Genomic DNA, 57,671 nt, shown 5'->3' with positions numbered 1-57,671 from the left:
CGCGGCAGTTGCTGCATCCACCAAAAATAAGAGCAAAAAGAAAGAAGGATTTACAATGTTTGGTTCAAAAGAGGCATCGGAAGACAAGCTGAAAAAAATGGTGGAAAAAGGAAAATGGGACAAATTAAGAAAACAGTATCTGGATTCGGACAAGACAACGCAGGTAGCGCTTGCAAAAGCCTGTGCAGCTTCGAGAAATGATGGTTCTGTTAATATTCTGACTTCTCTTCTGGAAGTAGACGATGTGGACGTAAAAATTACGGCCGTTACGAGCCTTGGTGAGGTTGGAGACGATCACGTAACAGCACTGATCCGTCAGCTGGCCGTCAAGACACCGGCAGATCAGACGGAGCTGAAAGCAGCGATCACAAAAGCGCTGGAGAAGATTGTCGAAAGAGCATAAGAGCAGGATCAGTGAAAAAAGGAAAGGCGAAGAAGTTTCTGTAAAAAGAAGCTCCTTCGTTTTTTTATTGCAAGGCATATCAGAATCTACTCCAGCGGATTGTTTTTGCCCGAACAGAAATCTTACAAAATCGTAATAATAATGCAGTTGTATCTATCCCGCAAAAAATGCTATAGTGAAAATAACAAAGACACAAAAGCAGAACGCGGAGCGAAAAGCAGCCGCAGAAAAAAGGGAGGAAACAAGATGGAATTTGTATTCGAACATGCAACCATGATTGCCGTGATCGCCGTTGTGGTGATCATTCTTGCCATTCTGGCGAGCGGTTATGTGAAGGCGCCGCCGGATACCGCATTTATTATTTCCGGTTTCAAAAAAGGCCAGCGGATCCTGATCGGTAAAGCCGGTATCAAGATCCCATTCTTTGAGCGGCTGGACAAGCTGAGTCTGAAGCTGGTAGCGATCGATGTGAAGACGAGCGACGCTGTGCCGACTGCCGATTACATCAATATTCAGGTGGATGCAGCCGTCAACATCAAAGTCGGGGACGAACCGCAGAAGCTCCAGAAAGCATCCCAGAACTTCCTGAACCGCGACAGTGAATATATTGCCAAGGTCGCAAGAGAAGTCCTCGAAGGAAACATGCGTGAGATCGTCGGAAAGATGCGTCTGGAAGAGATGGTTTCCGACCGTCAGAAGTTTGCGGAGCTGGTCAAAGAAAATGCAGAACCGGACCTGGCTGCGATGGGACTTGACATCATCAGCTTCAACGTACAGAACTTCGTCGATTCCAATCAGGTTATTGAAAACCTTGGTATCGACAATATCGTAAAAATCAAGAAATCTGCGGCGATTGCCCGTGCCAATTCCGAGAAAGAAATCAAGATTGCCCAGGCGCGTGCCAACAAAGAGGCGAACGATGAGCGCGTTCTTGCCGAGACCGAGATCGCAAAGAAAAACAACGATCTGGCAATCAAGTCGGCAGAGCTGAAAAAAGAGTCCGATATCAAAAAGGCAGAGGCAGATGCAGCGTACAAGATTCAGGAAGAGCAGCAGAGAAAAGAGCTGGAAATCACTTCCGCGAATGCGAACATCGCCCGTCAGGAGCGTGAGGTTGAGCTCCGTGCCAGAGAAGTAGAAGTAACCGAGAAATCCCTCGAGGCAGAAGTCAAGAAGAAAGCCGAGGCCGAGCGTTACGCAAAACAGCAGCAGGCAGAGGCGGATTTGTACCGCCGTCAGAAAGACGCAGAGGCAGACCAGTTCGAAAAAATCCGCGAGGCGGAGGCAAAGAAAGCCCAGGCAGAAGCCCAGCGCTATGCGATGGAGCAGGAAGCACTCGGTATCAAGGCAAAAGGTGAGGCGGAAGCCGCATCCATCCGCGCCCAGGCACTTGCAGAGGCCGAAGGTATGGAGAAGAAAGCCGAGGCTTACCAGCGCTACAACAAAGCCGCAATGGCAGAGATGATGATCAAGGTTCTGCCGGAGATCGCCGGAAAGATCGCAGAGCCGCTCAGCCAGATCGACAAGATTACGATCATCGGCGGCGGAAGCGAGGACAACGGCATCGGCTCCGTAGCGGGCAATGTGCCGGTGGTCATGGCAAAACTGTTTGAGTCGATGAAAGAGGCGACCGGTGTCGATCTCTCCGAAATCATGAGAGCCGATACGTACGATGCAAAAGTAAACCGCAACATTCAGATCTCCAGCCCGGAAGAGCTCAAAGAGTATCTGAAAGCAGAAGCCGGAAAGGCAGCAGCGGATGCAGAAAGCCCGGAAAAAGCGGAAGCATCCGAACCGGTGCAGAAAGACGGCAGCGAGCAGTAAATCCAGAACGGATCATAAAAACAGAAAAAGAGGCGGGAATCCAGAGAAATTTCTTGAGGATCCTGCCTCTTTTGACGTATAGATCGGAAAAAGTTATTCGGCGCCTTTTTCCAGCATGCTCATGAACTCTTTTGCCGCCTGTGGGATCGGCAGATGGGAGCTGTGGGCAACGACAAGCTGGCGCGGCGGAAGCTCCTCCACGAGGTCGAGCTGGAAGGCCGCCGTCTCTTTTCCAAGACAGTAGTCCGGCACAAACGCGATGCCAAGGCCGATACTCGCCAGGTCGATCAGAAGATCGTTGCTGCCAAGCTCAATTTCCGGCACGAGGTCGAGCTGGAACCGCTGAAACTGGCTGTGCAGGAATTCACTCGTCGTACTCTTGCGGTCGAGCATCAGAATCGGGTACTGCAGCAGCTCTTTTAAGTGAACCGGCCTGTTTTCCAGTTCCGGGTAATATTCGCCGTTCGCGATGAAGATATCGTGGAACGAATGAATCGGAATCGTGTGAAGACGGCTGGAAAGATGCGAGTTTGGATAATTGGTCACGATGAAATCCACCTGGCCGGATTCCAGCAGATCGACACACTGGGTCGAAGTCTGGTTTGTCACCTTGATGTGGACATTCGGAAAGGAGCGGTGGAAACGGTTCAGGTACGGAACGAGGAAATAGCGGCAGATTGTGTCGCTTGCGCCGATGCGGAGCTGGCCGCCGCCAAGCGTTCCTGCTTCCATAATCTGTGCTTCACCGCGCGCAATCAGGTTGATCGCAGGCTCTACGTGGCGCAGCAGCGTCTCACCCTCGGGAGTCAGATGTACACGCTTCGTACTGCGGATAAAGAGGGTAATTCCAAGCTTTTTCTCCAGCACCTTGATCGACTGGCTGACCGCCGACTGCGAGATAAAAAGCAGCTTGGAGGCCTCGGAAAAACTGAGTGTGGTGGCAACGTAATAGAAAACCTTATATAACTCGTAATTAATATCCAAAATAAGCACCTCTTATAAAATATGATACCTTCACTCTAGCACACTTCCCCGAAAGAATGCAAGAAAAAATCTGCCGGAACCGTGAACTTTTTCTCCTCTTTTTCGAGTAAGAGAAAATTCACGGTTCCGGCAGATAAGAAAGGGGAATCAGCCAAGCACTTTGGCGATGGTGGACAAAAGACTGTCGACCTCGATCGGCTTTGCGATATGGGCATTCATGCCGGCGGCAAAAGCCTTCTGCTTATCCTCCTCAAACGCATTTGCCGTCATGGCGATGATCGGCCGGCTGTCTCCGATGATCTGGCGGATGCGGCGGACCGTCTCAATGCCGTTCAGATCCGGCATCATCCAGTCGATGATGTACGCGCCGAATTCGCGGTTCTGCTCGACAGCAACTTTGGTGCGGAGAACTGCCTCTTTTCCGGAGAGCGTCCACTCGGCAACCATGCCGATTTCCTGTACCATATGGCTGACGCTGATCGCCGTGTTCGAATCGTCATCCGCTACGAGGACGCGGACGCCCTGGAGCTGCGGAATGATCTCGTAGCGCGCAGAGGAAGCGAGCACCTGGAACGGAATCGAAACGGTGTACTCTGTGCCTTTTCCCTCTTCACTTTCCACGGAAATCGTGCCGCCCATCATATCGACGATGTTTTTCGTGATCGCCATGCCAAGTCCCGTACCCTGAATGCCGCTGACCGTAGAAGTCTCCTCGCGTGTAAACGATTCAAAGAGGTGCTCCTGGAATTCCCGGCTCATGCCGATGCCGTTGTCGCGGACATGGAATTCGTAGAGTGCATACCCTTTTTTATAGTACGGCTTCTGAATAATGCGGACAATAATGGTGCCGCCGTTCTGCGTGAATTTCGTGGCATTGCTCAGCAGATTCAGCAGAATCTGGTTCAGGCGGAGCTTGTCGCAGAGGATATCTTCGTTTTTGACATCCACGGCATCGATGAAAAATTCGATGTTTTTGGAGACGATGCTGGCATTGACAATCGTGCGAAGATCGTGCATCACATCCGGCAGATGGACTTCTTTTTCCTCAATCTTGACACGGCCGCTCTCGATCCAGCTCATATCGAGCACATCGTTGATGAGGCTTAAAAGGTGCTGGCCGGAGGTGGAAATCTTATTCAGGTATTCCTGTACCTGGTCCGGCTGATTGACATGGGCGCGGCCAGAGCGGTAAAGCCGATGATCGCATTCATCGGAGTGCGGATGTCGTGGGACATGTTGTTGAGGAAGGCTGTTTTGGCACGGTTGGCATGTTCCGCCGTGTTCAGTGCGTCCACCAGATGCATCCGAAAAACAGATTTTGTTCCGGAATGGAAATAGGAAACAAAAGTTACTTTACATATAAAAGAGCGGAACAGGGAGAAACTTTGAAAAAAGTTAAAGAAAATTACAAATTATTGTGGAATATGTGGAAAAAATATGGTAGGATGGGAGAGAAAAGAAAAGTGGTTTTCAAAATGTTACTTAACGTTCAACAAAAGCTCTAAGGTTACAAAGAAAACAAAAGAACAAGAGGAGAAGGAAAATGGAATTTTTACCAAAGCCGAAAGAGGTAAAACTCCTGACGGGGGAACATGCACTTTGCTATGACGGCAGAATCGTACTGGAAGGCAGAATGCTGGGAAATGGGGATACGTATGCGAAAGTGCTGCAGCAGGGAATTCAAAAGGAAACCGGAATGCAGTATGAGATGGGATACGGTGTTCCGGGAAGAAAAGAGACCGGTGCCATTGTACTGGGACTGGATGAGACGCTGAAAAGCCAGCAGTACGTACTGCAGGTGACAGAAGAGAACATTACGATTCAGGGCGGTGACGGAGCCGGCGTGCTCTACGGCGTGCAGACGCTGTGCCAGATGATACACGAATACGGTGCACTGCTTCCGGCTGTGCGGATCGAGGATGAGCCGGATCTGCCGGTGCGCGGCTATTATCTCGATGAGACGAGAGGCCGTGTGCTGACACTTTCCTATTTAAAACAGGTGGCAGACCGCATGGCGTACTACAAGCTGAACCAGCTGCAGCTCTATGTGGAGCACACGTATCTGTTTTCGGGACTTTCCGAGATGTGGCGCGATGAGACGCCGCTTACGGCAGAGGAGATCCGTGAGCTGGATGCATACTGTGCAAAGCTTCATATCGAACTGGTGCCGTCAATCGCAACGTTCGGCCATCTGTACATGCTGCTCTCCACAAAGAGCTATGGCGATCTCTGTGAATTCCCGGACAGCTGGAAAGAGCCGTTTTCCTTCTGGAACCGGATGCAGCATCACACAGTGGATGTCTCCGGCGGCAGAGCGATCGAACTGATCAAGGCAATGATCGAGGAGTACATGGCACTCTTTACCACAGATAAATTCAATATCTGCGCGGACGAAACGTTTGATCTCGGAAAAGGAAAATCGAAACCGCTGGCAGACGAGAAAGGCGTTCATCGCCTGTACATCGACTATGTAAAAGAACTCTGCGAGTTTCTCGTGGCAAAAGGCAAAAAGCCGATGTTCTGGGGCGATATCATCTGCGCACAGCCGGAGCTGATCAAAGAACTGCCAGAGGAAACCGTCTGCCTGACCTGGGGATATGCAGCCGAGCAGAGAGAGCATGAGGCAAAAGTGATGGCGGAAGCCGGTGCAAGACAGTACCTCTGTCCTGGTGTCGGCGGCTGGAACCAGTGGATGAACCTGATAGAGAACAGCTACAAAAATATCACACGGATGTGCGGCTATGCGAGAAAATACCATGCGGAAGGTGTTCTGAACACAGACTGGGGTGACTGCGGCCACATCAACCAGCCGGACTTCTCCCTTCCGGGGATGATCTACGGAGCTGTCTTCTCCTGGGGAGACGATACCGACAGCTTTGAGGAGCTGAATGAACAGATTTCCCGTCTGGCCTACGGCGACCGGAGCGGAAAATTCGTTTCCTATATGGCAAAAACGGCAGAATGCTCCATCTTTGACTGGTGGGATGCCAACGTCGTTTACGAGGAAAAAGTGCTCGGTCATCCGAACAACCGGAATGCGCTGTTTGACGCGAGAATCCAGGATGAGGCGAAGCGTGCAGCTGCCAAGGAAACAATTGCGGTTCTGAAAAAAGAACTGAAAAAGACAGCCGGTGCTCTGGAAGAATCCTGCCGTCCAATGGTTCCGGTGCTGGAACTCACGATGGATGCGATTGACATCTGGAATGAGACGGGCGCGAGAATGTGCGACATTGAGCTTGGAAAAGAAAAGGATGAGACAGCCTGCGCGGCACTTGCGGGACGGCTGGAAACCTGGTTTATGAAGTATAAAGCATCCTGGAGAAGCATCAGCAAAGAAGGCGATCTGCACCACATTGCAGAGATTGTATTCTGGTATGCCGACATTCTGCGGGGAAGAAAACCGTACGAAAAATAGAAAAAATCTATTTGTGAACAAAAATGAACATAAATAGAAAATAAATGAACGATAAAAAGTAACAAAGAAAACGAAAATTTACATAAAAGTGAACAAAAACACTTGACTTTTGGACGGAAATGGACGAAGATAGAAGTATCTGATCGAAAGATCAAAATGTCCGTATGCCGTGACAAGAGAGAAAGAAAAAAGAAAAACTATTTTCACAGGAGGAAACATCAAATGAGTAAAATCATCGGAAACAATCTGCCGGATATGCCCTGGCAGGAGAAACCAGCAGGAGAGCACATGCCGGTATGGCGCTATGATCAGAACCCGATCATCGGCCGTTACGAGCAGAAACGTTCCAACAGTATCTTCAACAGCGCAGTCGTACCGTTCGAGGACGGATACGTAGGTGTGTTCCGCTGCGACAGCCGTTCCATCAGCATGGACATCTTCGTTGGAAGAAGTAAAGACGGTATCCACTGGGAGATCGAAGATGAACCGATCAAATTCGAGGGCGCTGACGAGGAGATCCTGACCAGAGAGTATCGTTATGATCCGCGCGTCTGCAAAATTGACGACAAATACTATGTAACCTGGTGCAACGGTTATCACGGCCCGACCATCGGTGTTGCTTACACCTATGACTTCAAGAAATTCGTTCAGCTTGAGAACGCATTCCTTCCATTCAACCGTAACGGCGTGCTGTTCCCGAGAAAGATCAACGGCTACTACATGATGATGAGCCGTCCAAGCGACAACGGCCACACACCATTTGGAGATATCTTCGTCAGCCAGAGTAAGGATATGGAATTCTGGGGAAGACACCGCCACATGATGAGTCCGGTACGTGGCGACGAGTCCGCATGGCAGTGCACCAAGATCGGTGCCGGCCCGGTTCCGATCGAGACAGATGAGGGATGGCTGCTGATCTACCACGGCGTTATCACAACCTGCAACGGATACGTATACCGTATGGGATGCGCGCTGCTGGATATCGACGAGCCGTGGAAAGTAAAATACAGAACCAAAGACTACATCATGGCTCCACTCACACAGTACGAGTGCATGGGTGATGTTCCGAACGTTGTATTCCCTTGTGCGACCTTAAGCGATGCTGCAACCGGAAGAATCACTATCTACTACGGATGCGCAGATACCGTAACCGGTATGGCATTCACAACCGTAGATGAGCTGCTGAACTATGTGAAAGAGAATAGCCTTTGATTTATAAGATAACTTAAAAAGCGACAAGTCCGCCGGGCTTACGGGTGAAAGAAGCCTGCAGGTCCGGCGGACTTTCTTTTTAAAAATGACCCCATGGAAAGCAGAAGGAGGCACTATGAAATTTGTAAAAGAGCGTGTGAACGTGATCTGCCAGGAACTGGCGAGACTTTCGATTTCACAGAAAATCAAAATCACCGATATGCAGGTGAAAAACGGATGCTATATCACACCGGCGGAGGCCGATGCATCAGAAGAGCCGTGGACATCGTTTGATACGGTCAATGACCGCTGGTACGGACCGGACAAACATTACTGGTTCCGCACCACCATCACCGTTCCGGAGAGCTTCGATGGAAAAAATCTCTGGATGAGAGTCCATGCAGGACTGGACGACTGGGATGATGGAAGAAACCCGCAGTTCCTGCTGTTTGCAAACGGCGAAGTGATCCAGGGTATGGATATCAACCACCGAGAAGTACTTGTAAGAGAAAACGCAAAGGCCGGTGAAAAAATCCAGCTCGACCTGCAGTCCTACACCGGAACGCTGCACAGCGAGTTCCGTCTGCTGGCAGACCTTGAGGAGCATGATGCGAAAATCGAGGAGATCTATTACGACCTCATCGTTCCGATGCAGGGCCTGAACCGCATGGACGAGGACAATAAAACGCGTCTGGATCTCGAAACTGAGCTGACGAACACCATCAACCTGCTGGATCTGCGCAAGCCGTACAGCAAAGAGTTCTACGCTTCGATCGAAGAGGCTGAAAAATACATCCAGGAAGCCATCTATGAAAAAATGGGCGGCTGGGATGAAGTCGTGGCAACGTGTATCGGCCACACCCACATTGATGTGGCATGGCTGTGGACGATCGACCAGGTTCGTCAGAAATCCTGCCGAAGCTTTGCAACGGTATTAAAACTGATGGAGGAGTATCCGAACTATCACTTCATGTCGAGCCAGCCGAAGCTCTACAGCTTTGTAAAGGAAAGACACCCGGAAGTATACGAGAAAATCCGCCAGAGAGTCAAAGAAGGACGCTGGGAGCCGGAAGGCGGCATGTGGGTTGAGGCAGACTGCAACCTGACTTCAGGAGAGTCCCTCGTGCGCCAGTTCCTGTTCGGAAAACGCTTCTTCAAAGAAGAGTTCGGCGTGGACAACAAGATCCTGTGGCTGCCGGATGTCTTCGGATACAGCGCAGCGATGCCGCAGATTCTGAAAAAATGCGGAATTGACTATTTCATGACGACCAAACTGGCATGGAACGAGTTCAACAAAATTCCGTATGATACCATGAACTGGGAAGGTATCGACGGAAGTGAAGTATTCACTCATATGATCACAACGCTCGGCGTCGGACAGCCGGAGACGAGCTTCTTTACCACATACAACGGAATGCTGCACCCGGATGCCATCATGGGCGGATGGGACCGCTACCAGAACAAGGACATCAACAACGATATCCTGATCAGCTACGGCTACGGAGACGGCGGCGGCGGCCCGACCAGAAGAATGCTGGAGACATCCAAACGTATGGAAAAAGGCATCAAGGGTGTGCCGAAAGTACGCCAGGCATTTGCGAGAACGTATTTCGACGAGCTGCATGAGAAGGTAAAAGACAGCAAACGCCTCCCAACCTGGATCGGCGAGTTGTACTTTGAGTTCCACCGCGGAACATACACCTCCATGGCACGCAACAAACGCGGCAACCGTAAGAGCGAGTATGCGATGATGGAATTAGAGCTTCTGTCCGTTTTGGCTGAAAGCACTGGAAAAGCATATCCGACCGAAGAACTGAACCGTATGTGGGAGATGATCCTGACCAACCAGTTCCACGATATTCTGCCGGGATCTTCGATTCACGAGGTATATGAGCAGACGAAGAAAGAATATGCAGAGATTGCGGAGACATCAGCAAAACTGATCGGCGAGCGCATGGAAGCACTCTGCGGAACAAAAGACGAGAGCGTGACCGTATGGAACACTCTCGGCCACAGAAGAAACGACGTTGTTGTACTCGGTGAGACCGCGGCAGAAGTCATGACCGACGGAACCACCGTATATCCGGTACAGCAGACGAAAGACGGAGCCATTGTCTATGCAGAAAACCTGCCGTCCAAAGGATATCAGGTTCTGCGCCCGACGAGCGGAGCCGCTGCGGAAACGCCATTTGCTGTAACAGAAGCTGGAGAGGGCTATACCCTTGAGACTCCGTTCTACACGATCCAGATCGATGCAAACGGTGAATTCACTTCCCTGTTTGATAGAGAGAACGACCGCGAAGTGCTTCAGAGCGGAACAACCGGCAACGAGCTGCGTATCTATGAGGACAAACCTCTGCAGTACAGCGCATGGAACCTGGATATCTTCCACACCGAGAAATCCTGGAAGGTGGAGGGTGTACGCCGCATGGAGTGGACAGAAAACGGTCCGGTCCGCGCAACACTGGAAATTGAGCGCGAAGTGATGGACACCGTCATCCGCCAGCAGATCCATTTCTATGCAAAAGACCGCAGAATCGACTTCGAAACCTACGTTGACTGGAAGTTCGCCGAGCATGTACTGAAAGTTCACTTCCCGGTAGACGTTCACAGCGACGAGGCAACTTTCGATATCCAGTTCGGTAATGTGACGAGAAAACTGCACACCAACACAAGCTGGGATCAGGCAAGATTCGAAGTATGCGGCCACAAATGGGCTGATATCTCAGAGGGAAGCTACGGCGTCAGCCTGATGAACGACTGCAAGTACGGCTATTCCATGAAGAACCGTGTGATGACGCAGACTCTGATCAAATCCGGAACTGAGCCGAACCTGACCGCAGACCAGGAAGAGCATTTCTTTACTTACTCTCTGTATCCGCACGCAGGAACATGGCGTGAGGCAGGCACCGAGCAGGAAGCTCTGAACCTGAACGTACCGGCAAAAGCAGTTGCAGGTGCAGCAGAGAAAGACCGCATGGAATTCCTGTCTGTAGACAAACGCGACGTAGTGCTTGAGACTGTGAAGAAGGCAGAGGACGGCGACGGCGTAATCGTTCGTCTGTACGAGGTGGAGAATGCAAGAACGAAAGTGACCCTGCACTGCGCAGAGGCAATTGCATCCGCTGAGGAGACCGACCTTCTCGAGAACCCGATCGAGGGCGCGCTTGGTGTGAAGGAGAACGAGATTGAACTTACGATCAAGCCGTATGAGATCCGTACGATCCGCATCCGCACCGCGAAGTAAGAAAACAGAAATAAAATATAGAAATCACAATTGGTCCACTGGACCAATTGTTGATATGCCGAGCAACAGAAAAAGACACCGTGTCCCGGAAGGGAAGACGGTGTCTTTTTTGAAAACAGATGAAAAATAAAATCAGTCACCGGTGGAATCGCGGTACAGCACGTTGGTGCCGAGATACGTAACTTCATGCGGCGTGTTCGGATATTTGATCCGGTACAGAATCTGGAGTGCCAGACGTGCGCCGAGTTCTTCGTTGAAGACCTGAACGGTCGTCAGATGTTCTGCCAGAAGATCCTCTGTATTGTTGTCGAAGCCGGATACTGCAACGTCCTCCGGTACGCGTAAGCCCCGTTTTTCGAGAAGCTGCATCAGAATGCAGGCAACGTAGTCGCTGGCGCAGACGAAAGCGTCCGGCATGCGGGACAGGGAAGAAAGGAAGGTATCGATTTCTTCACGGTACGTATCAATGCCGAGCGGTGTCGTCAGGCAGAGAGAAGAATCCACCTTTTTACCGGCATCCGTCAGAGCCTGGCAGAAACCTTCATATCGTTCGCGGTTGGACTGCGCGTAGCCGATATCACCGATGAAGCCCGGAAGGGTGCGTCCCTGCTCGAGCAGATGGCTGGTGATGCGGCGGACACTGGTGCGGCTCTCCATGAGAAGCAGGTCGCCGTTCAGCTCATCCGGGGCAACAAGAGAGGAAGTGTCCAGGAACACTTTCGGAATCTGTGTCTCTGCGAGCAGGCGCAGAAGACGCTCGTTGTACACATTCAGAACGATGATGCCGTGAACATTTCCGTTTGTAAGAGTCGGCGGGAGAAAATACGTTTTATCCGCCGAAGTCGGAAGATACGTGTAAACGAGATTGACATTGTGTGTCGAAAATACTTTTGCAATCTGGTGGATGATGGTCATCCAGAAAAGTGAGGTTTCCGGTCTGCAGACGGCAACTGCAATGTTGACCGGCGTGGTCTCCTCTGCGCTCTGCGGATACTGAAAATCCTCCGGGATGGCATAGCCGAGTTCCTGGGCTTTGGCGATGACCCTGGTGCGCAGGGAATCGGAGACGCCTTCGTGTCCGCTGAACACCTTCCAGACCGTAGTCCGGGAGATGCCCAGGGAGTTCGCGATTTCCTGTAACGTTACTTTTTTCATAGTTTAAACCGATCCTGTTACAAATTTTGCATGCTAACACATATTATACACTTAACGTGTAACTTTTTCAACCTTTCCATTGGAATACAGAAGGAGTAAATGTGCTCCGTCGGCACTCGGGCAGGTGATCAGGTAAGAGTGGCTTGTGGTCTCAATGGTGTAGTCAAGAGCTTTGACGGTTTTGTTGAAGTCATTTGGAGCGTAAGCGGCAAGGGTCTCCTGTAAAACGGTAAGACTGTCGCTGTAGGAACCGGTTGTCTCAAACAGAATGTTTTCTGCGTAATACAGCTTGCGGAGTTCCCATTTGCGGTATTCGTCCTCCGGAATCGTGAGGTCACACGGTGCGTCGCCGCGGTCGTCAGAGAAGAAAACGAAAGACCAGAGTTCCGGGTAATGAATGTTGATGACACCGGTCGGAGCCCATACCCAGTTGTCCTCCGGGAGAACGTTTCCGGCTTCATTGGTACGTTTTACATAAGTGTTGTCCTTGATGTCCACTTTCCACTGAACACGGGAGAAGTTCATACGGTAGAATTCTCCGTTTTTCGGTGCGCGGCGTTCTTTCTGATACTCATAGAGAGCAGCGAACGGAATGACAACCTCAACGCTCCAGCCCTTGTTTTCTGCGGATGGATCGTTGATGGAACCATCTACATGGACAGCGGTGCGCAGACCGTGCATGTCGTAGCCATTGAGGCCGCTTCCGCCGTCACGGTATGGCTCGGAAAGAAACAGATCCCATACCGTGTTCAGAACGTTCATTTCGAACTCATAGTAATGGTACGTATCAGAATCCGGGTCAACGAAGATTTCAAAATCGTTGTCGAGGAAAATGACGGAGTCGCGCTCGGTCTGGTGTCCCCAGATTTCATCGCCGTCAAGCACGGCTGCTACGTAAAGGTTCTCGTCATCCCAGAGCATTTTTGCACGGGTGACAAAGCGCGGAAGCGGCATGTGGCTTCCTTCGATATCGAGAAATTCGTCGGTATACGGGGCATCTTCCCAGAATGGTTTGTTGATGTTTCCGTCTAACTCGAACGGCTTTTTTGCGCGGTGGCAGGTGTAAACCGGCGGTGCGAACGGGACTGCCGGAACCGGAATTGTGATGTTTGTACTCATAGTAAAAATCTCCCTTTCAAATATTTACTGTTAAGCTTTTTTAGAAAACACGCGGAAAACGTGTCGACAAAAGGTATCATAACACCAGAAGTAATAAAATTCAACATTAAAATGAACAAAAATGAACGAAAGATAACTTACTGTGGACAAAATGAAAAGAATGCGGTACAATAAAGCCACTTGAAATAAGGAGAAGGACAAGGAGGAAACAAAAACAATGGAAGCATATCAGAATGCGGCCCTTTCCCCGGAAGAGCGCGCAAAAGACCTGCTCGGAAAAATGACACTGCAGGAACAAGTAGGACAGTTAAATCAGCGTCTGTACGGATTCCGGATTTACGAGAGACAGGGTGAGGAGTTTACACTGACAGAGGAATTTAAAGAGGAAGTAGAGCGCATGGGAGGGCTTGGCGTCCTGTACGGCCTGTACCGTGCCGATCCGTGGGCAGATAAAGATGAGAAGACCGGCATTGTGCTGGAACTTTCCGCAAAAGCCTATAATATAGTACAGAAATATGTGATCGATCATTCCCGCCTCGGCATCCCGATGATGATGAGCACCGAGTGCCCGCACGGCCATCAGGCGCTCGGCGGCGGTCTGCTTCCGGTCAACCTGGCAGCAGGCGCAACATTCGACCCGGAACTTCTTTCCGAAGGCTACAAGGCATGCGGAAAACAGTTAAAGAGCGGTCATGTGGATCTGGCGCTGATGTCGGCGCTCGATATGGCGCGCGACCCGAGATGGGGAAGAAGTGAGGAGTGCTACTCCGAAGACCCGTGCCTTGCCGCATCCATGGCAAAAGCGGCAGTCACCGGTATGCAGTCCACCGGTGTCGGCAGTGTGGCAAAACACTTCTGCGCACAGGGCGAGACAACCGGAGGTGTGAACGCGAGTGCTGCAAGAATCGGCGAGCGGGAGCTTCGGGAAATTCATTTTCCTTCTGCAAAAGCGTGCTGTGAAGCAGGCGTGGAAGGCATCATGGCGGCATACAACGAGATCGACGGCGTGTACTGCCACAGAAATGCATGGCTGCTCCGCGATGTTCTGCGCGGCGAGATGGGATTTGACGGCATTGTGATGGCAGATGGTTTGGCTGTAGATTTCCTTAAGAATACCGAGGGTGATACTCTGCATGCAGGCGTTGCAGCGAGAAAAGCCGGTGTGGATGTGAGCCTCTGGGATGAAGCGTTCAGCCGTCTCGGCGAGGCCGTAGAGCAGGGACTTCTCGATGAGAGCGAGATCGACGAGTCTGTTCTCAAAGTTCTGAAGCTGAAATTTGAAAAGGGTCTGTTTGAACATCCTTATATGGAAGAAAACATGCTCACCCCGGAAGAAGCCGGGATCCCGGAAGTATCTCTTTCCCTGGCACGGGAGTCCGCTGTTCTTCTGAAAAACGAGGAGAGTGTGCTGCCGCTTGCTAAGAAGTACAAAAAAGTAGCTGTGATCGGCTATCACGCAGCAGACCGTTATTGCATGCTCGGCGACTACACCCCGCCGGTTCCGGAAAGCGAGTGCGTCACCGTCCTTCAGGGCATGAAACAGGAAGCGCCGGAGGGCGTGGAAGTTTCCTATGCAATGGGAAGTGAATTTTCAGAGGCTGACGAGGACGAGAAAGCAAAAGCACTGGCACTTGCAGCAAAGAGCGATGTGATCGTAGCTGTTGTCGGCGGTTCTTCTTCCCGTTTCGGCGGAGCTGTGTTCGATGCAAACGGTGCAGCATCCAAGGGAACCGGCAGCCGTTCGATGGACTGCGGCGAGGGAATGGACACCGCAAAGGTTCACATCCCGGCAGCACAGGAAGAACTGGTTGCAGAGCTTGCCCGCCTTGGTAAGCCGATGGTAACCGTTGTGATCGCAGGAAGAGCATACTGCATCGAGGATATCGAAAATGCTTCGAATGCCCTTCTGTATGCGTTCTATCCGGGTCCGATGGGCGGCAAGGCCGTTGCAGAGATGCTCTACGGAACCACGAATCCGTCCGGCCGTCTCCCGGTTTCCATGCCGCGCCACGCCGGCCAGATTCCGGTATGCTACAATTACCGTACCTCCGTCGTTCCGGCATACTGCGATATGACGAGCCAGCCGCTGCATACGTTCGGTGAGGGAAAATCCTACACGACGTTTGCGTGCAGCGATGTTTCCGTGAACAAAGAAGAAAACGGTGCTGCCGTTTCGTTTACCGTAGAGAACACCGGTGCCATGGCAGGAACCGCCGTTCCGTGTCTGTATGTGCGGAAACGTTCCGGCGGTGTGGTAGCGAGAATCAAAGAGCTGAAAGCTTTTACCAGAATTTCTCTTGCACCGGGTGAGAAAAAAGAAGTTTCGTTCCAGCTTTCCAAAGAGGAGATGAACTTTGTCCAGATTCCGGGAAAACCGGAAGTGATCTGCCATGACTATGAGCTGATGCTCGAGGATGGAGCAGAGAAATGGTGGAGCGGAAATGTAACTGAAATGTAAGGCTTGACGGAAGATAATATAAAAAGTAACAAAACTGAACAAAGGGAGAAAATATGTTGCGAAACAAAACGACGTATTTTCTCCCTTTTTGTTTCTTTGAAATGGACGAAAATACGAAAAAAGATAACACGGATCACGGCCGCAAGGGACAGAAAAACCGAAAAACGCGTCGAAATATAGGAAAAGTGCTTAAAAAACGCCTGCTTAAATTGCGTAAAAGTAACAAACTGGTATATATGTTCAATTAATGATTGACAAATAAGGTAACAAAAGGTAAAATAAATTCAACAAAACAGTGTTGGATAAATCTTAAATCACAGATTTGATTGTAGCAGTTGCACAAAAAAAGAAGGAACATGCGAGGATGATGCGAAAGCAAAATGTTCAAAATGTTCACGACCGGAAATGCGGCAATCAAGGAAAACACGAAACCTTTAAAAGGGAGGAAAGAGAGAAATGAAAGAGAAACCAACAAAAGCAAAGAAAAAAGGCCGTACCATCCGCGCCTTTAAGAGAGACATCTCGCTTTGGCTTTTCTGTGTTCCGGGCGTGATCCTGACATTCATCTTCAGCTACATTCCGATGTACGGTGTACAGATCGCGTTCCGCCGCTTCAATGCGACAGCCGGAATCACCAAGAGCCCGTGGGTGGGCATGTACTACTTCGAGAGATTCTTCAACTCTCCATACTTTGCATCCACCATCAAGAACACGTTGATTCTGAGTCTGTACGGACTGGTCGTATCGTTCCCGATTCCGATCATCCTGGCACTGATGCTGAACTCCTTCCGCCATAAGAGATACCGGAAAGTGATCCAGACCGTCACCTATGCGCCGAACTTCATTTCCACCGTAGTTATGTGCGGTATGATCATTCTGTTCCTGTCTCCGTCCGTCGGTGTCATCAACCACGTACTGGAAGCAATCGGAATTCCGGCGGTCAACTTCATGGCAAAGAAAGCCTACTGGAGACACATTTATGTGTGGACCGGCGTATGGCAGAGTACCGGATGGAGCTCCGTTATTTACTTCGCAGCACTCGCCGGCATCAGCCCGGAGCTGCATGAGGCGGCAAAGGTAGACGGCGCGACGAAATTACAGCTGATCCGTCACATCGACCTTCCGCTGATCATGCCGACCGCGACCATTCTTCTGATTATGAACTGCGGAAGCATTCTTTCCGTCGGCTTCGAGAAAGCCTTCCTTCTGCAGAATAACCTGAACGCCAGCGTATCCGAGATCATTTCTACCTACGTCTATAAGGTCGGTCTGATCAACAACGATATGTCGTATTCTTCAGCAATCGGTCTGTTCAACACCATCGTAAACATGGTTATGCTGATCATTGTCAATACGATATCTGATAAACTTTCGGGCAACAGCCTGTGGTAGGAGGAAACGAAAACATGAGTAAAGAAAATACCGCAGTGACAAAAAAGAAAATGAAACGATGCAAAGAGGACGTCGTTTTTGACACAGCCTGCTTCATTATCCTGACACTGGTTCTGTTTGTTGTGGCATATCCGCTGTACTGGGTTATCATTTCATCCATCAGTGCGCCAAGCGCCGTATCGAGTGGTAAAGTACTGCTTCACCCGATCGGATTTACCCTGAAGGGCTACGCAGAAGTATTTAAAAACGACCAGGTTATGAGAGGCTTTTTAAACTCCCTGATCATCACCTTCTGTGGTGTCATGGTCAACCTGATCGTAACGCTTCCGACATCGTATGCACTTTCCAGAAGCAATTTCTCCGGAAAGAAACCGATCACCATTTTTTATCTGATTACCATGTTCTTCGGCGGTGGTCTGATCCCTACCTATCTGGTTATTCAGAGACTGCAGATGCTGAACACCATCTGGGCGCTGATTCTCCCGGGATGCTTGAGCGTCTACAACATGATCGTGGCAAGAACCTTCTTCAAATCGAATATTTCGGAAGAGCTGTATGAGGCAGCTGAAATTGACGGCTGTACCCAGGCGAGATTCTTTTTCCAGATTGCACTTCCGCTTTCCAAAGCGATCATCGCAATTCTGGTTCTGTACTATGGTGTCGGCCACTGGAACTCTTACTTCTCAGCACTCGTTTATATTTCGGACAAGGCGAAATATCCGCTGCAGCTGGTTCTGCGTAACATCCTGATCACGAACCAGACTGCGCTGTCCCAGACAGCAACAACGGCAGCAGCAAGAGCAGCACTGCAGGAAAAACAGCAGCTGATCGATGTTATGAAATACTCACTGATTATCATCAGCAGTATCCCGGTTCTGGTTATGTACCCGCTGGTGCAGAAGCACTTTGTAAAGGGTGTCATGATCGGATCTATGAAGGGTTGATTTACAGCAGAAACTTTTTTAACGATTTATCTGCCGCACAGGAAACAGCGGTATGTAAATAAAGGGTCCGGACAACGGACAGGCCAAAGCGCTTCCGGCGGGAAAATGCCGCCGGAACAACACAGGAGGGAAAAATCATGAAAAGAAAAGCAGTCGCAGCAGTTTTAACTGCAGTAATGGTAGCATCCATGTTTACCGGATGCGGAAGTGATAAGGGAAGCAGCTCCGCAAAGAGTACTTCTGCAGCATCCGCAGCAAACGATACCGTGGATGAGGACGGAAAAGTAAACGGCATTATGTATCAGGAAGGTCTTCCGCTGGTAGACGAGGGAGATTACACTTTCTCTATCTTCTGCGATGATTCCAGCGAATCCGGCGAGTTTATCATGCTCGATGAGTTCAAAAAACAGACCAATGTAGACGTTGACCTGAAAATTTATCCATACGAAACAGCAACAGAGAGACTGAATCTGGACCTGAACTCCGGAGATTACGCAGATGTGATCGGCGGATGGACCTTAAGCGATAATGCAATCCTCACCTACGGTGTAAACCAGGGTGTATTCATTCCGCTGGAAGATTATTTTGAAAAATATTGTCCGAACATTTCTGCGATCCTGGATCTGCCGGGTGTAAGAGAGAAAATGACAGCACCGGACGGACACATCTACACGATTCCGTATGTATGCGCCGATACCACTGTTGGATACAGCCCATACATCAATACGAAATGGCTGGAGAATGTTGGCATGAGCATGCCGACCACGACAGACGAGTTTGAGGCAGTTTTAAAAGCATTCAAAGAGCAGGATGCAAACGGCAACGGCGACGCTTCCGATGAAATCCCGTTCTCTACCGACCCGAACAACAAACATATCGAGGCGATGGCCGGTTATTTCGGACTTCCGATGAACAAACTTGGTATTGCAATCCAGGATGAAAAGGTTGTTTACGGCGGTGTCAGCGATACGTACCGTGAGTTCCTTTCCTGGTTCCACAAGCTGTATGCAGAAGGACTCGTAGACGTAGAGCTTTACACACAGGACAGCTCCACATGGGAAGGTAAAGGAAATCAGGATCTGTACGGCGTTTCCATCGCATACGGAAGCAGAGAGTTTACCGGAATCCCGGATGCGGAGGAAAGAGGCGATTTCGATTCCATGCCTGTTCTGAACACAGACAAAGACGGAATCTGGCTGCGCGATACGGAAGGCTTCAACGTATACAGAACCCAGGCTGTCATCACAAACAAGGCAGAGCATCCGGAAATCATCTGCCGCTGGTTTGACAATGCATTCGCACTGGAGAACGGCATCGGCTGCAACAGAGGACCGGTTGGTGTGATTGTAAACAAAGAGGATGACGGATACCATGCGGTTGACACCACCACACTGTCTGAGGAAGATCAGGAAAAATATTCCTGGAGCAATCTGTGGCCGCAGTCTCTGCCGAAATATCTGCCGGCAGACTTCGAGTTTGTAGAAGAGCATCCGATGTATGATGAGAAAAAAGCAACAGAGGAAGCTTATGAGGCAAACCTGACCAAAGAAATTATTCCGTCCTACTGGATTGACCTGGATAAAATTGATACCTTCTCTGATACGAACACAGCAATCAAAGATTTTTTTGAGCAGCAGCAGGCGCAGTTCGTATGCGGCGAGCTTGACATTGACAACGATGCTGACTGGCAGGCTTATGTAGAAGGTATGTACTCTCTGGGACTTGAGGACTGGGTAGCAACTCAGGGTATCGAGGAAATCGCGAAATAAACAGGAAAAGGTAACGATATTTCCTGTGGCGTGAAAAAAGGCATATTACAGTGTAAAACGGTAATATGCCTTTCTTTTTGGCAAGAACTGATAGAATGGGAAGAAACAATAAAGGGGTAGTTAGATCGGATAAAAAAGGGATGCCTGGAATCTTTTTTTCTCTGCTTTTACGGGAACAGAAAGAATCCGGGAGTACAAAAAAAGGAGGATATGGAAGATATGATGCAGGACTGGTTTCGGAACGCGAAGCTGGGCATTTTTATCCATTATGGGATTTATGCGGTGGGTGATGTGTCGGAGTCATGGTCGTTCCACAACGGAAATATCTCTTATGAAGATTACATGAAACAGTGTGAAGGATTTACAGCGTCAAAGTTTGATGCGAAAAAATGGGCGGAGCTGTTTCAGAAAGCAGGAGCGCAGTATGTGGTTATGACAGCAAAGCACCATGACGGCGTGGCACTGTTTGATACCGGATACAGCGATTTAAGTGTCGTGAAGAAAACACCGGCAGCGCGGGACCTTGTAAAAGAGTATACAGCTGCCATGCGTGAGGCAGGTCTGAAGGTCGGTATTTATTATTCGCTGATCGACTGGTCGGATCCGCGGTACCGCACGGTTTATCCGGAAGGAATGAAAAAAGAGGACTGCCTGAACGACATCTATGGTTCCCCGGCCGGAAAAGAGGAGGAGCCGGAGAAATGGCAGGAATTTCTGGAATTCAACAATCATCAGTTAAAAGAACTGATGTCGAATTACGGAACGGTGGATCTTTTATGGTTTGATGGTGACTGGGAACGGAGCGCGGCACAGTGGAAGATGCCGGAATTCAGGGAATATCTGCATACCCTGAATCCGAACGTTGTATTGAATTCGAGAATGCAGGGTTACGGAGATTATGAGACACCGGAGCAGGGAATCCCGCTGTACGGACCGAAAGGTGAGTGGGAATTCTGCACGACGATCAATGACTCCTGGGGATATCGTCCGTCAGACAATGATTACAAGAGCAGCGGCCAGATTGTGCGCATGTTCTGCGACTGTATTACCCTCGGCGGAAGAATGCTGCTGGACATCGGACCGAAAGAGGACGGAACGCTCGATGAGCGTCAGGAGAAGGTGCTGCTGGATCTCGGCGGATGGATTCATGATCACGAGGAGGCTGTTTTCGGTACGGATAAGGGCCTGGATTACAATCATTTCCTCGGAGGAAGTACGATTTCGGCGGATAAGAAGACGATTTATCTTTTTGTTTATGACAAACCGCAGGAGACGCTGTGCGTGAAGGGCATTAAGACACCGGTGAAGAAGGTGACGGTTCTGCATACGGGCGAGGAGCTCCGGTTCTCTTATACGGGATCGCTTCCGTGGAGCGGCATTCCGGGTACGCTTTGGATCTGGGCCGGCGAGATGAGCATTCATCCGTTTGCAACGGTTGTGAAGGTAGAGCTTGAGGACGAGATTACCTACAATCTGGGTCACGGTGAAGTCGTAACCTTTAATGAATAGAAGAGGGGCAGAATAAGTTATGAAGAGAATTATTGGTTATGTTAATACAGCAGATCTGAATCACATGCGTAAGGAGGATGTGCTGGCGCTCGACGTGATCAACATTGCGTTCGGACTGATCCGGGACGGAGAGGTTGTTTGGGATGCGAAGGACGCGAAAGAGGGGATTACATCGATTCATGAAATTCATCCGGAGCTGAAGATTGTGCTTTCGGTCGGCGGATGGGGTGCTGACGGGTTTTCCCAGGCAGCCAGAACGCAGGAAGGCAGAGAGAAGTTTGCAGCGAGTGCGCTGGAGATCGTGAAGGAGTATGGACTCGACGGTGTTGATATTGACTGGGAGTATCCGGGAACATCGCTGGCGGGGATTGCTTCGGACAAATCCGATAAGGAGAATTATACGCTGCTGCTGGCGGAACTGAGAAAGACGCTGGATGCATATAAAGCGGGGATGTTTGTGACGACGGCTGTCGGCGGGGATGTTTATTTTGCGCTGCAGACGGATATGAAAGAAGCAGCAAAATATCTGGATTATGTGCAGTTGATGACGTATGATCTGCAGGGCGGATTTCAGATGGTGACGGGGCATCATGCGGCGCTGTATCACAGTGAGGGGAATCTGTTTGATGCGTGCGTGGAGAAGGCTGTGAATGGGTTTGCGAACGCGGGCGTTCCGATGGAAAAACTGATTCTTGGGGTGCCGTTTTATTCGAGAAAGTGGGATGGCGTGAAAGGTGCTGGATGCCGCAACGGACTTGGGATGGAAGCGTCTACTGTTGGCGGTTATGGCGGAGATTATGGCGAGCTCAAGGAAAGCTGGATTGGAAAGAATGGGTTTGTCCGGTATTGGGATGAGCAGGCGAAAGTGCCGTATCTGTTTAATGGGGAGACGTTTATTAGTTACGAAGACACAGAGTCGCTGGGAATTAAAATTAATTATTTGAAAGAACGGGGCATGGGTGGTATTATGTTCTGGGAATACAAATGCGATCCTAGCGGGGAACTGCTTTCATTTATTAAAGAGAATATGTAGGGAGTGGGGCACTTTGGCCCACAGCCGGCAGCCGGCATGTGAAAAGGCTCCTCACTCCGTTGCAGGGACACCGGCATCTGGCGTGTACGCATTCGTCGGACTTTCTTGCGAAAGTTCGCCACCTGTGTACACGCCGGATGCCGGTGTTCCTGCAAAGTCGCAAGGAGTCCTTTTTCACATGTCGTCTGCCGGCTGTGGGCAGATGTACGTATTGGGGACGGAGAGGGAGAAAAAAGAGAAAGGGATGGTAGAGATGATCTCGGAAAATTTGAAAAGATATGCAACGGAAAGATTTAAGGAGCGGAGAGAGCTGTTGGCTCCGGTGATGCCTGTGATTGAAGAAGGGCTGGCGCGGTGCAGTGAGGATGAGGCTGTGCTGATGAAGTTTTTATATGGGACGATGCCGGTGAGAGATGCGGGGGAGTATGGTTTTGAGATTTTTCTGTCTTATGTGAAGCATGCGCTGATGCTGCGGGAGAATGTGGCTTGGTGTAAGGAGCTGCCGGAGGATGTGTTTGTGAATTATGTGCTGTATGACCGGATTAATTCGGAGGATATTACGGACTGCAGACCATTTTTCTATGAGCAGATTATGGAGCGTGTGGCTGGGATGTCTCTGAGAGAGGCGATTCTGGAGATTAATTACTGGTGTGCGGAGCATGCGACGTATGAGGCGACGGACGGCAGAACGGCTTCGCCGATGACGATGTACCGGAGCGGGAAAGGGCGCTGTGGGGAGGAGTCGACGTTTGCGGTTACGGCGTACCGGAGTGTTGGTATTGCGGCGCGGCAGGTTTATACACCGAGATGGGCGCATTGTGATGACAACCATGCGTGGGTTGAGGTGTTCGTGGACGGCGAGTGGCATTTCCTCGGCGCCTGCGAGCCGGAAGAAGTGCTGGATACCGGATGGTTCTCGGGTCCGGCGAATCGGGCGATTTTGATTCATACGCGGAATTTCTCGGATTATGTGAAGGAGAGTGATGAGGAGTACCTTGGAAAGGAAGGGGCGCTGCATTACTTTAATCACACGGCGTTTTATGGAAGAACGAAGCTGGTGAAGATCGGTGTGAAGGATGAGAATGGAAATCCGGTTCCGGGAGCGCATGTGGCGGTTGAGATTCTGAATATGGCTGAGTTTTTCCCGGCGGCGGTGCTGATTGCGGACGAGAATGGGGAAGTTCAGGTGACGCTTGGTCTTGGTGATATCCGGGTGCGGGCGTTTGATGGTACGCGCCGGGCGGAGGCGATGATGCGCATCGAAGATGAGGATTCGCTGGAGCTGGTGCTGCATGAGGAGGCTGTTCCAGCAGCGGATGATACGTGGCAGACGCTGGAAATCCGGGCGCCGAAGGAGGTTCCGGTGCGGAATGTGGTTATTACGAAGGAGCAGAAGGAGCGCAATGCAGCACGGATGGCAGAGGCTGAGAAGCTTCGGAAGGCACGGTTTGCGGCTTGTTTTGATGAGAAAAAGGCTGCAGAGTATCCGGAAGCGGAAGAGATTTTCCGGCGTGCGGGGGAGAATTTTGGAGAAGTTTATGCCTTCCTTTCGAAAGATGAAAACCCGAACCGGAAGAAACTGCTGTTTTCGCTGGCGCTGAAGGATGCGAAGGATTTGAAGGCATCGGTGCTGGAAGATCATCTCGACTGTAAGCAGGGGGATCTGCCGGAGGAGATTTTCGTGAAGGATCTTCTCTGCCCGCGTATTTTTCTTGAGGAGCTTACCAGCTATCGGAGCATGATCCGCGGATATTTTGATGAGGAGACGAAACGCAGCTTTGCAGAAGAGCCGGAGCGGATCTGGGAATATATTCAGAAGAATATTACGTTCCATGCAGAAGAAGAGTATGACACGACCATGGCAACTCCGGTCGGCGTTCTTACGATGGGACAGGGAAGCCCGCTGGCGCAGAAGATTCTGTTTGCGGCAGTCTGCCGGAGCCTCAATGTGGCAGCAAGACTGAATCCGGTGACACTGGAGCCGGAGTATTACCGCGATGGGGAATTCTATGGTGTGGAAGCAGAAGAAGCTGGTGAGACGGAATGCACAGAGAGCGCTGTTCTGACGCTGAATGCGGAGGATGGAAGCGCATGGAAGTATTATCAGACATGGACGATCGGAAAATGGAATGGAACGGTGTTTGAGACACTGAATTACGAAGAGACCGTATTCGACGGTAAAACACTGGCGCTGACCCTGGAGCCGGGATGCTACCGTTTGATCACAAGCATGCGTATGCCGAACGGTGACCAGCACGCTGCGTACCGTGTGTTTGAACTGAAAGCGGGAGATGCAAAAGAGATTTATCTGGAAACCGTGAAGAAAGAGCTGGACGAGCTGTTAGAGCACGTTGAGCTGCCGGAGATTCAGCTGGAAGACATGAACGGAAACAGTCATACCCTGAATGACCTCACCAAAGACGGTCCGATCCTTCTGGCCTTCCTCGGAACCGGTGAGGAGCCGACGGAGCACGTTCTGAATGAGCTGATTGAGATATCAGAGAAGTGGAACGCAAAAGACGCTGCAGTGGCAGCTGTTGTCCGCACCAAAGCGGATCTGGAAAACACCACCTTCCAGAAAGCCCGCGCAGCCATCCACAACATGCCTCTCTACCTCGACCCATCCGACGACGCCCCGGCGATCGCCGAAAAAATGGGAATCGACGCAGAAAAACTCCCGCTGCTGATCCTCGCATTGCCGGGAAACATCGGCGGCCGCGCTTATGCCGGATATAACGTCGGCAGCGTCGGACTGATGCTGCGGCTGATGGAAGAGGCGGCGAAGGCGTAAGAAGAATAAAATAATGTGATATATACAGAAAATCCCCGGAGTCGCAACCTCCGGGGATTTTCGCGTGTCACAGTGAACACGGGTATCACTTTTTGCCTGTTGGCATTATAGCATATGCGAGTTGGAAATGTAATATTCCTGTCAGGTTTTTTTGATGGTAAATCTGACGGATGGTTACTGCACACCCAGTTTTTTCAATTGTTCCACCCCATCTTCATACCCTGTAAAATGAATCCCATGAATCCCTGCTCGCTCTGCGGCTTCGACATTGACTTTGGTGTCGTCGAGGAATACGCAGTGGTCCGGTACGAGGGAGAATTTTTCGATCAGGTACTGGTAGATCTCCGGTTCTGGTTTGGTCAGGTGGCAGGTGTAGGAGAAAAGGGTTCCGTCCATGTAGGGGAGGAAGGGCATTTTCTCTTTGGTGCGCTCGAAGAGGTCTCCGGAGTAGTTGGAGAGGATGTAGAGGCGGTAGCCTTTTTCTTTTAAGGAGCGTACCCAGCTTTCTGCATACGGCAGCGGTGTGATGGTTTCCTCGCAGTGGGCGAAAACCTCTTTGATTTCTTCGGTGTATTCCGGGGCGAGGGAGCAGAATCCTTTTACAATCTCCTCCGGTGTGAGAATTCCGCGGTCGAACTGGCGCCAGTAAGGGCTTTCGAAGGTTGCGGCGGCGATTGCTTTCGTCTTTTCCGGACCGAAAGCAAAGCGTTTCAGATAGGACTCGTAGTCCCAGTTGACGAGTACGCGGCCTACATCAAAAATAATGGTATCAATCATGACTGTTTTTCTCCTTTGTCTGATTTGTTGTTCTCATCGCGGTGCGACAGAACCTTTGCAACCAGCATCATGGCATAGATGAGCACTGGTACGGTAATTGCACAGTAGAGGCAGACCGTCAGCGCCTTGTGTGCAAACGGCGTGTCGATAAACGCAAAAATCATGGCGCCAAGTCCGAATCCGATCAGGACCGCGATGGCGAGAAGGGCGCCGATCTGTTTGAGTCGTTTCATATAAAAACTCCGATCTTTCGCTGAAAATAAAATATAAAGAAACATAACCAAGTGTAGCACAGTTGAAAAGAAACATCCACCGCAAGTTTTAAGAATTTTTTAGAAAAAATTAATGGCGCTTTCGATTGCTTTTTTCCCTCAAAAGGGATAGAGTATTGGCATATACTTTGAAAAAGGAGATATGGGAATAAGTATGGATAAACTGAAAGAAAAACTCTCCCGCCTGATGTACGGCCGTTACGGCATCGATCAGCTGGGCAATTTTATGATGTGGGCGGCAGTTGCCATGATGATTTTCGGAGCGGTTGTGCGAAGCTCCCTTATCTACACCCTGGCACTCGTCCTGATCGTCTGGGCGGATGTGCGCATCATGTCCAGGAACCATTCCAAACGGTATGCGGAAAACCAGAAATTCCTGGAACTGAAAAACCGCGTCGTCGGATTCTTCCGCGGCGGAACCCGTGCATTCAAGGATAAAGAGCACTGCTACTTCCGCTGCCCGTCCTGCCATCAGCAGGTGCGTGTGCCGAAAGGAAAAGGCCACATCGAGATCCGCTGCCCGAAATGCGGAACGAAATTCATCAAAAACACCTGATAAAAAGGAGCAGTGCGATTCATGTTTGGTTATGTGACCATCCGAAAGGATGACCTGAAAGTCAAAGATTACAACAAATATCAGGCATACTACTGCGGTCTGTGTCAGGATATCAAAGAGGCGTATGGAAAAAAGGGTCAGGCGACGCTGACGTTTGATATGACATTTCTTTCCATCCTGCTGACCGGGCTTTATGAGTGTGAGACAAAAGAAGAGGAGCATTACTGCTTTCTGCATCCCGGCAAAAAACATAAATGCCTGCGAAACAAATACACAAAATACTGCGCAGACATGAACGTGCTGCTCGCCTATTACAATCTGCTGGATGACTGGGAGGACGAGAAAAACTACGCGGCGTTTACAGTGGCAAAGGCTTTGAAAAAATCTGTGACACGCATCGAGGCTGCGTATCCGCGCCAGACGAAAGCGGTGCAGGATTATCTTGAAAAGCTGCATGCATGCGAGAAGGAAAACAATCCAGACCTCGATCTTGCGGCGGGCTATACCGGCGAAGTGATGGCGGAGATCTATATCCAAAAGGAGGATATCTGGAGCGATGATCTGCGCCAGGTCGGCTTTTACATCGGAAAATTCATTTACCTGATGGATGCGCTTGATGATGTGGAAAAAGATAAAAAGAGCGGAAACTACAACCCGTTTCTGTCCATCGCCGATCAGCCGGACTTCGAGGAAACCGCAGAAAAAATCCTGCTGATGATGACGGCGGAAGCGTCGCGTGCATTTGAAAAACTTCCGATCCTGGAAAATGTAGACATTCTGCGAAATATATTGTATGCTGGTATCTGGGAAAAATACGAAATGCGAAAAAGCGCAAAAGAGCGCCAAAAAGAGGAGAAATAAAGACTGATGACAGATCCATATGAGGTGCTGGGCGTGTCCCGCGGGGCTTCGGACGATGAAATCAAAAAAGCATACCGAAAACTCAGCCGGACGTATCACCCGGATGCCAATATCAATAATCCGAATAAAGCAGAAGCAGAAGAAAAATTCAAACAGGTGCAGCAGGCGTACAAACAGATCATGGATGAACGCGAGCACGGCACCTCGTACCAGAGCGGAGGTTCGTCGTATGGCGGAGATGCTTACGGCGGCTATGGCCCGTTCGGCGGCTTCGACCCATTCGGCGGCGCGTACGGAAACAGCGGCTCTGCGCGGAATGATTATGGAAATTCCGAGCAGGAGATGCGTCTGCAGGCGGCGGCCAACTATATCAACAGCGGCCACTTCCGCGAGGCGATGAACGTGCTGAACGACATTTCCGGCCGCAGCGGAAAATGGTATTTCCTGCATGCGATCGCAAATTCGCGCCTCGGCAACAACATCAATGCCGTGCAGGATGCCGAGATGGCAGTCAAATTAGAACCGCAGAATCTGCAGTACCAGCAGCTTTTAAACCAGCTCCAGGGCGGCGGCCAGTGGTATTCCGACATGGGAAGCGGCTACGGCTATGAGAGAAGCGCCGGCGATCTCGGTAAATGGTGCTGCGAGTGCATGGCGATCAATGCGATCTGCAATTGCTGCTGCTGCGGCGGACGGGGATTTTTCTGCTGTTAATGAAAAAAGCGGTATAAAAACAAAAATACCGGGGAGAATAGGACTATCATCGAAATTCCCCTGTTCGATGAGACAGACAAAAGAAGAATAAGGAAATACTTATCCTCCCCTTAAAGACCCCGCTGCGGCCGCAAAAAACGGTCCGCCGCGGGGTCTTCCTTGTCTTTTTCCGTACACCGAAAGTCCTTGTGTTTCCTGTCAAAACAGATTATAATGAAAGAGATCGCAATCATGACCGGAGGCCCGATTAGATTCAGAAAAATACGGCACGGATCAGATAAAGAAAACAGAAAGAGAGAAAAGCTATGGAACGAAAAACAGCATGGAATGAGTACAAGAAAAAAGATATGAAAAAGCTGGAAAAATTAAACGCCGGCTACCGCGCATTCCTGGACAACGGAAAAACAGAGCGCGAGTGCGTAAAAGAGAGCGTGCGCCAGGCGGAAGAGGCTGGATACGTAAACCTTGACACTTACGTAAAAGAAAACCGTGCATTAAAACCAGGCGACAAAGTTTACGCCGTATGCATGAAAAAAGCCATCGCACTGTTCCAGATCGGAACAAGACCGCTGACCGAAGGTATGAACATCCTCGGCGCACACATCGATTCCCCGCGTCTCGATGTAAAACAGAACCCGCTGTATGAGGACAACGGATTTACATATCTCGATACCCACTACTACGGCGGTATCAAAAAATGGCAGTGGGTAACCCTTCCGCTTGCCATCCACGGTGTGGTAGCGAAAAAGAACGGCGAAGTCGTTGATGTTGTGATCGGTGAGGACGACAACGATCCGGTATTCTGCGTGACAGATCTTCTGATCCACCTCTCCAGAGAGCAGCAGACAAAACCGGCAAACACTGTTGTAGAGGGCGAAAACCTTGACCTTCTGATCGGAAGCCAGCCGCTCGAAGGAACCGAGAAAGAGGCAGTCAAAGCCATGACCTTAAAACTCTTAAACGACAAATACGGCATCGAAGAAGAGGATTTCCTCTCCGCAGAGCTTGAGATCGTACCGGCCGGAAAAGCACGCGAGCTTGGTATGGATGCCAGCATGATCCTTGCCTACGGCCAGGATGACCGTGTATGCGCATACACATCTCTTGTTGCAATGCTCGAAGTAGAAGCACCGGAGAAGACCTCCTGCTGCCTGCTCGTAGACAAAGAGGAGATCGGAAGCGTCGGCGCAACCGGTATGCAGTCTCATTTCTTCGAGAACACCATGGCAGAGCTGCTTGCACTTGCAGGCGAGGGAACCGAACTGGCCCTTCGAAGATGCCTTGCTTCCTCCAGAATGCTCTCTTCTGACGTCAGCGCAGCATTTGATCCGCTGTACGCAGCAGCATTCGAGAAGAAAAATGCAGCTTTCTTCGGAAAAGGTATCGTCATCAACAAATTTACCGGTTCCGGCGGAAAAGGCGGTTCCAACGATGCGAATGCAGAGTATGTCGGAGCACTCCGTGCTATCTTTGATGATGCCAAAGTAAACTGGCAGACCGCAGAGCTTGGTAAAGTTGATGTCGGAGGCGGCGGAACCATCGCCTACATCATGTCCCTGTACGGCATGGAAGTCATCGACTCCGGTGTACCGGTATTAAGCATGCATGCTCCGTGGGAAGTAACCAGCAAAGCAGATATCTACGAGGCAAAGAAAGCCTATGTAGCATTCTTGAAAAACGCGTAAAGTATAATACAAGAGTATGAGGAGGTTTGAATCGTTTGGACAGTGACATAGTCGGCAGTATTCTTTTGCAGGTCGTATTGATAGCGGTCAATGCGGTATTTGCCTGCGCGGAGATCGCTGTGGTCTCCTTTAACGACGCAAAACTGGAAAAAATGGCACAGGAGGGAAATAAAAGGGCGGCAAAGCTGTTTCGTCTGACGGAGCAGCCTTCCCGCTTCCTCGCAACGATACAGGTGGTCATCACCCTTTCCGGATTCCTCGGAAGTGCCTTTGCGGCAGAAAATTTTTCGGATCGTCTTGTTGCCGTCCTTTTGGACGCAGGCGTGAAAATTCCGGAAAAGACGCTGGATGCGATTGCTGTCGTGCTGATTACGCTGCTTTTATCTTATATTACCCTGATTTTCGGCGAGCTGGTGCCGAAAAGACTTGCGATGCAGAAAGCCGAGCAGATTGCACTCGGCATTTCCGGCCTCGTGAGCGGCGCTTCGAAAGTCTTTGCACCGCTTGTATGGCTGCTCACCGCGTCTACCAACGGCATTCTGCGTATTCTAGGCATTGACCCGGATGCGGACGACGATCAGGTGACGGAAGAAGAAATCCGGATGATGGTAGATGCCGGCAGCGAAAAAGGTACCATCGACAACGAAGAAAAAGATATGATTCAGAACGTATTTGAGTTCGATGATCTGACGATCGACGAAATCTGCGTCCACAGGACCGATGTGGATCTTCTGTGGGTGGAGGATTCGATTGAGGAGTGGGAGCAGCTCATCCATGAGAGCCGCCACTCGTATTACCCGGTCTGCGGCGAAACCGTGGACGATATCATCGGCGTTCTGGATGCCAAGGATTATTTCCGGCTTCGCACCAAGGACCGCGATCATGTCATGAAAGAAGCAATCAAACAGCCTTATTTTGTTCCTGAAAACATCAAGGCTGCCACGCTGTTCCAGAACATGAAAAAGACCGGCAACTATTTTGCCGTGGTTCTGGATGAGTACGGCGGCATGGATGGAATTATCACCGTGCGCAACCTGATCGAGCAGCTTGTCGGAGATCTGAATGATGAGACGGAGATCGGGCAGCCATCGGAAATTGAGCTGATTTCCACAGACACCTGGAAAATCATGGGAAGTGCCTCGTTGGATGATGTGGCGGAGGAACTGAAGATCAAACTGCCGGTCGATGAATATGAAACATTCGGCGGCTACATTTTCGGCGAACTCGGTGCGGTTCCGGATGACGGCAGCCAGTTTGAACTCGAGACCGACGATCTCTGGATCAAGGTCATGCGGGTCAAAGAACACCGCGTGGAAAATACGGTGGTAAAGAAACTGCCTCCGAAAGAAAAAGGAGAGCAGGAGGAACGTAAGGAGACGGAATGAAACGTGAATTGGATACAGCAGACCGGAAAATTGTGGAACTGCTGCAGGAAGATGCAAGGCTTCCGCTCAAAAGTATTGCAGACAAGGTAAGTCTCACTTCGCCGACGGTTTCGGCGAGAATCGACCGCCTGGAAAAGGACGGGGTGATCACCGGCTACCGTGCAAGTGTGAACCCGGAGGTTTTCGACTATCGGATCAAAGCATTCATCAATCTGGAGGTTGAACCGGTGCGGAAAAAGGAATTTTATCCGTACATCACCGACTGCCCGAACGTGATCGAGTGCAACTGCGTGACCGGTGACTATTCGATGCTGATGGAGGTTGTGTTCCACACGACATCTGAGCTGGATCAGTTTATCGGCCAGCTTCAGCATTTTGGAAGAACGAAGACGCAGATCGTGTTCTCCACATCGGTGGAACACAGAGGAATTCCGCTCGGCGATACCAGAATCCCGATTCTGGAGCAGGAAGAAGAAAAAGGTTGATTTTCTGCGGACTTTCCGATATACTAAAGCGTGTTACAAAAACCGGAATCCCGCTAGGGGACGGCGCGAAAAAACGCGCTCAGAGAAACAGATAAAGGATGGATAATAACATGAGTTTATTACAGAATTGGCGTGATATCGCCTATAATCAGGAAGCAGACAAAAGACAGCTCCAGCAGTTCTGGACCAATTATTTCCTGATTGAGAAAAACATTTACGAGCAGCTTCTTTCCAACCCGGATGAAGTGGTAAAAGGAACCGTAAAAGAGCTGGCAGAGAAATACAAAGTGGACGTTATGACCATGGTTGGTTTCCTGGACGGCATCAACGACAGCCTTGTGATCCCGAACCCGATCGAGGAGATGGAAGAGGATACCGTTGTTACACTGGCTTACGATAAAGAGCTTCTGTACAAAAACATGGTAGACGCAAAAGCAGACTGGCTGTACAACCTGCCGATGTGGGATGAGATCTTCACAGAAGAGCAGAAGAAAACGCTTTACATGGATCAGAAAAAATCCGGTACTGTAATCAAAGGCAAAAAAATCGGAAGAAACGATCCATGCCCGTGCGGAAGCGGAAAGAAATACAAATACTGCTGCGGTAAAAACGCATAAGGGAAGAAACAAAATTTTCAAAGACCGGGGAGTCAAAAAGGCTTTCCGGTTTTTTCATGGGGGAAAAGGGAGATGTGATGCAGAACGTTGTTGTTTATCTGAAAAGGGTGGAAGTATCAGAACAGAAGTGCGGAAAAAAAGAGCTGGAACGGGAGCTGTCCCGGTGCGGATGGGAGTTGTTCCGCAAGGGGCTGACGGAACAGTACGGGCTTGATGGTGCGCAGATGGAAATTGTGCGGAATGCGCACGGAAAACCATACCTGCCTGACAATCCGCAGATCGGTTTTAATATCTCTCATTCGGGTGAATACGCCGCCTGTGCGTTTGCAGAAATTCCGATTGGAATAGACATTCAGCAGCACCGCCGCGTGGCATGGGAGCGCATGGCAGAACGATATTTTTCGGTTACGGATCAGGAGCGCCTTGCCGAGGCAAAAGATGCCGAAACACTGTTTTTCCAGATCTGGACCGAGGAGGAGAGCTACGGCAAGTGGAGGGGAACCGGTCTTTCGGGTTCTCTTGGAAAGGAAAAGAAAGAGGGATTCTGCACGCATTTCAGTCCGGCGGAAGGATATGAAGGCGCCGTCTGGGCAGCAGAGCCCGTGAAAGTCCGCCTGAAAAGGATAGAACCATAAAACTGTGCATAACCTGTCCCGCCATCTCATATATATAACGATAAGAGGTGGTGAAGATGAGAAAGACAGGAAAACAAAAGGATATTGTTACATCAGAGAAAAAACAGGAGCAAAGGGAACTTTTGCGCCTGTTTTCTGTGAATATACGGAAAATTCTGAAAAACACAGATCTGCTGGCCGATGACCTGCAGGAAATCCGTCTGCGGACCGGCGCGCCGCTTCTTGTGGTCGCAAAGGATCAGGAATACTTTCTGACCCCGGACGGAGCACTGACGGATGAGTGGGAGAAGGGCTATCCCGTCTCGCCGACGGATATCCGCGATACGATGGATTACATAGGAAGTTTTTCCCTCTACGCCTACGAGGAAGAACTGCGGCAGGGCTTTCTGACCGTGGAGGGCGGCCACCGGATCGGCATTGCCGGAAAGACGGTGATTGAAGGGGAAAAGGTGAAAGGCATCAGCCATATATCCTGTGTTAACGTGCGGGTTGCCCACGAAAAAAAAGGCTGCGCGGACCGCGTGATGCCGTATCTCCGGGAGGACGGCCGTTTCCTGCACACGCTGATTGTCTCCGCACCCGGCTGCGGCAAAACGACAATGCTGCGCGATATTATCCGTCAGATTTCGGACGGAGAGTCGCCGTATCCGGGGCTGACCGTTGGTGTGGTCGACGAGCGGAGTGAGATCGCAGGCTGCTATCTCGGCGTTGCACAGAATGATGTCGGCATCCGCACCGATGTGCTCGACTGCTGTCCGAAGGCGGAGGGCATGATGATGCTGATCCGCGCCATGTCGCCCGATGTGGTGGCAGTCGATGAAATTGGAACGGGAGAGGACATCCGTGCGATCGAGTCGGTCGTCAACTGCGGGTGCAAGCTGCTCGCAACCGTGCATGGCAATTCCATGGAAGATATGAAGCAGAAGCCTCTCCTGAACCGCCTCGTGGAATCTCACGTTTTCGAGCGGTACATCGTGCTGGATGCGAAACCCCACGCCGGAAGTGTACAGGCTATTTTTGACGGAAGAGGAACGACACTGTACCGAAGGGAGGCGTTTCTGTGATGCGGCTTGCAGTTTTACTGGCGGCTTCTCTTGCCTGTGCCGGGATCGGCTTTGCAAAGAGCGCGGCGCTGTCGGCCCATGTGAAAGATCTGGAGACACTGCAGAAAATTATCCAGTATCTGCGTGGAGAGATTGTGACGGTGGCTTCCCCGCTGCCGGATGCGTTCTGGGAGACGGGAAGGCGGATGCGGGATCCGTACCGGGATTTTTTACAGGACATTTCCGAAGATATGCGCCGCCCGGACGGAAAAACACTGCCGGCGATTCTGGAAGAGAATGTGGCGGTTCATCTGGCGGACACACGCCTTACAAAAGAAGAAAAAGAAGAGCTGCAGGAGGCTGGCTGCGGATTTGGCACCGGGGACCGTGCCATGCAGAAGGCAAATCTGGACCGATACGAGGCGCGCCTTGTGCAGCGGATCGCGGAACTTCAGAAAGGATTGCCGCAAAGGAAGAGGCTCTGTCAGAGTCTTGGAATCATGGGAGGCCTTTTTTTATTTTTGATTCTGGTTTAGGGCGTGTCTGAAAACGGAGGAGCAGGCGTGGAGGTCGGGATTCTATTTAAAATCGGGGCAGTCGGGATTCTGGTATCGGTCCTGTGCCAGGTATTAAAACACAGCGGCCGGGAAGAACAGGCATTTCTTGCAAGCCTTGCCGGTCTTGTGCTGGTGCTGTTCTGGATTCTTCCCTATATTTCTGCGCTGTTTGAGGACATCAAAAAATTGTTTACGATTTAAGGGCAGGGGAGAGGGGATCGTATGGATATGCTTCGGATCGCTGCGCTTGGAACGGCGGGCGTGCTGCTTGGGATTACGGTAAAGGGAGCAAAGCCGGAATTTGCCCTTCTTGTGACGGTCGGTGCAGGACTCTGCATTCTTGCCGGAACCGTCGGAAAAATGCAGTATCTGCTCGGCATGCTCGCACAAATGAAATCGTATCTCCCGGTGGACTCGTCGTATCTGAACACGTTGCTGAAAATGCTCGGCATCACGTATGTAGGCCAGTTTTCCGCCGGGATCTGCAAGGATGCGGGCTATTCTTCCATTGCAGGACAGATTGAACTGTTCGCCCGCCTGTCGGTCCTTGCCGTCAGCATGCCGGTGCTGCTCGCGCTGCTGGAAACGGTTCATGATTTTCTGTAAAAAAGCCGGATGGGGCATGGCACTGCTTTTTCTGTGTCTCGTTTTCGGAACGGGAAGAACTCAGAAAATCGAGGCAGCGGTACAGAATGCGCCGGAGAGCCTGGAAGAAGAAGCGCGTTTGGACACCGTAGGAACAGATCAGGAAACGGAGCGTGCGGCGGTCAGAGAAAAGAAAGAACAGCAGGAGAAAGAAGCGGGGGATACCGAAACGGATCAGGTAACAGCAGCGCAGGACGAGCTTCTTGCGGAACTTGATTTCGATGCAATCCAGCAGGAAGTGGACAGTCTGCTGTCCAGCCAGCAATTTTCCTTTGCCGGTACGGTGCGCTCTCTTTTGCAGGATGGTGATCCCTTCCGCACCTTCCGTGCCGGAAATGCCGTTCTCTCCTGTGCCAAAACAGCATTCCTTGCGCAGAAAGGCCTGATGAAGGAGCTGTTTCTCCTCGTCCTGGCCGGTGCGGTGCTCGGCAGCTTTTCTTCTCTTTTTGAAGGAAAACAGGTCAGAGATGCCAGCTTTTACATGGTCTATCTGCTTGCACTCGCATTGATTTTGAAGAATTTCCAGTCGAGCGGCGAAAACCTGAAAGCCGTCATCACATCGCTGGTCGCCTTTATGCGGATTATGACCCCGTCCTACTATCTGGCGGCCGCGGCCGCCGGGGGTGCATCAACAGCCGTGATGTTTTATCAGATGCTCCTTCTCGTGATTCTGGCTGTCGAAAAGCTTCTGCTCGCCCTTGTCCTCCCGATGATCCACATCTATCTGCTCATCGCCCTTGTGAACGATCTTTCCGGTGAGGAGATTTTGTCCCATATGACAGAGCTGCTGGAAACCTGCGTGAACGGCCTTTTAAAATCGTCGCTCGGCGTGCTTGTGGGAATGCAGATGATCCGAAATCTGATCGCACCGGCGCTCGACTCGCTGCGGCAGATGGCACTCTGGCGGACGGCAGGAATGATTCCAGGCATCGGAAATGCCGTGAATGCCGTGACCGAACTGGTGGCAGGCTCCGCGGTGCTGATCCGTAACTGCTTTGGCGTGACGGCAATGCTGGTACTGCTGGCGGCAGGCATGGTCCCCGCCGTCCAGCTTCTCGTCTCGGGCCTTTCCTTTCGCCTTCTCGCCGCAGCGGCACAGCCTGTCTCGGACAAGCGGATCGCGGGATGTCTTGCGGCAGCAGGAAAAGGATATGCGATGCTTCTGCGTCTCCTTCTGACCGTAGAAGTCCTGTTTCTGCTGACGATTGCAATCCTGGCGGGAACATTTTCCTAGCGTGTAGTTGGGCAGGCAGCGGCGGGAGGCGGCATGGTAGAAGAGATTCTGCAGTGGCTTAAGAATATTTCGATATTTTTGATTTTTATGACAACCGTGCTGAATCTGATCCCGGAGAAGGAGGACAAGAAGCCGGTTCAGTTTTTTCTTGGAATTGTGATGGTACTGATTTTTTTCCAGCCCGTATTAAAGGCGGGAGGACTGGAGCAGAAAATGGCGCAGACACTCGACCGTCTGACGCTGGAAGAGGAGGCAGCAGCAATGGAAAATGTACAGATTCGTGCAGAAAGTTTTGAAAAACAGTATTACGTGGGTGCCTGGGAAAAAGAGACAGAGCGCCAGATAAGGATGTATCTGTCGGAGAGCGGTATTCCGGGGGCAGCCGTTTCGGTGACGTTGGAGCCGGGGAACACCGGGGAGGCGAAGGAGATCCGCATCGAAGCGCCGATGCGGCAGACTAGCATTTACCGCGAAGAACAGAAAAAACAGCGGGAACTGCTCGATGAAAAGCTGACAGAGATCAAAAGTGTTTTAAGCGAGGTCTACGGAACCGATCCGGCGCATATTATGGTAGAGATTTCGGAATAGGCCTATGAGGGAAAAGGCAGCAGCGTTTTTCCGGAAACAGAAAAAGGAGCAGTGGATGCTGTACTTCCTGCTGGCGGCAATCGGTGTTGTCTTGCTGCTGCCGACGGGAACAAAAAAGACCGGTGAGGAGACAGAACAGCCGCAGGAGACGGCTGCGCGTCCGGCGGGAGATGCGGGATTATCGGTGCAGGAGGAGATGGAACAGCGCCTTTGTGACGCACTTTCCCAGATGGACGGTGTAGGCGCGGTGCATGTTGTGGTGACACTGGAATCCACGGGAAAAAAGATTGTGGAAAAAGATGTCCCGACGCGGAACACAACAGAAGAAAACCAGAAGGGAGAGGAGACGGGAAGCGTCACATCCTCCTCGCAGGATGAGGCAACCGTCTATGAAAAGACACAGAACGGAACCGAGACGCCGTATGTGGTTTCGGAGGAATACCCGGCTGTGCGCGGCGTGCTCGTCATCGCAGAAGGCGGGGGAAACCCGGTGACAGTACAGGAGATTCAGGAGGCCGTGATGGCATTATTTCAGGTGGGCGCAAATAAGATTAAAGTAGTCAAAATGAAGTAAAGGAGTCAAATGCGTGGAAAAATTAGAACAGGAAATGAATGCACCTGAGAAAATGGCAGAGACACCATCGCCGAAAAAGACGGCCGGGAAAAAGAAAAAATTCCGGAAAAACCAGGTCATCATCACCGCTCTTGCGATCATGATCGCCGTCGCCGGATACATCAACTATGCGGACAGCACCCTGTCCACAAAAGAAACGGCAGACGGAACCACTGCGGACACAAGCACCGTATTAAAAGACATCTCCAGTCTTGACACCGACATCACTGATGAAGTAGACGCCGGAGCCGCTGGCGATTCCTCGCGGACCATCACAGAAACGCCGGGAGAGGCCGTCCTTGCCGGGGCATCTACATACATGGCCCAGGCCAGAATCGACCGGGAACAGATCCGTTCCCAGAATAAAGACACCTTAAACGAAATCATCAACAACACCAACCTTTCCGAAACCGAGCGCCAGAGCGCCGTCCAGAGCATGGTGGAAATGACGGAACTCGTAGAAAAAGAGTCGGCAACTGAACTCCTCCTCGAAGCCAAAGGCTTTTCTGATGTCGTCGTGAACCTGACCGGCGAAACCGCCGACATCGTCGTCCCGATGAAAGAAGTAAGCGAGGAACAGCGTGCCCAGATCGAAGACATCGTAACCCGCAAAACCGGAATCGGCGTAGAAAACATCGTCATCACCCCCATGAGCTCCGCCGCCGACACAGCTGCAGAGGAGAGTGCTCAGTAAATTTTGGTATCCACGTAAAAAATCCGGAAACGCAAAATCATGCGTTCCCGGATTTTTTCACGTAATTCTATTTAATTTGCACCATGTGCCGTTCTTGCAACCGTCTGCAGTGCTTTCTTCACCGGCGGCAGCGAGATCAGAATCACCGTCAGCACACCTTCAGCCAGCAGATAGCTGTAGTTGTAAATAATCGGATACAGCGCCTTCAAAGACTGCGGGAAATTCTCCGGCATATAATCCATCCAGTACAGATACCCGCCTAACGTATGGAAAAATCCCCTCGCCAGCACAGCCACAATATACCCGATCAGCAGCCCGTTTTTCTTCTTTCCAAAGAATCCGGCCACACCCAGCGCCGCAAACGCAAACACATAATCACAGCACACCTGGAACAGAGAAAGCACATACGGTCCCTGGATAAACTGCAGCAGACCATAAGCAAAACCAACAAGAATACCCGTCTTCGCCCCATACCAGTTCGCGATCAGCACAATAAACAGCATCGAAAACAACGTAACCGATCCGCCGTACGGCAGCTCAAACACCTTCACATACGAAGTCACAAACGCCAGCGCAATACCCATTGCACAGAAAGCCAGCTTTCTGGCATCCATCGGCTTTCCTTTGCTCTTCTTAGAAGAGAGAACCGAAGCAATCACCACCAGCGCCACCATCAGCACCACACATCCAACATAACCGGCCGTCGTCAGCCCGCCGTCAGCAGTAACAAAAAAACTCATAAAAAAACCTCCTTCGCATTCCGCTTGGAGGGGCTCACATAAAAACACAGTCCCGAATCACATCCGAAACCACGTTCCAGCTTCCCTACGCAGGAATTATCCCGTTCAGGTAGTGAGGGTCCGTGAGTTAAATTCTTTTCTCACGTTCTCAGCCAAAAAGCTCCCCTAGCGTCTTAATATTTTAACGTAGTAAAGTATAACCACCTCCCCTACTTTTGTCAACCCATACGTTTCCTATTTTTACGTCTTAGAACGTCAGGGCGGGGGCGGCGTCTGCGCAAGGAGTCCTTTCGCAGCCGCCGCCCCCGCCCGTCCGTTTTTTCACGAAATACATGTTGACACAATCCCCCATAAGTGCTATATTACAATTAGTTCAATCATTAAACTAATTGCGTGAAAGGAGCACCAACACAATGCAGATTCTGAAAGTAACAGACGAAGCATTCCGTCAGTACGGCAAAGTCATCAAAGACCTCGACGCCAGCGACATCATCACCGCCATGTCCGAGACCCCATGTCCCGACGACGTAGTCTACGAGCCTTCCATTGAAAGCCTCGAAGCCTGCAAAAGCGCCCAGTCCGTATCCGACAGCCTCTACGGCGGCATGCCGATCCAGATCGGCTACTGCAACGGCCACAACCACCTGCTGAACGCCGTAGAATACCACCGCGACAGCGAAATCAACATCGCCGTAACCGACCTGATCCTGATCCTCGGAAAAGAACAGGACATCACCGAAGACCACACCTACGACTCATCCAAAATGGAGGCCTTCTTAATCCCGGCCGGAACCACCATTGAAGTCTACGCAACCACCCTCCACTACGCACCATGCAACGTGGCAGCCAGCGGCTTCAAATGCGTCGTAGTCCTTCCAAAAGGAACCAATACCGACATCACCCTGGAAGAAAAAAACACACCGGAAGACGACCTGCTCTTCGCCAGAAACAAATGGCTCTTAAGCCACCCGGATGCAAACATCGCCGGAAGCGTAGCAGGCATCAAAGGAGAAAACCTCTCGGTAAAATAAACCCGGAGACAAAACCAGAAATCAGAAACACTGCCTTTAAAAGAGCAGTTCTGAACATAAAAAGAAACCAAAAACCAAAAACCAAGAAAACCCAAAAAGGAGGATCTTCAAAAATGATCAACAATACACCGGAAATCAAATTAGGTATCGTTGCAGTAAGCCGTGACTGCTTCCCGAACAGCCTTTCCGAGAACAGAAGAAAAGCAGTCGTAAAAGCATACGACGGAGAAATCTACGAATGTCCAATCATCGTCGAGAATGAAATCGACATGATGAACGCACTCGAAGACCTGAAAAAAGCAGAGTGTGATGCACTTGTTGTATACCTTGGAAACTTCGGACCGGAGACCGAGGAAACCCTGCTTGTAAAATACTTCGACGGACCTTGCATGGTAGTAGCAGCAGCAGAAGAGACCGGCGACGACCTTGTAGGCGGACGCGGCGATGCATACTGCGGCGTTCTGAACGCAAGCTACAACCTGAAACTGCGCAACCTGCACGCATACATTCCGGAGTACCCGGTTGGCGATGCAGAAGACGTAGCAGCCATGATCAAAGATTTCGTACCGGTTGCAACTGCAGTTGTAGCTGTTAAGAACCTGAAAATCATCAGCTTCGGACCGCGTCCGACCAACTTCCTGGCATGTAACGCACCGATCAAACAGCTGTACAACCTCGGCGTAGAAATCGAAGAGAACTCCGAGCTTGACCTGTTTGAAGCATTCAACAAACACGCAGGCGACGAGAGAATCCCGGCAGTCGTAGAAGATATGGCAAAAGAGCTCGGCGAAGGAAACCTGAAACCGGAAATCCTGCCGAAACTGGCTCAGTACGAGATCACCCTGTTAGACTGGATCGAAGCACACAAAGGCTCCAGAAAATACGTAACCCTGACCGGAAAATGCTGGCCGGCATTCCAGACACAGTTCGGATTCGTTCCTTGCTATGTCAACAGCCGTCTGACCAAGATGGGCATCCCGGTATCCTGTGAGGTAGATATCTACGGAACACTGTCCGAGTTCATCGGAACCGTTGTATCCAAAGACACCGTAACACTCCTCGACATCAACAACACCGTTCCGAAGGATATGTATGAGAGCGAAATCAAAGGAAAATTTGATTACACCTTAAAAGATACCTTCATGGGATTCCATTGCGGAAATACCGCTTCCACCAAGCTTGCATTCTGCTCCATGAAATATCAGATGATCATGGCAAGAACCCTTCCGGAAGAAGTAACACAGGGTACCCTCGAGGGAGATATCGTTCCTGGAGACATCACCTTCTATCGTCTGCAGAGTACATCTGACGCAAAACTGCGCGGATACATCGCAGAGGGCGAGGTTCTTCCTGTAGCAACACGTTCCTTCGGAAGCATCGGTATCTTCGCTATTCCGGAGATGGGCAGATTCTACCGTCACGTACTGGTAGAGAAAAACTATCCGCATCACGGCGCAGTAGCATTCGGACACTTCGGAAAACCGTTATTCGAAGTATTCAAAATGCTCGGTGTTGAAGTAGATGAGATCGGCTACAACCAGCCGAAGGGTGTTCGTTACCCGACAGAGAATCCATGGGGCTGATCCGTTCCGGAAGATTCACTGAAAAATAAGAAAGATATGCAGTAACGCATAAGCAAAAGGGCGGAGCAGAGATCTAGGTCTGCTGCCGCCCTTTTTGAAAAAGAGTAGAAAAAGGAGATTCGACATGTATTTTATTGGTGTTGACCTTGGTACTTCCGCTGTCAAACTGCTTCTGATGGACGAGGAAGGCAAAATTGTAAATATTGTATCGAGAGAGTATCCGCTGTATTTCCCGCATCCAGGCTGGTCTGAGCAGAAACCGGAAGACTGGTGGGAGCAGAGCAAAGAGGGAATCCGCGAGCTGGTAAAAGACGTAGACAAATCCCAGGTAGCCGGCATCAGCTTCGGCGGCCAGATGCATGGCCTTGTCATCCTGGATGAGAACGATAACGTCATCCGCCCGGCGATCCTCTGGAACGACGGCCGTACCGCAAAACAGACCGATTATCTGAACACCGTAATCGGAAAAGAAAAACTCTCCGAGTACACCGCAAACATTGCATTTGCAGGCTTTACCGCACCGAAGATTCTCTGGGTGAAAGAAAATGAGCCGGATAACTTCGCAAAAATCTGCAAAATCATGCTTCCAAAAGATTACCTGGCATACCGTCTCTCCGGCGCATTCGTAAGCGACTACTCCGATGCATCGGGCATGCTTCTGATGGATGTCAAGAACAAATGCTGGTCCAAAGAGATGGCAGAAATCTGCGGTATTTCCCTGGAGATGCTGCCGGAGCTCCATGAGAGCTTTGACGCTGTCGGAACCTTAAAACCGGAAGTGGCAGCAGAACTTGGACTGCCGGAGACCTGTAAAGTTATAGCAGGAGCCGGAGACAACGCAGCAGCCGCAGTCGGAACCGGAACCGTAGGCGACGGCATGTGCAACGTTTCCCTTGGTACAAGCGGAACCGTATTCATTTCCAGCAACAAATTCGGCGTAGACAGCCACAATGCCCTGCACGCATTCGCACACGCAGACGGCCACTATCACCTGATGGGATGCATGCTGAGTGCAGCTTCCTGCAACAAATGGTGGATGGATGAAATCATCCGCACAAAAGAATATACAAAAGAGCAGGAGAACATCACAAAGCTTGGCGAGAATAATGTCTTCTTCCTGCCGTATCTGATGGGCGAGCGTTCCCCACACAACAACCCGGATGCAAGAGGAACCTTCATCGGCCTGACCATGGATACCACAAGAGAGGATATGACCCAGGCTGTTCTCGAGGGCGTTGCCTTTGCAATCCGCGATTCCTTTGAAGTAGCAAAATCCCTCGGCATCCAGATCGAGAGAACGAAAATCTGCGGAGGCGGTGCAAAGAGCCCTCTGTGGAGACGCATGATCGCAAACGTGCTGAACATCAAAGTGGACCGTATTGAGTCAGAGGAAGGCCCGGCACTTGGCGGAGCCATGCTGGCAGCCGTTGCCTGCGGTGTCTTTTCATCCGTAGAAGAGGCGGCAGAAAAAATTGTTCGTGTGACAGAGACCATCGAGCCGGAACCGGAACTGGTTGAGAAATATGAGCGCCAGTATCAGAAATTTGCAAAGATTTATCCGACCGTAAAAGATCTGTTTACAGAGCTGCTGTAATAAAAAGAGGTAAGAAATAAGATGAAGAAAGTGGAACATGGGAAAACATTTGACCGGAATGCAGCAAACCCGCCGGCGTTTGAAATCTTTCACAACACCGTGACAGAAGGCTATCCGGAGCACTGGCATACCGCAATTGAAATTATCATGCCGACCAGAGGCGAATATGAGGTTGTTGTCGGAAAAGACAGCTATAATCTCAAAGAGGGCGACATCATCATGATCAATTCCGGCGTTGTACACGGAATGAGATTCGTATCCCAGGGAGAACGGATTGTCATGCTGGTGGAACCGGGCTGTGTGGAGAATCAGGAAGAAATGGAAACGATTTTCCTGCGGCTTCCGGCCATCTACTTCAAAAAAGAGGATGAGGAAGATCCCTTTTATCTGTTTCTGCGCAGCCAGATTCTGGAACTGGTGCGGGAATACGATAATGAGGGCGCAGTGATGACGCACAGAATCTGCACCGGTCTCAAAGAGCTTTTTTCAGAGTTTGGCCGCAAGGGCTTTTCGGATGCCAACGCGCAGAATACGTTCGGGGCAATGAAGCAGCAGGAATATATCGAGGCTGTTTTAAGCGCCTGCCGTTATATCAATGTCCATTACATGGAGAATCTTTCTCTCGAGGAAGTAGCTGCGGTCAGCGGATTTTCCAAGTTCCACTTTACCAGAATTTTCAAGCAGTACATGAACATGACATTCTATGAGTACCTCAATTCTAAACGCGTCAAACGCGCAGAGGAGCTTCTGTACGACAAAAAGATGAGTATCACGGATGTGGCGATGAATTCCGGATTCTCTTCTTTAAGTGCCTTCAACCGTACCTTCAAGACGGTAAAGGCATGTTCGCCGAGCGATTACCGCAGACAGCGGGAGTCGATAGTACAGGCTTTGCTGATGCAGGGATAAAAGGACTTGTATTTCACACTTTACTGTGCTAAAATGGTAGTATTCCGAGTTATAAGAATGAGATGGGGACTTAATTTTCGTACAGGAGGGTTTGAAATGAACAAGAAACTTCATACAGAAGCAGTAGACCAGCTTTTTGAGGCAATTCTGTGTCTGAAGAATAAGGAAGAATGCTATACTTTTTTTGAGGATGTATGTACCATCAATGAACTGCTTTCGCTGTCGCAGCGGTTTGAAGTGGCGAAAATGCTGCGGGAGAAGAGAACGTATCTGGAAATCTCCGAAAAGACGGGAGCATCCACGGCGACGATCAGCCGCGTGAACCGTTCCTTAAGCTATGGAAACGACGGATATGAGATGGTGTTTGAACGGATGGAAAAGAAAGAAAATGTGTAATTAAAAAAAGACGGTGCGATTCCAACGCAGCCGTCTTTTTTTAATTACACGTTTGTTCTTAATTTTTCTTTTTCGGATCAGAAGGCGCCGCGAGGGACGCCAGTTCATCCACCATGTGCTCGATCATCTGTTTTTTCAGATAGACATCGAAACTCAGCAGACAGATAAACGAAAAGAGCTGGAGAAATTCCCGGTCTTCCTCCGGTGAGCTGCCGAACATGGACTTGGATACATCCGCTTTTTTCAGAAGATCTTCTTTTACGGATGCAATTTCTTCTTTTTCCATCTGGAAAATTTCGTCGTAGATATCTTTGATGGAAAAGCCGCTCTCCGTGCCGAAATACCGATCGGTGATCGGGGCGAGCAGTGTCTGGATATCCGTGATCGAGAGGATGTTTTTAAAGTAGTAAATAAAAACCAGAAGCATCATGTGCTCCGGCGAATATTTCTTTTTGACCGGCGGCGGGAGCAGCTTGTTTTTTGCATAGTTGTTGATCATTGTTTTTGTCAGAACCTTATCGGACTCGAAGCGGCGCGAAGAAGCGAGCTGTGCGTCCATAAAGGTCGTGACCTGGTCCATATATAAAGCAATATTCGGGATTTCCCCCGGGCGGATGCCTTCGAGAGAATCCAGTGAATTCAGTAAATCATGAAGAATTTTATCTGAGTCTATCGTCATTTGTTATCACCTCACTGTTCCCATTATATAGTTTTCAATACCAGATAGCAAGGACTTTGCGAAAAAAAGTTTTCATGATAAAAATGCAACGTATGTTCGTTCTTACTTGTAACCGGGGCGGATTTGTTATATACTGAGATGCATGTGAAAAGATTCGAAGCAGATGAAGGAGAAAGAACATGAATCAGACAGAAACAGGATTAAACCCGATGCAGATGGAAGCTGTGGAGCACACCGAAGGGCCGCTTCTGATCCTTGCAGGTGCCGGTTCGGGAAAGACGAGGGTACTGACGCACCGCATCGCCTCCCTGATCCGGGACAAAGGCGTCAATCCGTGGAATATTATGGCGATCACCTTTACGAACAAGGCCGCCGGAGAAATGCGTGAGCGTGTCGATAAAATCGTGGGATACGGATCGGAGCGGATCTGGGTCAGCACCTTCCATTCCAGCTGCGTGCGGATTCTGCGCCGCCATGCTGACCGTCTGGGATACGCCAACAATTTTGCAATTTACGATACCGATGACCAGAAATCGCTGATCAAGGACATCATGAAACGGCTCCAGATGGATCCGAAACTGTACCGCGACCGTGCGATCATGGCGGCAATTTCGTCCGCAAAGGATGAGATGATCGAGCCGGACCAGTACCGGATTGACGCGGGAATCGACTGGAAGCTGCAGAAGTATGCGGCAGTTTATGCGGAGTATCAGGCAGAGTTAAAGAAAAACAATGCGATGGACTTCGATGATCTGCTGGTACAGACCGTAAAATTATTCCAGCAGTTCCCGGAAGTGCTCGACTATTATCAGGAGCAGTTCCGCTATATCATGGTCGATGAGTATCAGGATACCAACACGGTTCAGTTCCGCTTTGTGAGCCTTCTGGCGGCAAAATACCGCAATCTCTGCGTTGTCGGCGATGATGACCAGTCGATCTATAAATTCCGCGGGGCGAATATTGAAAATATTCTGAGTTTTGAGCATGTATTCCCGGATGCGAAGGTCATTAAACTGGAGCAGAATTACCGTTCCACGCAGAATATTCTGAATGCGGCAAATGAAGTGATTGCGAATAACCAGGGACGAAAAGCAAAACGCCTGTGGACAGAGAACCCGGAGGGAGATCTCATCGATCTGCGGCAGTTCCAGAGCGGTTTTGAGGAGGCGGAGTACGTGGCAGGAGAAATCACGCGCGGCGTCCGCACGGAGGGAAAGAAGTACCGTGATTATGCAATTCTCTACCGTACCAACGCACAGTCCCGTCTTTTTGAGGAGAAACTGCTGCTTGCAAATGTTCCATATAAAATCGTGGGCGGTGTCAACTTCTATGCGAGACGCGAGATCAAGGATCTGCTGGCGTATCTGCGTGTGATCGAGAACCCGGAGGATGACCTTGCGGTACTGCGTATCATCAACGTTCCGCGGCGCGGTATCGGAGCGGCGACGATCAACAAAGTGCAGGACTGGGAGGCAGAGCAGGGCATCCGTTTCTACGATGCGCTTCTCGAGGCCGAGTATGTGCCGGGGCTGATGCGGTCTTTAAATAAGATTAAATCCTTCACTTCCTTTTTACAGGTACTCCGCGCGAAAGCAGATTATCTGTCGGTCAAAGAGCTGCTGAATGAAATCATCGAGGAGACCGGCTATGTAGCAGATCTGCAGGCGGAGGGAACCGAAGAAGCGGCAGCCCGCATCGAGAACATCGACGAGCTGATTTCAAAGATTGCGGATTATGAGGAGAGCGCCGAACAGCCATCTCTCGGTGGTTTTCTGCAGGAGATTGCGCTGGTGTCTGATATCGACTCGGTGGATGAGGAGAGCGATTACGTGCTGCTGATGACACTGCATTCCGCAAAAGGACTGGAGTTCCCGAATGTATTCCTTGCCGGCATGGAGGATGGTATTTTCCCGAGCTACATGACGATCACCGGAGATGATCCGTCGGAGCTGGAGGAGGAGCGCCGTCTCTGCTACGTGGGCATCACGCGTGCGATGCAGCATCTGACATTGACGTGTGCGCGCCAGAGAATGATCCGCGGCGAAGTGCAGTACAACAAGATGTCCCGTTTTGTCAAAGAGATTCCGCGGGAGCTGATTTCCCTGGAGCGGGAGCGCGGGGAGATCGAAGACCGGAAGCCGAAGATGGACATTCCGACGAGAGGCAGTGTCTATGCGGCGATGAAGCAGGCATTCCGCGAGAAGCCGCAACAGGCGAAAACCTTCAGCGCGCAGAAGGCGACGAAACTCGATTACGAAATCGGGGATACGGTGCGCCATATCAAGTTCGGTGTCGGCATTGTCACGGATATCGTGGACGGCGGAAGAGATTATGAAGTTACCGTCAACTTCGACCAGGCTGGTACGAAGAAAATGTTTGCTTCGTTTGCAAAACTGAAAAAGTTATAAGGAGAACGAGAGCGTGTCGGAAAACAAAATTCCGGCACGCTCTTTTTTCGAATGATGCGTCAGACGCTCAGGTGGTAATCAGGGTGGAATAGCCGTCGCGGCGCAGGCGGCGTTCCATCAGAATGGCATTTCCGAGCTGGCGGTAAGCGCCGACCTGGACCTTGAAAAAGCCGTCCTCGGCGAGAAGAAAAGCGGGATAGCCCTGGTCGAGAAGGTCGTAAAGCATACGGTCGGCATTCTGGCGGATGCGGAAAAGGCCGGTCTGGACACGGTAGAAGGTTTCCGGTGTGTCGGAAGGATTTTCCTGTTCCGGCGGCGTGGGACGGGGCGGAGCGGCAGGACGCGGAGGCTCCCGTCGGGCTGTCGGGTCCGGTATATCGTCCGGGCGGTCGGAGCGGTTTTCACGGGCGGCTTCCGTTTCCGCAGCGCGCCGGTCAGCCTCCGTGACCGTCTCGAGATCCAGCGTTCCAAGCACTGCATCCGCGATGGCGCGGGCGATTTCTTCCTGCTTTTCATCGTAGAGCGTATTGTCCTGCTCATTGTTCAGAAAGCCGGTTTCAATCAGAAGAGCCGGCATTTTCGTCCGCCGCAGAACAACAAGCCCTGGCCGTGCCTTGACTCCGAGATTCCGGAATCCCAGCTCCGAGAGCGCGCCGTTAATGTTTTCTGCCATTGTCTGTTTGATGCCGGAGTTGTCATAGACAAGCGTTTCCACGCCGGTATACTGGTTCGGTTCCTCCGAAGAATTCCGGTGAAAAGAAATAAAAAAGTCGGCATCCGCCTGATTGGCCATCTGCGCCTTTTCAAACGGCGTCTGATAAACATCGGTTGTGCGGGTATAAATGACAGAGACACCCTGCCGGGAAAGAAGCTCGCCGACCGCCATGGCGAGGGAAAGATTGTCATCCTTTTCCCTGCGTCCCTCATAGACAGCGCCCGGATCACTTCCCCCGTGTCCGGCATCGATTACGATAGTATAGGGCATAAGATCAAAGCTCCTGAAAATACGGTTCTACTTACGATATGAAGAAAGGACGAAAAAGGTTATACTTTTTTTAGTTTTATTTCATTGTATCGTATACGGCCGGTGTGTTAGAATAGGAGATAACATTAGGAAAGTGTGTCAAAAAATCTGCGGAGGATACAAAAGACACACAGATGAGAGTGAGGATTTCATGAGAATTACAATATTCAGTCTGGGGGGACTGCTTGGACAGTATGTGACCAACACGGCGCTTCTTCACGGCGCACAGGTGACCGCCTACGTGCCGGATGCAAAAGCGATCTGGCCGAGAAAAAATCTGACCGTGATTGAGGGAAGCCTTCAGAACCGGGAACGCGTGCTGGAGGCACTGCTGGAAGCGGATGCAGTCATCAGCGTGCTGGCTCCGATGCGTGTGAAATATGTAAAAGAAGAGGAGACACCGCTGGCTGACGGAAACGCGATGATTCTCTCGGCCATGAAGCAGCTTGGAAAAACGCGGTTTGTGACGGTAGGCCATGTCTGCATTCATGCGTTTGGAGACTGCGAGGACAAATACCAGAGAATGAGTACGAAATTCATGCAGATTTTCTGGCCAGGTGTCTATAAAGATATGCAGAAGATGGGACAGGTTCTGGCACGGAGCGATCTGAACTGGACACTGGTGCGGACGTGTCCGGGAAGAGACGGGAAAGTGAAAAAGGTAGGGCAGAACTGCAGTATTTCGCTGGACGGCAGCCAGTTCCGGCCTGGATACTCGAGAGAGGCTCTGGCGGAATTTCTGTACGAGGCGGCCGCCGATCAGCAGATGTACAGCAGAAAAATGCCCATTTTCTACAGAGAGGGGTAAGAATGGATTTTTCAATTTTATATGCACTGCAGCATCTTCACAATGCAGTGCTCGATCGGGTGATGGTGGGAATTACTTCACTTGGAAATGCGGGATGGATCTGGATTGCGCTGACCGCCGTTTTCTTAATCCTTCCGAAATACCGGAAATGCGGTGTAAGAATGGCGATCGCGCTGATTTTAGATTTGATTTTATGTAATCTGGTGTTAAAGCCGCTGGCAGCGCGCCCGCGTCCTTGCTGGATTGACGAGCAGGTAAAGCTGCTGGTTGCCGCTCCGAAGGACTATTCCTTCCCATCGGGCCATTCGGCAGCCTCGTTTGCGGCGGCAGTCTCTATTTTTGTGATGCACAAAAAAGAAGGAGCTGCCGCACTGATTCTGGCCTGCCTGATTGCATTTTCCAGACTGTATCTGTTTGTGCATTTCCCGACCGATGTCCTGGCGGGAATTGCGGTTGGTTTTATCTGTGCTTTTCTGGCTGCGAAGATCCAGAACGGTTTTCTTCTTCGTTCTCGAGGTCGATAAAACGGAACGAAAGCATCAGATACAGAATTTCATCCGGGCTGGAAAGATCGGATTCTAAAATTTCCTTGATCTTTTCCAGGCGGTAGAGCAGGGTACTGCGGTGGATAAAAAGCTCACGCGCCGTCTGGACGACATTGCAGTGGTTGTCCAGATAGCAGCGGAGCGTCCGCATATAGTCACTGCCGGCGCTGTCGTCGTGCTCCTGCAGAAAGAGAAGTCTCTCATGGCACAGCATGTAGCCTGGGAGCTTTTTTGTTGCCTGATCGAGGATGTAGTCAAACGAGATGTCGTTGAACGGATGCATCCGTTTGTCGGGATATTTTCGCGTACCGAACTGCAGAGCGATTTTTGACTGGATATACTGGCGGCGCAGATTCATGTGGCCGTTCATGCAGCGCGAAAAGCCGGCATTTAAGGAACTGTCCTCCACAAAGTGCACCATGCGTTCCATCAGATCGGTCATGGAAAAATCGGACAGCGTGAGGTTAAAGAACGCAACGATACCGCCGCCGTGCGGAAACGCGGAGCAGCCGGTCAGAATATTTTCCAGATAGGCGCAGACCGAGTTTGCCGTCAGGTTTTTCTGATCCATATCGGAGAGCTGCAGATAGAGGCAGCAGTAGGTGTGGCGGGAATACCAGCCGAGCGCATCGAGAGCCTGGCTGACCGCAATATAGTCGGCCATCCGGTCGTCGAGGGCACGGAGCAGCACGGTGTGAAGCGACTGCGCCGGCGAGGTTTTCTGCATCACATTGTGCAGGAAGGCGTGATGGATCATTTCTGCAAGAAATTCAAGAAGAAAGCCTTCGGAATCAGAAAGATCCTTTTTCGTGTCGAGGAGCAGCAGGCGGTAGGCGCTCTGACCATGCTGCGTGATGTTGACGCAGAGGGAACCAAGTCCCGTTACGTGATCCGGAAAGCGGAACCATCCATCGAGATCGCGGACGGACGCGTATTCGCTGCTTTCTGTCAAGGAGAGCAGAAGCGGGCGCGTTGCATCGAGGGAGCCAAACACCTTCTCGGGAAAAAAGGAAGGTTCTTCGGACGCTGCGGCGATGATGGAAAAATCCATGCCGACCACCATCAGCGGGTGAGCAAAAACAGGCAAGGAGAGATTTAAAAGATGCTGGATCGATTTTCCGTCGAGCCGTGCCTGCATCAGCTCCTTCTGCCAGGAATCGTACGTCCAGAAAAGCTCCTGCAGGAACGAAAAAACAGCGGATACGCTGCTCTTAACGGCGATCGAAACCGGAGCCGGAAGTTCCTCCGGCAGTTCTTCGGTACAGAGAAGAAATAGGGAGCTGCTTTCTTCCGGGATGGAGGAAAGAGAGCCGATCTGTTCTTCTGTGCAGAGAAAGACCCGGTGCGCAGTGGCTGCGGAGCCTGTCTGATAAAGAACAGGCAGCTCCAGTGTGCCGGAGAGCGGCAGGTTTTCCGGTGCAAGAACCGAAAAAGCGCTGCTTAGTTTATAAGCGAGAAATGCGGGGGAGAGCTTCATCGTATCATCCTCCCTGCGCGTGTCATATCGTAAAAATTCATAAAAACCTCCTCAGAAATGAGTGACGTTCTGCGGACGAAACCGCGGTACTTTTTATTTTAGCAGAACAAAAAGGTCTGTCAAGAAAGAAAAGACAGGGGTGCGGGAATTTTTACGGCGGCAACAAGTTAAGATTTTGTGAAGATAGTTGTGGTTTGCGGGGAAAACTGCTACAATATGGCTGATTTGGTTACTGTTCACTCAGCAGTGAAACACTTGCTGTTTCGCTGCGTAAGAACATGATTCAGGCGTGATTTGAAGTGGTTTTTACAGAAGAAAAAGGAAGGTATGACTTTGATGTATCATATTATAGTAAATAAAAAATCGCGGTCGGGGCGCGGCGAGAAGCTGTGGCCGGTGATGGAAGGCGAGCTTGAGCGGCGCAGGACGGAATTTCGTGTATATCCGACAAAGTATCACGGAAGCGCACGGGAGACGGCAGCACGGCTGACTGCGAAAGGGGTATGGAATCCCGATGATGTCCTTCTGGTGATCGGCGGAGACGGTACGGCGAATGAGGCAGTCGATGGAATCACCAGCCTGTCGGATGTAAAGTTCGGTTATATTCCAACGGGAAGCGGCAACGATTTTGCGCGCGGTGCCGGAATTCCCTCCGATCCGCTGCAGGCGCTGGAAGCTGTGATGAAAGGGGAGGAAAAGGAGATCAACATTGGAACGGCGCTTCTTGGCAGCCAAAAGCGGAGATTTCTCGTCAGCACCGGCATCGGTTTTGATGCAGGCATCTGCCACGAGGCGCTGGCATCAAAAATCAAGAATACGCTGAACCGGCTGCATCTGGGAAAACTTACGTATGTGATGATTGCACTGCGGCAGCTCTTTTATCTCGAACCGTTCACACTGGATGCAGCGCTGGAAAACGGAGAACACCGTTCGTTTGAAAATGTTCTTTTTGCAGTGGCAATGAATTTTCCGTACGAGGGCGGCGGCTTCCGCTTCTGCCCGGAGGCGGACGGGACAGATGATCTGCTCGACGTGATGGTGGTTTCCAATCTTGCCAAATGGAAAGTCAGCTATCTTCTGCCGATGGCACTGTTTGGACGCCACACGGGATTTCCTGAGGTACATATGGAGCGGTGCAGCAGCCTTTCCTTTCAGACAGACCGCGCGGAACCGGTCCACCTGGACGGAGAATCGGGCGGACACCGCACGGAGGAAAGGATCGGACTGGAAACGGAGCGTCTCCGCCTTTTGGGCGACTGGGTGAAAGAAGGGATGGAAAGATGATGTTCTGGATCATATTTTTTGCAGTGGTTGCCGTCCTGGCAGCAGGTTATTTCTTTTCCATTCTGCCGGCTACATCGAGACGGCAGGAATGTCTGAAATTTGCGGAATGGAATTATGCGCACCGCGGTCTGTGGAACGCGGCGGAGGGAGTTCCGGAGAATTCTCTTCCGGCTTTTGCCCGCGCGGCGGAGCGGGGATATGCCATCGAGCTGGATATTCAGATCACAAAGGATGGCCGGATTGTGGTGTTCCACGACGACACGATGAAGCGGATGTGTGGAAACGAGGGAAAAATCAGCGATTATACGTATGAGGAACTCCAGCAGTTCCATCTGGGCGACAGCACGGAAAAGATTCCGCTGCTTCGTGAGGTACTGCAGACGGTAGACGGCCGCGTGCCGCTTTTAATCGAAATCAAGATGCCGGGACTTTCCACGGCGGTCTGTGCGGGATTTCAGAAGGAGATGGAGGGGTACACCGGGCACACCGGCATGTTCTGCATGGAATCCTTCAACAGCCTGGCCCTCCGCTGGTGCCGCCGCCACATGCCGCAGACGCTGCGCGGCCAGCTTTCCGGCCGTTTTTCAAGGGATGATAAGGTGCATCTGATCTTGCGGATAATGGCGCGTCATCTGATGCTGAATTTTATCGGGAAACCAGATTTTATCGCCTACGACCACCGCTACGCCGACTGCCCGGGCTTCCTGATTGACCGTATGCTGTTTCGGACACCGGCATTTGCATGGACGGTAAAAGATGAGCATGTATATAATCGGACACGGAAAAAATTCGACGCGGCGATCTTTGAACATTTCCATCCCAAGGACGGCTTTCAGAAACCGAAACGGCATCACCGCAGCGGAAAAATGCAGGCGCAGAAGGTTATTGTAAAAAAAGAAAAGAACAGGTTAGAAAGCGATGAATTGTTTCTTAAAAAATAATAAAGCTTATTGACTTCGGTTTTCGGTGTGCTATAATTTCAGCAGGTTGAAGAGAAAAACCTCGTCAGAAAAGTGGAGGGAAACTATGAAGACAATAAAAAAATATAAGCATTTTCTTCCGGTAGTGGTTTATGGTATTTTCTATCTGGAATGTTTTCAATATCTGGAAACGCACATTACGAAAGGTTATCATCTGATTCATACTCCGTTTGATGATATGATTCCGTTCTGTGAGTTTTTTGTGATTCCTTATTTTATGTGGTTTGGATATATTGCATGGTCAGTCCTTTATTTCGGCCTCTGCAACAAGAACCGCAGAGAATATTATCAGCTGATTATCAACCTGGGAATCGGAATGACGGCGTTCCTCGTGATTTCCTATCTGTACCCGAACGGCCAGAACCTGCGCCCGACGGTATTCCCACGGGAGAACATTTTCACGGATCTGGTCAGAGGCCTTTACCTGACAGACACACCGACCAACATATTCCCAAGTATTCACGTATATAATTCCGTAGCCGTAGCTGTTGCCGTAGAACACAGCGAGCAGCTCAAAAACCGCCCGGTATTCCGAAACGTCTGCCTGGGTCTGACGGTGCTGATTGTGCTTTCGACCATGTTTTTAAAACAGCACTCCGTATCGGATGTGTGCTGTGCGCTTGTTATGAATGCGGGAACCTGTATGCTGCTGTACAGACCGGCGAAGGCTGGCAGTGCACTGCGGACACGGGAGAAGAAAGCGAAATATAGAATGTAAAAACGGACGGCCCGCGCACTTTCTGGTGCTGGGGATGCTGTTTCGGGGGATAAGAAATACTAAGAGCCTTGGAATTTGCTAAAAACGTTATAAAAAAGTCAAAACTCGCTGCGCTCAGACAGTTGACTTTTTTATAACAACGCAAATTTCAAGGCTCTAAGTATTTCTAAATCCCCCTGCAAATGCATCCCCCAGCACCAGAAAGTGCGCGGGCCTGACGGTTTATAGCAATCCCCGAAAATAATGCAAAAAATTCAGCACCGCAGAGCGTGAATTACTGCGTCACAGATTTTCGTCGTACCCCGGTACACCTTCAAATCTGTTCCTTGCAATTCGCGCTCTGCAGCACTGCCTTTTTTGCATTATTGTCGAGTCTTGCTATAGGACGGGAGAGAATGGGTGATGAGTGGGATGGTAGTGCAGGAAAAGTGGAATGCGTCCGTCTATTAAGAACTAAAACTTATAAAACATATAAGATATATTAATTTCATTTATAAAGATAAATATGCTATTCTGTAAGTAACGAAAGATTGTCCCGTTTTTTGGGGACTATGATTCAGACAAATGGAGGATAAAAATGAGTACAGTCAGACGCGTTTATGTGGAGAAAAAGCCGGAATTTGCGATTAAGGCGAAAGATCTGAAGCATGAAATCAAGCACTATCTGAACATCCAGACCGTAACCAACGTACGGGAGCTGATCCGGTACGATGTAGAAAATATCAGTGATGAGACATATGAGAAAGCATGTAAAGTAGTCTTTGCAGAGCCGCCGGTTGATATCTGCTATCAGGAAGATTTCCCGCGTGCAGAAGGTGCGAGAGTATTTTCCGTAGAATTCCTTCCGGGACAGTTTGATCAGAGAGCCGATTCTGCCGTACAGTGCGTGCAGTTCTTAAAAGAAGACGAGCAGCCGATCATCCGCTCCGCCGTTACGTATGTTATCGAAGGAGAGATGACTGATGAGCAGTTTGACGCAGTCAAAGCACACTGCATCAATCCGGTAGACTCCAGAGAGACAGGACTTGAAAAACCGGAAACCCTCGTGACAAAATTTGAAGAGCCGGCAGATGTCAAAATCTTCGACGGATTCATCGACATGCCGGAGGCAGAATTAAAAGCCCTGTATGATTCCCTCGGCCTTGCCATGACCTTCAAAGACTTCCTGCATATCCAGAACTACTTCCGCGGCGAGGAAAAACGCAATCCATCCATGACCGAGATCCGCGTACTCGATACCTACTGGTCCGATCACTGCCGCCATACCACCTTCTCCACCGAACTCACCAATGTGACCTTCGGCGAAGGCGACTACTACGAGCCGATGAAAAAAAGCTACGACCGCTACTTAAGCGACCGCGAGGTACTCTACAAAGGCCGTGACGACAAATTCATCTGCCTTATGGACCTTGCCCTTCTGGCAATGAAAAAACTGAAATCCGAAGGAAAACTCGCAGATCAGGAAGAGTCTGATGAAATCAACGCATGCTCCATCGTCGTACCGGTAGATGTAGACGGAAAAGACGAAGAGTGGCTGATCAACTTCAAAAACGAGACCCACAACCACCCGACCGAGATCGAGCCGTTCGGTGGTGCAGCAACCTGCCTTGGCGGTGCAATCCGTGATCCGCTTTCCGGCAGAACCTACGTATATCAGGCAATGCGTGTGACCGGAGCCGCAGATCCGACCCGTCCGCAGAGCGAGACACTCGAAGGAAAACTTCCGCAGAAAAAACTCGTAAGAGAAGCAGCACACGGCTACAGCTCCTACGGAAACCAGATCGGTCTTGCAACCGGCTATGTCAAAGAAGTTTACCATCCGGACTACGTGGCAAAACGTATGGAGATCGGAGCTGTCCTTGGAGCAGCACCGCGCCGTGCCGTTGTCCGTGAAAATTCCGATCCGGGCGATATCATTATCCTGCTCGGCGGCCGTACCGGAAGAGACGGCTGCGGCGGTGCAACCGGTTCCTCCAAAGTACATACGACAGAATCCATCGAGACCTGCGGTGCAGAGGTACAGAAAGGAAACGCACCGACTGAGCGTAAACTGCAGAGACTGTTCCGCCGCGAGGAAGTCAGCCTTCTGATTAAAAAATGCAACGACTTCGGTGCAGGCGGAGTTTCCGTTGCCATCGGCGAGCTGGCACCGGGCCTTAAGATCAATCTGGACAAAGTACCGAAAAAATATGCCGGCCTCGACGGAACCGAGATCGCTATCTCCGAGTCCCAGGAGCGTATGGCCGTTGTCATCGACCCGAAAGACCGTGAGCAGTTCCTGAAATATGCCGCAGAAGAGAACCTGGAGGCAACCGAAGTTGCAGTCGTAACCGAGGATCCGCGTCTGGTACTCTCCTGGAGAGGAAAAGAGATTGTTAATATCTCCCGTGCATTCCTTGACACCAACGGAGCACATCAGGAGAATGATGTCTTCGTAGAGATTCCAAAAGCAGAGGACACTCCGTTAAAGAGAAGCGGTGACATTGCCGATGTCAAAGAAAAATGGCTGTCCACTCTGTCCGATCTTAACGCATGCTCCCAGAAGGGACTTGTTGAGATGTTCGACTCCTCCATCGGAGCAGCCAGCGTGCTGATGCCGTACGGCGGAAAATATCAGCTGACTGAAACCCAGGCCATGGTTGCAAAAGTGCCGGTTCCGGATGGAAAAACCAACACCGTTACCATGATGAGCTACGGCTTTGATCCATACGTATCGAGCTGGAGCCCGTATCACGGAGCAGTCTATGCCGTAACCGAGTCCCTGTCCCGCATCGTGGCAGTCGGCGGCGATTACAGCAAAGTCCGCTTCACCTTCCAGGAATATTTCCGCAGAATGACCGAGGATCCGCACCGCTGGAGTCAGCCGTTCGCAGCACTTCTTGGTGCATACGACGCACAGA

52 protein-coding genes and 1 riboswitch are annotated in these 57,671 nt (G+C 50.6%); of the genes, 41 read left to right on the top strand and 11 right to left on the bottom strand.

The window, feature by feature from the left end; translation table 11 throughout:
- The first annotated feature begins 55 nt into the window (after positions 1-55).
- Together ACY2VT_RS05755 and ACY2VT_RS05750 are read left to right on the top strand one after the other, a co-directional pair.
- The gene (locus tag ACY2VT_RS05755; RefSeq protein ID WP_461879215.1) at positions 56-403 is read left to right on the top strand and encodes a HEAT repeat domain-containing protein; all 348 of its coding nucleotides are present in this window, start codon (positions 56-58) and stop codon (positions 401-403) included.
- Between the two features lie 246 nt (positions 404-649).
- On the top strand, positions 650-2,227 hold the full coding sequence (locus ACY2VT_RS05750; protein WP_461879214.1) for a flotillin family protein: 1,578 nt from the start codon (positions 650-652) through the stop codon (positions 2,225-2,227).
- Positions 2,228-2,320: 93 nt separating this feature from the next.
- Here the strand turns inward: ACY2VT_RS05750 and ACY2VT_RS05745 are convergent, their stop codons facing one another.
- The 3 genes from ACY2VT_RS05745 to ACY2VT_RS05735 all read right to left on the bottom strand — a co-directional run bounded on the left by ACY2VT_RS05745 (position 2,321) and on the right by ACY2VT_RS05735 (position 4,515).
- Entirely contained in the window at positions 2,321-3,211 is an 891-nt protein-coding gene (locus ACY2VT_RS05745) for a LysR family transcriptional regulator (protein ID WP_461874980.1), read from the bottom strand.
- Between the two features lie 147 nt (positions 3,212-3,358).
- The gene (locus ACY2VT_RS05740; protein WP_461879213.1) at positions 3,359-4,291 is read right to left on the bottom strand and encodes an ATP-binding response regulator; all 933 of its coding nucleotides are present in this window, start codon (positions 4,289-4,291) and stop codon (positions 3,359-3,361) included.
- Positions 4,292-4,347: 56 nt separating this feature from the next.
- Entirely contained in the window at positions 4,348-4,515 is a 168-nt protein-coding gene (locus ACY2VT_RS05735) for a histidine kinase dimerization/phospho-acceptor domain-containing protein (RefSeq protein ID WP_461879212.1), read from the bottom strand.
- Positions 4,516-4,539: 24 nt separating this feature from the next.
- Here ACY2VT_RS05735 and ACY2VT_RS05730 point away from each other — a divergent pair, with 24 nt between their 5' ends.
- The 4 genes from ACY2VT_RS05730 (at position 4,540) to ACY2VT_RS05715 (ending at position 11,064) form a co-directional block, all read left to right on the top strand.
- Positions 4,540-4,716: a hypothetical protein gene (locus ACY2VT_RS05730; protein WP_461879211.1), complete on the top strand. Its 177-nt coding sequence runs from the start codon at positions 4,540-4,542 to the stop codon at positions 4,714-4,716.
- Positions 4,717-4,754: 38 nt separating this feature from the next.
- The gene (locus ACY2VT_RS05725) at positions 4,755-6,626 is read left to right on the top strand and encodes a beta-N-acetylhexosaminidase (protein ID WP_461879210.1); all 1,872 of its coding nucleotides are present in this window, start codon (positions 4,755-4,757) and stop codon (positions 6,624-6,626) included.
- Positions 6,627-6,848: 222 nt separating this feature from the next.
- Entirely contained in the window at positions 6,849-7,838 is a 990-nt protein-coding gene (locus tag ACY2VT_RS05720) for a glycoside hydrolase family 130 protein (RefSeq protein ID WP_195530672.1), read from the top strand.
- Between the two features lie 115 nt (positions 7,839-7,953).
- Positions 7,954-11,064 carry an alpha-mannosidase gene (locus ACY2VT_RS05715; RefSeq protein ID WP_461879209.1) on the top strand — a complete coding sequence of 1,037 codons (3,111 nt, stop codon included), beginning with the start codon at positions 7,954-7,956 and terminating at the stop codon, positions 11,062-11,064.
- A gap of 132 nt (positions 11,065-11,196) precedes the next feature.
- Here the strand turns inward: ACY2VT_RS05715 and ACY2VT_RS05710 are convergent, their stop codons facing one another.
- Entirely contained in the window at positions 11,197-12,219 is a 1,023-nt protein-coding gene (locus tag ACY2VT_RS05710; protein WP_461879208.1) for a LacI family DNA-binding transcriptional regulator, read from the bottom strand.
- 51 nt (positions 12,220-12,270) lie between these two features.
- Entirely contained in the window at positions 12,271-13,338 is a 1,068-nt protein-coding gene (locus ACY2VT_RS05705) for a carbohydrate-binding family 9-like protein (protein ID WP_461879207.1), read from the bottom strand.
- Positions 13,339-13,555: 217 nt separating this feature from the next.
- Here ACY2VT_RS05705 and ACY2VT_RS05700 point away from each other — a divergent pair, with 217 nt between their 5' ends.
- The 7 genes from ACY2VT_RS05700 (at position 13,556) to ACY2VT_RS05670 (ending at position 25,234) form a co-directional block, all read left to right on the top strand.
- Positions 13,556-15,796 (top strand): glycoside hydrolase family 3 N-terminal domain-containing protein, encoded by a 2,241-nt coding sequence (locus ACY2VT_RS05700; protein ID WP_461879206.1) that lies wholly within the window; start codon positions 13,556-13,558, stop codon positions 15,794-15,796.
- 456 nt (positions 15,797-16,252) lie between these two features.
- Positions 16,253-17,188: an ABC transporter permease gene (locus ACY2VT_RS05695; protein WP_022463174.1), complete on the top strand. Its 936-nt coding sequence runs from the start codon at positions 16,253-16,255 to the stop codon at positions 17,186-17,188.
- Between the two features lie 14 nt (positions 17,189-17,202).
- The gene (locus tag ACY2VT_RS05690) at positions 17,203-18,132 is read left to right on the top strand and encodes a carbohydrate ABC transporter permease (protein ID WP_461879205.1); all 930 of its coding nucleotides are present in this window, start codon (positions 17,203-17,205) and stop codon (positions 18,130-18,132) included.
- 137 nt (positions 18,133-18,269) lie between these two features.
- Positions 18,270-19,901: an extracellular solute-binding protein gene (locus ACY2VT_RS05685; RefSeq protein WP_461879204.1), complete on the top strand. Its 1,632-nt coding sequence runs from the start codon at positions 18,270-18,272 to the stop codon at positions 19,899-19,901.
- 210 nt (positions 19,902-20,111) lie between these two features.
- Positions 20,112-21,410 carry an alpha-L-fucosidase gene (locus tag ACY2VT_RS05680; RefSeq protein WP_461874994.1) on the top strand — a complete coding sequence of 433 codons (1,299 nt, stop codon included), beginning with the start codon at positions 20,112-20,114 and terminating at the stop codon, positions 21,408-21,410.
- Positions 21,411-21,429: 19 nt separating this feature from the next.
- The gene (locus tag ACY2VT_RS05675; RefSeq protein ID WP_461879203.1) at positions 21,430-22,443 is read left to right on the top strand and encodes a glycoside hydrolase family 18 protein; all 1,014 of its coding nucleotides are present in this window, start codon (positions 21,430-21,432) and stop codon (positions 22,441-22,443) included.
- 268 nt (positions 22,444-22,711) lie between these two features.
- Entirely contained in the window at positions 22,712-25,234 is a 2,523-nt protein-coding gene (locus ACY2VT_RS05670; RefSeq protein ID WP_461879202.1) for a transglutaminase domain-containing protein, read from the top strand.
- A gap of 174 nt (positions 25,235-25,408) precedes the next feature.
- On the opposite strand, the gene ACY2VT_RS05665 is transcribed toward ACY2VT_RS05670, so the two are convergent.
- Positions 25,409-26,011: an HAD family hydrolase gene (locus ACY2VT_RS05665; protein WP_461879201.1), complete on the bottom strand. Its 603-nt coding sequence runs from the start codon at positions 26,009-26,011 to the stop codon at positions 25,409-25,411.
- Complete coding sequence (locus ACY2VT_RS05660) at positions 26,008-26,244, bottom strand: hypothetical protein (RefSeq protein WP_461879200.1); 237 nt, start codon at positions 26,242-26,244, stop codon at positions 26,008-26,010. Before ACY2VT_RS05660 ends, ACY2VT_RS05665 begins: the two co-directional genes overlap by 4 nt.
- A 193-nt stretch (positions 26,245-26,437) precedes the next feature.
- On the opposite strand from ACY2VT_RS05660, the gene ACY2VT_RS05655 reads away from it, so the two are divergent.
- The 16 genes from ACY2VT_RS05655 (at position 26,438) to ACY2VT_RS05580 (ending at position 38,595) form a co-directional block, all read left to right on the top strand.
- On the top strand, positions 26,438-26,839 hold the full coding sequence (locus ACY2VT_RS05655) for a zinc ribbon domain-containing protein (RefSeq protein ID WP_461877393.1): 402 nt from the start codon (positions 26,438-26,440) through the stop codon (positions 26,837-26,839).
- Between the two features lie 21 nt (positions 26,840-26,860).
- Positions 26,861-27,700, top strand: a complete 840-nt coding sequence (locus tag ACY2VT_RS05650) for a DUF5685 family protein (RefSeq protein ID WP_461879199.1) — start codon at positions 26,861-26,863, stop codon at positions 27,698-27,700.
- A 6-nt stretch (positions 27,701-27,706) separates the two neighbouring features.
- Positions 27,707-28,414, top strand: coding sequence for a J domain-containing protein (locus ACY2VT_RS05645; RefSeq protein ID WP_461879198.1), 708 nt, complete (start codon positions 27,707-27,709; stop codon positions 28,412-28,414).
- 305 nt (positions 28,415-28,719) lie between these two features.
- On the top strand, positions 28,720-30,099 hold the full coding sequence (locus tag ACY2VT_RS05640) for an aminopeptidase (RefSeq protein ID WP_055264766.1): 1,380 nt from the start codon (positions 28,720-28,722) through the stop codon (positions 30,097-30,099).
- Between the two features lie 35 nt (positions 30,100-30,134).
- Positions 30,135-31,484 (top strand): hemolysin family protein, encoded by a 1,350-nt coding sequence (locus ACY2VT_RS05635; RefSeq protein ID WP_461877390.1) that lies wholly within the window; start codon positions 30,135-30,137, stop codon positions 31,482-31,484.
- A gap of 8 nt (positions 31,485-31,492) precedes the next feature.
- Positions 31,493-31,969 (top strand): Lrp/AsnC family transcriptional regulator, encoded by a 477-nt coding sequence (locus ACY2VT_RS05630; RefSeq protein ID WP_055221452.1) that lies wholly within the window; start codon positions 31,493-31,495, stop codon positions 31,967-31,969.
- 110 nt (positions 31,970-32,079) lie between these two features.
- Positions 32,080-32,586, top strand: coding sequence for an SEC-C metal-binding domain-containing protein (locus ACY2VT_RS05625; RefSeq protein WP_173813279.1), 507 nt, complete (start codon positions 32,080-32,082; stop codon positions 32,584-32,586).
- 56 nt (positions 32,587-32,642) lie between these two features.
- Positions 32,643-33,221 carry a 4'-phosphopantetheinyl transferase family protein gene (locus tag ACY2VT_RS05620; RefSeq protein ID WP_461879197.1) on the top strand — a complete coding sequence of 193 codons (579 nt, stop codon included), beginning with the start codon at positions 32,643-32,645 and terminating at the stop codon, positions 33,219-33,221.
- Positions 33,222-33,277: 56 nt separating this feature from the next.
- On the top strand, positions 33,278-34,285 hold the full coding sequence (gene spoIIIAA, locus ACY2VT_RS05615; RefSeq protein WP_461879196.1) for a stage III sporulation protein AA: 1,008 nt from the start codon (positions 33,278-33,280) through the stop codon (positions 34,283-34,285).
- Positions 34,285-34,800, top strand: a complete 516-nt coding sequence (locus tag ACY2VT_RS05610; protein ID WP_461879195.1) for a stage III sporulation protein AB — start codon at positions 34,285-34,287, stop codon at positions 34,798-34,800. The genes spoIIIAA and ACY2VT_RS05610 overlap by 1 nt, the downstream gene beginning before the upstream one ends.
- 27 nt (positions 34,801-34,827) lie before the next feature.
- Positions 34,828-35,022, top strand: coding sequence for a stage III sporulation protein AC (gene spoIIIAC, locus ACY2VT_RS05605; RefSeq protein WP_461874506.1), 195 nt, complete (start codon positions 34,828-34,830; stop codon positions 35,020-35,022).
- Positions 35,023-35,043: 21 nt separating this feature from the next.
- Positions 35,044-35,427: a SpoIIIAC/SpoIIIAD family protein gene (locus ACY2VT_RS05600; protein WP_461874507.1), complete on the top strand. Its 384-nt coding sequence runs from the start codon at positions 35,044-35,046 to the stop codon at positions 35,425-35,427.
- The gene (locus ACY2VT_RS05595) at positions 35,414-36,700 is read left to right on the top strand and encodes a stage III sporulation protein AE (protein ID WP_461879194.1); all 1,287 of its coding nucleotides are present in this window, start codon (positions 35,414-35,416) and stop codon (positions 36,698-36,700) included. The genes ACY2VT_RS05600 and ACY2VT_RS05595 overlap by 14 nt, the downstream gene beginning before the upstream one ends.
- A 33-nt stretch (positions 36,701-36,733) precedes the next feature.
- Positions 36,734-37,288, top strand: a complete 555-nt coding sequence (locus ACY2VT_RS05590; protein ID WP_461879193.1) for a stage III sporulation protein AF — start codon at positions 36,734-36,736, stop codon at positions 37,286-37,288.
- A gap of 4 nt (positions 37,289-37,292) precedes the next feature.
- Positions 37,293-37,862 (top strand): stage III sporulation protein AG, encoded by a 570-nt coding sequence (locus ACY2VT_RS05585; protein ID WP_461879192.1) that lies wholly within the window; start codon positions 37,293-37,295, stop codon positions 37,860-37,862.
- 13 nt (positions 37,863-37,875) lie between these two features.
- Positions 37,876-38,595, top strand: coding sequence for a SpoIIIAH-like family protein (locus tag ACY2VT_RS05580; RefSeq protein ID WP_461879191.1), 720 nt, complete (start codon positions 37,876-37,878; stop codon positions 38,593-38,595).
- Between the two features lie 71 nt (positions 38,596-38,666).
- On the opposite strand, the gene ACY2VT_RS05575 is transcribed toward ACY2VT_RS05580, so the two are convergent.
- A complete protein-coding gene (locus ACY2VT_RS05575) occupies positions 38,667-39,335 on the bottom strand; it encodes an energy-coupled thiamine transporter ThiT (RefSeq protein WP_461879190.1) in 669 nt (222 codons plus the stop codon).
- A 65-nt stretch (positions 39,336-39,400) separates the two neighbouring features.
- Positions 39,401-39,512: riboswitch (TPP riboswitch) on the bottom strand.
- A gap of 236 nt (positions 39,513-39,748) precedes the next feature.
- Between ACY2VT_RS05575 and ACY2VT_RS05570 the strand changes: the two genes are divergently transcribed.
- The 5 genes from ACY2VT_RS05570 to ACY2VT_RS05550 all read left to right on the top strand — a co-directional run bounded on the left by ACY2VT_RS05570 (position 39,749) and on the right by ACY2VT_RS05550 (position 44,848).
- Positions 39,749-40,366 (top strand): DUF4867 family protein, encoded by a 618-nt coding sequence (locus ACY2VT_RS05570; protein ID WP_461879189.1) that lies wholly within the window; start codon positions 39,749-39,751, stop codon positions 40,364-40,366.
- Between the two features lie 116 nt (positions 40,367-40,482).
- Positions 40,483-41,949, top strand: coding sequence for an L-fucose/L-arabinose isomerase family protein (locus ACY2VT_RS05565; protein WP_055221457.1), 1,467 nt, complete (start codon positions 40,483-40,485; stop codon positions 41,947-41,949).
- A 124-nt stretch (positions 41,950-42,073) separates the two neighbouring features.
- Positions 42,074-43,543 (top strand): xylulokinase, encoded by a 1,470-nt coding sequence (gene xylB, locus ACY2VT_RS05560; RefSeq protein ID WP_461879188.1) that lies wholly within the window; start codon positions 42,074-42,076, stop codon positions 43,541-43,543.
- Positions 43,544-43,564: 21 nt separating this feature from the next.
- Positions 43,565-44,452: a helix-turn-helix domain-containing protein gene (locus tag ACY2VT_RS05555; RefSeq protein WP_461879187.1), complete on the top strand. Its 888-nt coding sequence runs from the start codon at positions 43,565-43,567 to the stop codon at positions 44,450-44,452.
- Positions 44,453-44,548: 96 nt separating this feature from the next.
- A complete protein-coding gene (locus ACY2VT_RS05550) occupies positions 44,549-44,848 on the top strand; it encodes a YerC/YecD family TrpR-related protein (RefSeq protein ID WP_461874513.1) in 300 nt (99 codons plus the stop codon).
- A gap of 58 nt (positions 44,849-44,906) precedes the next feature.
- On the opposite strand, the gene ACY2VT_RS05545 is transcribed toward ACY2VT_RS05550, so the two are convergent.
- Positions 44,907-45,527 carry a DUF1836 domain-containing protein gene (locus ACY2VT_RS05545; protein ID WP_055228509.1) on the bottom strand — a complete coding sequence of 207 codons (621 nt, stop codon included), beginning with the start codon at positions 45,525-45,527 and terminating at the stop codon, positions 44,907-44,909.
- Positions 45,528-45,706: 179 nt separating this feature from the next.
- Here ACY2VT_RS05545 and pcrA point away from each other — a divergent pair, with 179 nt between their 5' ends.
- Positions 45,707-47,935: a DNA helicase PcrA gene (gene pcrA / locus ACY2VT_RS05540; protein WP_461879186.1), complete on the top strand. Its 2,229-nt coding sequence runs from the start codon at positions 45,707-45,709 to the stop codon at positions 47,933-47,935.
- Between the two features lie 67 nt (positions 47,936-48,002).
- On the opposite strand, the gene ACY2VT_RS05535 is transcribed toward pcrA, so the two are convergent.
- Complete coding sequence (locus tag ACY2VT_RS05535; protein WP_461877380.1) at positions 48,003-48,920, bottom strand: N-acetylmuramoyl-L-alanine amidase; 918 nt, start codon at positions 48,918-48,920, stop codon at positions 48,003-48,005.
- Positions 48,921-49,110: 190 nt separating this feature from the next.
- Between ACY2VT_RS05535 and ACY2VT_RS05530 the strand changes: the two genes are divergently transcribed.
- Positions 49,111-49,767: an NAD(P)-dependent oxidoreductase gene (locus ACY2VT_RS05530; protein ID WP_461874516.1), complete on the top strand. Its 657-nt coding sequence runs from the start codon at positions 49,111-49,113 to the stop codon at positions 49,765-49,767.
- A 2-nt stretch (positions 49,768-49,769) separates the two neighbouring features.
- Complete coding sequence (locus ACY2VT_RS05525; RefSeq protein ID WP_055268201.1) at positions 49,770-50,291, top strand: phosphatase PAP2 family protein; 522 nt, start codon at positions 49,770-49,772, stop codon at positions 50,289-50,291.
- On the opposite strand, the gene ACY2VT_RS05520 is transcribed toward ACY2VT_RS05525, so the two are convergent.
- Positions 50,227-51,789, bottom strand: a complete 1,563-nt coding sequence (locus ACY2VT_RS05520) for a PucR family transcriptional regulator (RefSeq protein WP_461879185.1) — start codon at positions 51,787-51,789, stop codon at positions 50,227-50,229. The two genes, ACY2VT_RS05525 and ACY2VT_RS05520, sit on opposite strands and share 65 nt — an antisense overlap.
- 336 nt (positions 51,790-52,125) lie before the next feature.
- On the opposite strand from ACY2VT_RS05520, the gene ACY2VT_RS05515 reads away from it, so the two are divergent.
- The 4 genes from ACY2VT_RS05515 to ACY2VT_RS05500 form a co-directional block, all read left to right on the top strand.
- Positions 52,126-53,073 carry a diacylglycerol/lipid kinase family protein gene (locus ACY2VT_RS05515; RefSeq protein ID WP_461879184.1) on the top strand — a complete coding sequence of 316 codons (948 nt, stop codon included), beginning with the start codon at positions 52,126-52,128 and terminating at the stop codon, positions 53,071-53,073.
- Entirely contained in the window at positions 53,070-54,014 is a 945-nt protein-coding gene (locus ACY2VT_RS05510; protein WP_461879183.1) for a glycerophosphodiester phosphodiesterase family protein, read from the top strand. The genes ACY2VT_RS05515 and ACY2VT_RS05510 overlap by 4 nt, the downstream gene beginning before the upstream one ends.
- An 85-nt stretch (positions 54,015-54,099) precedes the next feature.
- Entirely contained in the window at positions 54,100-54,771 is a 672-nt protein-coding gene (locus tag ACY2VT_RS05505; protein WP_461874520.1) for a phosphatase PAP2 family protein, read from the top strand.
- A 577-nt stretch (positions 54,772-55,348) separates the two neighbouring features.
- On the top strand, positions 55,349-57,671 hold a 2,323-nt coding region (locus ACY2VT_RS05500), incomplete at its 3' end, for a phosphoribosylformylglycinamidine synthase (RefSeq protein WP_461879182.1).

This window comes from Fusicatenibacter sp. (assembly GCF_050872605.1).
In the GTDB taxonomy this organism is placed as follows: Bacteria; Bacillota; Clostridia; order Lachnospirales; family Lachnospiraceae; genus Fusicatenibacter.
Note: the sequence above shows the minus strand (reverse complement) of the source record. Positions and strands in the feature narration are given on the sequence as shown.

Coding starts and splice junctions, on each gene's coding strand:
- ACY2VT_RS05740 (WP_461879213.1), bottom strand. CDS start 4,291: ATGAGCTGGATCGAGAGCGGCCGTGTCAAGATTGAGGAAAAAGAAGTC.
- ACY2VT_RS05710 (WP_461879208.1), bottom strand. CDS start 12,219: ATGAAAAAAGTAACGTTACAGGAAATCGCGAACTCCCTGGGCATCTCC.
- ACY2VT_RS05570 (WP_461879189.1), top strand. CDS start 39,749: ATGCAGATTCTGAAAGTAACAGACGAAGCATTCCGTCAGTACGGCAAA.
- ACY2VT_RS05645 (WP_461879198.1), top strand. CDS start 27,707: ATGACAGATCCATATGAGGTGCTGGGCGTGTCCCGCGGGGCTTCGGAC.
- ACY2VT_RS05595 (WP_461879194.1), top strand. CDS start 35,414: ATGATTTTCTGTAAAAAAGCCGGATGGGGCATGGCACTGCTTTTTCTG.
- ACY2VT_RS05535 (WP_461877380.1), bottom strand. CDS start 48,920: ATGCCCTATACTATCGTAATCGATGCCGGACACGGGGGAAGTGATCCG.
- ACY2VT_RS05530 (WP_461874516.1), top strand. CDS start 49,111: ATGAGAATTACAATATTCAGTCTGGGGGGACTGCTTGGACAGTATGTG.
- ACY2VT_RS05690 (WP_461879205.1), top strand. CDS start 17,203: ATGAGTAAAGAAAATACCGCAGTGACAAAAAAGAAAATGAAACGATGC.
- ACY2VT_RS05510 (WP_461879183.1), top strand. CDS start 53,070: ATGATGTTCTGGATCATATTTTTTGCAGTGGTTGCCGTCCTGGCAGCA.
- ACY2VT_RS05715 (WP_461879209.1), top strand. CDS start 7,954: ATGAAATTTGTAAAAGAGCGTGTGAACGTGATCTGCCAGGAACTGGCG.
- ACY2VT_RS05575 (WP_461879190.1), bottom strand. CDS start 39,335: ATGAGTTTTTTTGTTACTGCTGACGGCGGGCTGACGACGGCCGGTTAT.
- ACY2VT_RS05600 (WP_461874507.1), top strand. CDS start 35,044: ATGGATATGCTTCGGATCGCTGCGCTTGGAACGGCGGGCGTGCTGCTT.
- ACY2VT_RS05680 (WP_461874994.1), top strand. CDS start 20,112: ATGGAAGATATGATGCAGGACTGGTTTCGGAACGCGAAGCTGGGCATT.
- ACY2VT_RS05610 (WP_461879195.1), top strand. CDS start 34,285: ATGCGGCTTGCAGTTTTACTGGCGGCTTCTCTTGCCTGTGCCGGGATC.
- ACY2VT_RS05655 (WP_461877393.1), top strand. CDS start 26,438: ATGGATAAACTGAAAGAAAAACTCTCCCGCCTGATGTACGGCCGTTAC.
- ACY2VT_RS05730 (WP_461879211.1), top strand. CDS start 4,540: ATGGAAATAGGAAACAAAAGTTACTTTACATATAAAAGAGCGGAACAG.
- ACY2VT_RS05520 (WP_461879185.1), bottom strand. CDS start 51,789: ATGAAGCTCTCCCCCGCATTTCTCGCTTATAAACTAAGCAGCGCTTTT.
- ACY2VT_RS05525 (WP_055268201.1), top strand. CDS start 49,770: ATGGATTTTTCAATTTTATATGCACTGCAGCATCTTCACAATGCAGTG.
- ACY2VT_RS05505 (WP_461874520.1), top strand. CDS start 54,100: ATGAAGACAATAAAAAAATATAAGCATTTTCTTCCGGTAGTGGTTTAT.
- ACY2VT_RS05665 (WP_461879201.1), bottom strand. CDS start 26,011: ATGATTGATACCATTATTTTTGATGTAGGCCGCGTACTCGTCAACTGG.
- ACY2VT_RS05700 (WP_461879206.1), top strand. CDS start 13,556: ATGGAAGCATATCAGAATGCGGCCCTTTCCCCGGAAGAGCGCGCAAAA.
- ACY2VT_RS05695 (WP_022463174.1), top strand. CDS start 16,253: ATGAAAGAGAAACCAACAAAAGCAAAGAAAAAAGGCCGTACCATCCGC.
- xylB (WP_461879188.1), top strand. CDS start 42,074: ATGTATTTTATTGGTGTTGACCTTGGTACTTCCGCTGTCAAACTGCTT.
- ACY2VT_RS05685 (WP_461879204.1), top strand. CDS start 18,270: ATGAAAAGAAAAGCAGTCGCAGCAGTTTTAACTGCAGTAATGGTAGCA.
- ACY2VT_RS05735 (WP_461879212.1), bottom strand. CDS start 4,515: ATGCATCTGGTGGACGCACTGAACACGGCGGAACATGCCAACCGTGCC.
- pcrA (WP_461879186.1), top strand. CDS start 45,707: ATGAATCAGACAGAAACAGGATTAAACCCGATGCAGATGGAAGCTGTG.
- ACY2VT_RS05725 (WP_461879210.1), top strand. CDS start 4,755: ATGGAATTTTTACCAAAGCCGAAAGAGGTAAAACTCCTGACGGGGGAA.
- ACY2VT_RS05515 (WP_461879184.1), top strand. CDS start 52,126: ATGTATCATATTATAGTAAATAAAAAATCGCGGTCGGGGCGCGGCGAG.
- ACY2VT_RS05660 (WP_461879200.1), bottom strand. CDS start 26,244: ATGAAACGACTCAAACAGATCGGCGCCCTTCTCGCCATCGCGGTCCTG.
- ACY2VT_RS05705 (WP_461879207.1), bottom strand. CDS start 13,338: ATGAGTACAAACATCACAATTCCGGTTCCGGCAGTCCCGTTCGCACCG.
- ACY2VT_RS05625 (WP_173813279.1), top strand. CDS start 32,080: ATGAGTTTATTACAGAATTGGCGTGATATCGCCTATAATCAGGAAGCA.
- ACY2VT_RS05720 (WP_195530672.1), top strand. CDS start 6,849: ATGAGTAAAATCATCGGAAACAATCTGCCGGATATGCCCTGGCAGGAG.
- ACY2VT_RS05755 (WP_461879215.1), top strand. CDS start 56: ATGTTTGGTTCAAAAGAGGCATCGGAAGACAAGCTGAAAAAAATGGTG.
- ACY2VT_RS05590 (WP_461879193.1), top strand. CDS start 36,734: ATGGTAGAAGAGATTCTGCAGTGGCTTAAGAATATTTCGATATTTTTG.
- ACY2VT_RS05620 (WP_461879197.1), top strand. CDS start 32,643: ATGGGGGAAAAGGGAGATGTGATGCAGAACGTTGTTGTTTATCTGAAA.
- spoIIIAA (WP_461879196.1), top strand. CDS start 33,278: ATGAGAAAGACAGGAAAACAAAAGGATATTGTTACATCAGAGAAAAAA.
- ACY2VT_RS05640 (WP_055264766.1), top strand. CDS start 28,720: ATGGAACGAAAAACAGCATGGAATGAGTACAAGAAAAAAGATATGAAA.
- ACY2VT_RS05650 (WP_461879199.1), top strand. CDS start 26,861: ATGTTTGGTTATGTGACCATCCGAAAGGATGACCTGAAAGTCAAAGAT.
- ACY2VT_RS05675 (WP_461879203.1), top strand. CDS start 21,430: ATGAAGAGAATTATTGGTTATGTTAATACAGCAGATCTGAATCACATG.
- ACY2VT_RS05750 (WP_461879214.1), top strand. CDS start 650: ATGGAATTTGTATTCGAACATGCAACCATGATTGCCGTGATCGCCGTT.
- ACY2VT_RS05555 (WP_461879187.1), top strand. CDS start 43,565: ATGAAGAAAGTGGAACATGGGAAAACATTTGACCGGAATGCAGCAAAC.
- ACY2VT_RS05545 (WP_055228509.1), bottom strand. CDS start 45,527: ATGACGATAGACTCAGATAAAATTCTTCATGATTTACTGAATTCACTG.
- ACY2VT_RS05585 (WP_461879192.1), top strand. CDS start 37,293: ATGAGGGAAAAGGCAGCAGCGTTTTTCCGGAAACAGAAAAAGGAGCAG.
- ACY2VT_RS05550 (WP_461874513.1), top strand. CDS start 44,549: ATGAACAAGAAACTTCATACAGAAGCAGTAGACCAGCTTTTTGAGGCA.